We start from the raw sequence: 57,671 nt of genomic DNA, 5'->3' as shown, positions 1-57,671 counted from the left end.
AAACGATTTGTAGTACGGATATGGCGTCAATCCAACATTACCAACTGGAAAACTTTTGTTGGCATTGTGATAAACGTGCAGGGCCAGACCGTATTGCTTGAGGTTGTTCAGGCACTGGGTGCGGCGAGCCGCTTCGCGGGCTTGCTGCACCGCAGGCAACAGCAGCGAAATTAAAATCGCGATGATGGCGATGACGACCAGCAGCTCGACAATGGTGAAGCCGGCGGATGTGCGACGTTTATTCCACATGGTCGAGGTCATCTGGTGGTGTTATTGCTCAAGCGTGAAATCGTGTTGGTATGGCTTATCGGCCGATAGATCGAGCGTAAAAGTCCAATCGGATCGGAATTGCTTGTCGTACTTGGCGTCTTCCTCTTCGGCAGCATTTTGAATGGCGGCTTTTTCGACGGCGGTTTTGGCTTTGGCGGCTTTTTCAGCGGCCGCAGTATCCTTCGACATTTTCTCTTTTGCCATCTCCAGCGATAACGCCCCTTTAGGGAGGTTCCGCTTCACCAACACGCGGCTGGGGCCAGGGGTTGGTCCATTTTCGGCATCGAATTGATATCGCCCGTCGACAATTGAGGCGGTTGCCGCAGGCCCTGCTCGGCCTTCCGCCGGAACAAACGTAATGGAACCACTGAGTTTTTCGTCGCTGGCCAGGGCCACGGCGCCATAAACCGGCAGCCGTTCCAAAGGATTACGCTGGCCGCAGCCGCCGAGCGCGAAAATCACTCCCAATAATAGCCCCAACGAAGTTGCCGCTTGTTTTTCCCGCAATGTACAGTTGCCCAATGTCATGAGGGAGCGAACCGGCTGGCCCCTGCTACTTCGTTGACATTATTTAATCACGAAGAAAACATTTCGGCAAGCATTTTGGTCAAAATAGGCGACGGCAAGAATTTTTTTAGCTGCCGGGCGGTGGCCAGCGTGCCGCCGAAATGGCTCACGCAAAATCGCGTAAAACTAACTAGGCCGGGCGGAGCGGGCACGCTGCGGTAAATTAGCATCCAGCTCGTAACGGTCGATTTTCCGGTCCAGCGTGGAGCGCTCGATGCCCAAGATGCGGGCGGTTTGGCTTTTGTTCCAACCGGTGGCATTCAGCGTGGCATGAATGTGGCGGCGCTCCAATTCTTCCAGCGACATGGGCTCGAACACATCGGCCGGATTGGGGACCACCTCGGCGGTATCGCCGGCGGTGGACAGTTTGGAAAGCGTTAAATCTTCCACTTCAATGAATTCGCCGCGCGTCAGCACCACGGCCCGTTCCACCACATTTTTCAATTCGCGCACATTGCCCGGCCAGCGGTAGCGGAGCATTTGGTCCATGGCTTCGGGGGAGAAGCCGCGAATTTTGCGGCCGGTTTCGGCATTGAATTTGGCCAGAAAATGGAGTCCCAGCTCGGTGATGTCCTCGGGGCGCTTGCGCAGCGCGGGAACAAAAATTTCCAGCACGTGCAGGCGGAAAAATAAATCGCGGCGAAAAACGCCTTCGGCCACGGCCCGTTCCAAATCGCGATTGGTGGCGGCGATGACGCGCACGTCGCACTGGATGGGATCGCTGCCGCCGACGCGCTCGAACGGATGCCCTTCCAGCACGCGCAGAAATTTGGCTTGAATGGTGGGGCTCATTTCGCCGATTTCATCCAGCATGAGCGTGCCGTCATCGGCGGCCTCGAACTTGCCAATTTTGCGCTCGGTGGCGCCGGTAAACGCGCCCCGTTCGTGGCCGAACAATTCGCTCTCCAGTAAACTTTCCGACAAGGCCGCGCAGTTGAGCACGCAGAATGGACCCTTTTTTCGGGGGCTGGAAAAGTGAATGGCGCGGGCGACCAATTCCTTGCCCACGCCGCTTTCGCCGCGAATGAGCACGGTGGCGCGGTTGGGGGCAGCGCGGCCAATTTCGCGCTGCACTTTGTTCATGACGAGGCTGGAGCCGATGATTTCGCTTTCTACGCCCAACAGCTCGCGGAGCTGCAAGTTTTCATCGCGGATTTGCGTGAGGTCTTCGGCCAATTCCAGGCGGCGGCTGAGATTTTCCATCGCCACGGCCAGCGTATCGGCCACGGCCAGCGTAAATTCCAAATCTTCGGGATCAGGAATGCGCTCCGGCCGGGTGGAGTATAAGTGAATTAAGCCCAGGGCGCGTTCATTTTTGCGGATGGGCGCGCACAAAATGCTGGTGGCGTGAAATTCGCCTTTGCTGTCGCGAATCGAAAGCGCACTGTCGCCCATCACGTTGCGGGCCAGCACCGCTTCCTCTTCGCGCAGCACGGTAGTGGCGACGAAATTAGAAACGCGCTGATAATTCAAATCGGAATCGGTGCGCGAAGCAATGATTTCCAAATCGGCGGCGGTGGCGTCGGCCTTCATGAACCGCGGCAACAGCAGCACCGCGCCGGCATCGGCATGCGTGGCTTCAAACAAGCCGGCCAGTGCCACGCGGGCCACCGATTGCAAATCGGGCGCTTTGGCCATTTCAAATGCCAAGCGGCACAACTGTGCGGCGGCGCGGCCAACTTTGGGAATGGCCTCGTCCGCTTCCGTATCGGGAGTGAGGAACCGAGTTTGCCCGCGGCGGTGCGTAATTTTTGTCGCTTCCGATTCCGGCGCGGAAAGCACGTTCGATTCGTCCACGCTGGCGGCCAGAATGGTGTCGTCCGGGCGCACGCCGCCTTCTTTGTGCGGGCCGCCGGTAGAATCGGGGAACGCCGATGCCAAATCGTTAACGAACGCCATTTGCGAATGGCCAATGCGAATAATTTCGCCCGGCTGCAACAGATAATCGCCGCGGACCCGTTCGCTGCCGATGAGGGTGCCGTTGCGGCTTTCCAAATCGCGTAGCACCCAGCGCTCCTGCGAGTAAAAAATCTCAGCGTGGGTGCGGCTGCAGCGTTCGTCCTTGACGACAATTTGGTTGGTCGGAGCGCGGCCAATGGTGACCGATTGCCCCGGCATAAGCCGGAAAACATCGGTCCACTTCGATCCTTCGCGAATGACCAGATACGCTAACATTCCAGAAAAGACCCCTACGGATTAAATGCCGACAGGGCAGAGACTTGGCAACGATTGATTATAACCAATCGCAACCCAAAGTGTTGCATTTTTCAACACTTTCAGGAATTACCTAGGCAGGTTGCTTAGGGAAAATAATTATCCCACCACGGGAAATTGGCCTGATTTGGCAGCCTGGACAAATTCGCAAACAATCGGCAGTTCCGCCGACCCGATCGGGCTCAACACGGGGTGCTTTCCAGAAAACGGTGTCCCCGTCTAGCGAGTGTTTGCTAGCGGCCGTAGCGGAGATTAACATAAGAAGTGGCCTGCACTTGGGCCTCATTTTGGCGGTCTGTGTGCCGCCAGAAATTGGCAGGCATCGCGTCTTATTTTTCCGTGTCTTGGAAACAGCTGGCTGAGACGACCCGCTGTAAATTATTTTCCGGTGGCATGGTCCGGTTTGCCGGCCTGTGTCTGCCGCCACCATGTCGACTTGTAATTTTCCAGAGCAGAGGAGCAACCTCATGACCGTCGCTGGCACAAATTATCGCGCAAAACTTTCGGTCGTTCTGGCCGGGCTTGTGATCGCCGGCATGGGCGTCATCGCCATTCGGGAAGCGGCGGCACAAGGCACCACCACCACAGGCACCACAACGCCCCAGAATCAAAACAACATCACGATCAGTCCCACTATCAACGTCACCGGCAACGGCAGCAGCAACGGCGCCGGCACCGGCACGGGGCCCTTCGGCGGATTTTTTGGCAACTCGGTCGTGGGCGGCGTGTCGGTGAATGTCGATGGCGTGCTCAAACATCAAGATGCCACGCAGCGAGATCAATTATTGGAAGCGCGTCGCAAAGCGCTGGAGGGAACCACCGGCGAATTGAATCAAGCGGCCAAGCTGCGGATGGTTTCGCTCCGAAAGCTGGACAAAGCCATTGCCCAGTGTGCAAAAAGCGGCAAGCAGCTTCCCGACGACATGCGCTACCTGGCCGGCTTGCAGCGTGTGCAATACATTTTTGTGTTTCCTGAACAGCATGATGTCGTCCTGGCTGGCCCGGCGGATGGCTGGAAAGTGAACGAACAAGGTGAAGTGGTCGGCAGCACCACCGGACGGCCTGTGTTGCAGTTGGACGATTTGATCGTGGCACTGCGTTGTGCTGATGCGGCTCGTCATGGCGGCGTGAATGTTTCGATCGATCCCACGCCCGAGGGCATGCAGCGGTTAAACACGCTCTTGGCGCAGCAGCCGGTGGTGAATAATAACATCGAAAAAATTGCCGGCGCCATGGAAGAAGCGCTGGGTCCGCAAAACATCAGCCTGCACGGCGTGCCCGATACCAGCCGCTTTGCCAACGTGCTGGTGCTGGCCGATTACCAGATGAAGCGGCTGGGCATGAATTTGGATCACTCGCCGGTGAAAGGCCTGACCAGCTATTTGGAAATGGTCAGCCCCACGGCGCGCACCGTGCAAACTCCGCGGTGGTGGTTGGCGCCGAAGTACGATCCACTGGCGACCGACGGCGAAGGCCTGGCGTGGGAAATTCGCGGCCAAGGCGTGCAGTGCATGGCCGAGGAAGATTACTTCGCCGCCAATGGTCAGCGCCAAGTGAACGCCAAGCCGAACCCCCTGGCGCAGAAATGGGCCGATTCCATGACCAGCCACTTTGAGGAGCTGGCGCAAAAAGATTCCATCTTCGGCGATTTGCGCAACTGCATCGATTTGGCCGTGGCCGGGGCGCTGGTGCAAAAAGAAAACTTGCTGGAAAAGGTCGGCTTTCAGCCGCAATACTTGCTCAACGATAAGCTGCTGATTGCCACCGGTTACAATCCTCCCAAGCAGGTCGACAGCAAAGTCAGCTTGCTGAAAAAAGGGAGCAACTATGTGATCAGCGTTTCCGGCGGCGTCGCATTGCAACCGTGGGAAATCATTCAGAAGCAACAAAAAACTCCCGATCTGACGCCCGTTCGCACGGCCGCTGCCCAAGGTCGCTCCATGACCGATCTGGTCCACGCCGGCCGCTGGTGGTGGGACGGATGAAGCGATTAGCAGTTAGCTGTTAGCGGTTAACTGCAGTTAGCAGTTGCGATTAGCGGCTAGCAACTAGCAATTAGCAATACGACACCCCATTTCGTTTAGCCCCGGCCGCTAGGCCGGGTTTTTTTGTTGGCACCGAGCGCCGGCGGCTTCATCAAGCGGCGTACGAACTAACCTGTCAACTGATTCAGCAGCAGCGAAAATTGCAGCGGGGTTTGCACCAGGCTGCTGGAGAAATTGTCGACGTGGCTGAGCGCTCCGGCGGAGTTTTCGTAGTCGCGGTTCAGTGACCAAATGGAAATGCGGTCGATGCCGTGTTGTTTGGCAAAGGCGAGGATTTCCTGGGCGTCGGCGGGCGTGAAGACTTCATCGGTCAGGTCGTTCATGCCGATCATCGGCGTCAGGCCCACTTTGGCCCAAATTTGCGCCGAGGTGAGCATGCCGTTGTAGGCTGTGTTCAGTTGGGCGAACAAACTGTTGGCGGCTTGCACGGCGTAATCGCCCATGTGGCCGGCCGGATTAGGCGCGGGACCGTCGCCGTAATCCATGGTCATGATGTTCACGCCGGCAACGTTCACGCCGTATTTGAGCGCCGATTGAATCACGTACAGCCCGTCAGCTGTCAGCCCGGTGGGCAGCACCGGCAGCGTGAACCACACGCTGAGCGGATGGCCCGCGGCGGCGGCCGCCTGTTGCACGGCGGCAATGGCCTGCGAGCGGCGATCGATGCTGGCGTGATCGGCCACGGCGGCGCCTTCGATGTCGAAATCGATGTGCGTGAGTCCATAAGCGGTGATGACCGATTGATAGGCCGCGGTGAGGGCCGGCACGTTGGTGATGGTTTGCGCCAGTTCTTGGCCTGCCTCACCGCCGAAGGAAACCATGACATCGCCGCCGAGGGCGCGCAGCGAAGTAAGGTTGGCTTTCATGTTTGTGTCGTAATCGCTGTTGCCGACTTCGTACGCGCTGAAGCCTCCCCAGGCCGGCTTGTTGGCGCTGTCGGCCGTGATGAATGCCAGCGTGAAGAACCGCAGGCCTGACGATTTGGCCGTGCCGACAACATCGTACAGCGGCCAGAGGGTGGAATCGACATACGGAGCGTAATACTGCGTGGGCCACACAATTGCGGAGGTCGCCAGCGGTTGGCTCGACGTGCCGGTGCTGCCGGTTCCACCTGAACCGCCGCTGCCGCCAGAGCCGCCGCCGCTGTCGAGAGTGCCGGTTAATAAATAATTCGAGAGCATGGCCGCCACGCCGCCGGGGCTGGCGGTAAAGCCGAAATCGGTGCTTTGACCGGCGGCAATATCGGCATTCCAACTAGCGCCTTGCACAATGTAAGTGTTGCCGGTGTGGCTGACGATCGTGCCATTCCAAATGGACGAAATGGTTCCGGCAAACGTGAATTGCAGCTTCCAATTGTGAATGGTTCCCGCGCCGGTGTTTTTGATCGCCACATCACCGTTGAAGCCGTTGCCCCAATCGTTCGTGTTGCTGAAGGTGATGGTGGCCGGCAGCGTGCTGCCCGAGTTGCCGGGCAGCGAGTCGTCGTTGAGGATGGTGCCCACGGCGGTGGCGCGCGATATCGTGGCATTCACCGCCGCGGAAAGATCGACGAAAAACGTTTCGTCAGGTTCGTAAATGGTATCGCCCAGGATGGCCACGTTAATGGCTTTGCTGGTTTGACCGGCGCTAAACGTGAGCTTGCCGCTAGTGGCGGTGTAATCGCCGCCGACAGAAGCCACGCCGGCCGTGGCGCTGCCATCGCGGGTAGCATAATTCACTGTGACGGTGCTGGTGGCTGGCGCGGAAAGCGTGACGGTGAACACGGCATTCTTTGTGCCGCTGTTCCCTTCACTGATCGACACATCGGCAATGCTGATACTGGGTGGCGGCGATGGCGGCGGCGTGATGGTGCCCGAAAGTAGTTGGCCGTTGAGCGTGTAATTGATTGGGCTTGCCGGGCTTCCCGGCGCGGCGACAAAGCCAAACTCCACTTGCCCACCGGCCGCCAGCGTGCTGTTCCAGCCGGCATTGCTCACGACGTAATGGGTACCGCTGTGACTGACGATGGCGCCGTCCCAAATATCGGTGATCGAGGCGCCGTAATCGAAGGCCAGCGTCCAATTCTTTACCGCCGCGGTTTGCTGGTTAGTCAGCGTAATTTGCCCCTCGAAACCAGAGTCCCAATTTTGCGTGACGACATAGTTGGGCACCACGTTGCCAGCCAGCAGCGTTTTGGGCTCCAGCGATTCCACTGCCGCGCGGCGAGTGCGGTTCTGGGGAACCAAGTTTTGGGACGCGATGGAACGAAAACCACGCGGCGGCGAACGATGCTTGCGAAACGGCGATTGGCCAAAGTTCACGGTGCGGCTCCTGGATGCGGGGATAAGAAATCGAATGAATGCAAAGCGGAATCGACGAACGAGATAAGCAATGAACTTTCGTCGGCACGCATTCGCCCCTGCAGAAGCGCGGCAGACAATAATATTGCCGCTTCGTGCTGGAGGCAAACCCGCACTATTTTCGTTACGGCATGAACAGAAGCGGGGTTTGCCGGTTCAGCTAAAATTCTCGGCGAATGCACAAAATGGGTGCCTATTGAATCGATCCCAGGACAGTTGCTTTTTGGCAACATCGTAATTGATGGAAAGCTAGCGGCAAGATTTTTCACACCTGCCCGCTGAATTGACATTTACCCGCGCTGCGATACGATGGGCGATGGTTCGTTTTTCGCCGCAAAGTCTCGTCCCGACCAACGGAGTGCCCCATGACCCAGCTTGAATCGGCCCGCGAAGGCGTGATCACCCCCGAAATGGAATTTGTCGCCCAGCGCGAAGGCCTGTCGTCGGAACTCATCCGCCGCGAAGTAGCCCGGGGCCGGTTGGTCATTCCGGCCAACAAAGTTCACTTGCAAAAGCGGCTGGAGCCGATGGGCATTGGCATTGCCACGAAAACGAAAATCAACGCCAACATTGGCAACTCGGCGGTCACCAGCAACATTGCCGAAGAATTGGAAAAGCTGCACACGGCCGTGCATTTTGGGGCCGACACGGTCATGGATTTATCGACCGGCAAAGATATTGACCGCATTCGCCAGGCGATTATTGATGCCTCGCCCGTGCCGATTGGCACCGTGCCGATTTATCAAATGTTGGAGGAGTTGGGCGGCAACATTGAGGAAATGAAGCCGCAACATTTTTTGGACATGGTGGAGCACCAGGCGAAGCAGGGCGTGGATTACATGACCGTCCACTGCGGCGTGATGCTGGAGCATTTGCATTTGACGATGGGGCGCGTGACGGGCATTGTCAGCCGCGGAGGCAGTTTGATTGCCAAGTGGATGATGACGCACCGCCAGCCGAATCCGTTGTACACGCACTTCGAAGATTTGTGCGACATTATGCGCGAGTACGATGTTACCTGGAGCCTGGGCGACGGTTTGCGGCCGGGCTCCATTGCCGACGCCAGCGATGCGGCTCAATTCGCGGAGCTAGAAGTGTTGGGCGAGCTGACTAAGCGCGGCCGTGAGAAAGGCACGCAGGTAATGGTGGAAGGCCCGGGCCACATTCCGATGGATCAAATCGAAATGAACATGCGCAAGGAAGCCGAACTGTGCGACGAGGCGCCGTTTTACGTGCTTGGTCCGCTGGTGACCGACGTGGCTCCCGGCTACGACCACATTACCAGCGCCATTGGCGCGGCCTTGGCCGGTTGGCACGGCGCGGCCATGCTGTGCTACGTAACGCCAAAAGAACATTTGGGCTTGCCCGAGTTGGACGACGTCAAGCAAGGCGTGATCGCTTACAAAATTGCGGCCCACGCGGCGGATTTGGCGCGGCATCGTCCCGGCACACGGGAACGTGACGATGCACTCAGCCGGGCCCGATTTGCTTTCGATTGGAACGAGCAGTTCCGTTTGGCGCTCGATCCGGAAACCGCCCGCCGCATGCACGACGAAACCTTGCCGCAAGACACGTTCAAAAGCGCCCACTTCTGCAGCATGTGCGGACCGAAATACTGCTCCATGAAAATCACGGAAGATATTCGCGCCATGGCCGCGGAGAGGCCGTTGGAAGTGGTCAGCGTGAAGCCAGTCGATGAGGCTGTGGCAGTTAAATCTTGATTGTGCCGGCGGGAACGCAACAGCTATCGTCCGGCAATTTGAGCGGATTACAATGAAAGGCATGCTTTTTCGCCTGAGTCGCTTGCCGTTTTCGTTGTTCACCGTGTTCTGTTGCGTACGCTGGGCGATGTGCGCTGAGTCGAATTCATCATCGCCAGCTGCAGCGGCGGGCAACTCTGCGCGGCCCAACATCGTTTACATTCTGTGCGATGATTTGGGCTATGGCGACGTGCATGCGCTCAATCCTGCGCGGGGAAAAATTGCCACGCCGAATTTTGACAAGTTGGCGACGCAAGGCATGACGTTTACCGACGCCCATTCCGGGTCGTCGGTGTGCACGCCCACCCGGTATGGAATTTTGACGGGCCGGTATGCCTGGCGCACGCGGCTGCAATTGGGCGTGCTGCAGGGAATGAGTCCGCCGCTGATTGCTGACAGCCAGTTAACCGTGGCCAGCCTGCTGCAAAAGCACGGCTATGCCACCGGCGCCATCGGTAAGTGGCATTTGGGTTTGAAATTTGGCGACAACCAGTGGACCGATCCGCTGAAAGACGGCCCGCTGCAACACGGGTTCGATTATTTCTTCGGCATTAGCGCGTCGCTCGACATGCCGCCGTTTGTGTACATTGAGAATGACCATGTGACCGAAGTGCCGAGCGTGGAAAAGAAATGGATTCGCACCGGCCCCGCGGCGAAAGATTTTGAAGCCATCGACGTACTCCCCAAACTGACCGAGAAAGCGACTAAATACATCGCCGCACACGCCGCCGACATCAAGAGAACCGCTGGCGATAGCAAGAACACCGCCGACGCAAAACCGTTCTTCTTGTACGTGGCGTTCACTTCGCCGCATACGCCGATTGTGCCCACTCCGCAGTGGCAAGGAAAAAGCGGGCTGGGACCATACGGCGATTTTGTAATGGAAACCGATTGGGCAGCCGGCGAAGTGCTGAAAGCCATCGACACGGCCGGGCAGGCCGACAACACGCTGGTCATTTTCGCCAGCGACAACGGCTGCTCGCCCGCGGCTAAGGTCGATCAATTGGAAGCCCAAGGGCATTACCCCAGCGCCCAATTTCGCGGCTATAAGGCCGACATTTGGGATGGCGGGCATCGCATTCCGTTCATTGTTCGCTGGCCGGGGAAAGTGAAGCCGGGCTCGCAGACCGATGCACTGGTGTGCTTGACCGATTTGATTGCTACGTGTGCGGACCTTGTCGGCGAGAAGTTGCCCGCCAATGCGGCCGAAGATTCGCAAAGTTTGCTGTCGGTTCTCACCGGGCAAACATCGCTGGCCGGCAAAGGAGCGGCGGACGACGTCATTCATGCTGACATTCACGAAGCCGTGGTGCATCATTCCATCGACGGCAATTTCGCCATTCGCAAAGGCAAGTGGAAGCTGGAACTGTGCGCCGGCTCCGGCGGCTGGAGTGCGCCGCGGGAAGCGGCGGCCGTAGCTCAGCACTTACCTCCGGAGCAGTTGTACGACATGGAAAGCGACGAAGGGGAAAAGCGCAACGTGGCGACCGAGCACCCGGAAGTGGTGAAAGAATTGACCGCGCTGCTTACAAAATACATTGCCGATGGCCGCAGCACGCCGGGCGTAGCGCAGAAAAACGACGTGCCCATCAAGCTCCGCAAAGAGCCCAAGCCCGCCGCCGAGGCGCGCAAAGACGGCGATTGAAGGTGCTGCGAAATGCGGTAGGAGGCGACTCCGGTCGCCGACGGAATCTGGCTCAGATGGAAAATTCTCGATCACTGTCACCGAAGCTCGATGTGGTTTGCTCCGGCTCTGCGTATGAAATGGGGCTGGCGCAAGGCCGTGCGCTGCAGGACCGCATTCGCTGGGGACGCGCGGAGCTTGCCCAACTGGAGGCATTTCGGATGGAGCAGCCCTGGTGGATGCCGTATCCGGTGTTTCTGAAGTTTGCCGAACACAAAGTTACCGCGATGGTGCGTTCCGGAGTGAGGGCGTCGTTTCCCGAATCACACCAGCGACTGGCGGGCATTGCCGACGGGGCTGGCATGTCGCTGAGTACACTCTACCTGTTCACCGGATTGGAAGCGCTGATGGCCAGCGTCGAAGGGCGCATTCGCATTCCAGTCCTCTCGGCGGCTTGTACCGCCATTGCCGTGCGCGGCAAACGCTCCGCCGACAACCAGCCCATCATCGCCCGCAATTTCGATTATTTGCCGATCGTGCAGCCGCTTTATTCGCTGCGCGAAAGCCGACCGGCCGGCGGCATGCGGTCGCTGGAATTTTTTACCGCGTCCATGGCCGGCGCCATTGACGGAGTGAACGAGGCAGGCCTGTGCATCACTTATAACTACGCGTTCACGCTGGATCGGCCCAATCGACCCTCGGGCATGATTTCGATGGCGATTTCCGAGGCCCTGGCAAAATGCCGCAGCGTGCAAGAAGCGGCCGATTGGATTTCGTCTCGGCCGCGCTGGGGTGGCGGCATTTTGATGTTGGCCGATGAAAGCGGCGAGATGGCATCACTGGAACTTTCCAGTACGCAGGCAAAATTGCGACGCCCGGCCCAAGGAGGCGACTGTATTTTTCACACGAACTGTTTTTTTCAGCCCGAGATGTGCACCGTGCAGGTTCCGGCGGCGGCAATTTTCACGGACCGAGTGCCCACGCCCATTCGCGGCAAGCGGGTGTTGCAATCGGCAGATAGTCGGCGCGACCGGCTGGCGCTGTTACTCGATAACGACGAGGCATTGGGATCCGATCGCTTGCGCACCATCCTCAGCGATCACGGCGCCAGCGGCCGGCCTAGCGACAACTCGCTATGCACACACGGCGGCTATTGGACGACAACTGCGTCGCTGCAATGGTTTCCGCGCCAGCGGAAAGTGCGCGTGGCGTATTCTGCCACATGCCAGGCCGAGTACACCGAGCTACGGCTGAGTTGAAGTCACGGTGTTCAACCTCCAGTCATTGGCCGGGGGCTAAATGGCGGCTTGCTCGGCGGCCGTTATTTTGGCGGTATCGCGCGCCAAGTGTTTAGAGCCCAGCACCCAAAACACGCCGCTTAAAAAAATAGCCAGCGAGACAGTTGCGAAGCCGGCGTTCATGTTTGTGCTGACTAGCTCATCGGCTTTTCCGCCGGCCGAAGCCAACGCCGCAACTCCCGCTTGAGAAACCTGTGCGGCATGGTCGCCAAAAACCATGTTAATTTTGCCGATCAGCGGGGGGCTGATGGCGTCGCCCAGCGTGTGGATGATAAATATGTTCAAGGCGAAACCCGCGGCGCGGATCGAAGGATGCGTCACATTGGCCAAAATGGTGTTGCTGGGCCCCGTGTTGAAGAATAGGCCGCAGCACGTGATGAAAATCAGCGCCCAGGCAGCCGGAAACGGCACAACCAGTGCCGCCAAAAAAAAAGGCAGCGCGAAGAGCATTCCATAACCCGAAACCAAAAAATAGGAGCCCGGCCAGCGGTTCCGCAATTTATCTCCTAGCCAACCGCCGGACAGCGTGGCTGCCAGGCCCGTGACGACTACAATCACGCCGAACGTCCAGTTGGCATCCGTCAGGGCAGCCCGGCGAAGCTCCGCGTTCGCTGGATCGAGTAGCCCGGCGTGAACTTTCCGCCAAACTAAGTAGCGCGGAATCCAAAACGCCAGTCCACCCACGGCGAATGTCATCGCCGTCATGCCCGCCGTGTTGTAAAGGTACGAGGGAATTCGCAATAGCTGTTTGTAATCGGCCAGCGCGGTGGCTTTCGGTTTGGTTGTTTCGTTGCTCGGACTAGCTGTCGGAAGCGATGAGTTTGGAGAGAGTTTCATGGCGGCCACCTGGTCGCGCCGTGAATCGCGCATCGCCAACGCCCAGAAGCCCAGCAGCAGACCCGGCGGCACCACAATGAAAAACGCGTAGTGCCAAGTGAATCCTAAGTGCAGCACTTGTCCGCCAAGCATGTAACCCAGCGCGCTTCCCACCGGCATGGCCACGTAGAACCAGGCTAGCACCTGGCCGCGGCGCTCGATGGGATACAAATCGGAAATGATGGTTGGCGCCACAGGGCCGTAAGCGGCCTCGCCAATGCCGACAAACACCCGTGTCGCCAGCATCATGCCGATACCCGTGGCCAAACCGGTGGCGCCACTTGCCGCACTCCACAGCAACACGCCCACACCGACCAACATCCACCGCGAGTAGCGATCGGCCAGCCAACCGAACAACGGCGCAAAGCACATGTAGCTGACCAAAAAGGCGGTGGCCAATAATCCCGTTTGTGCTGCGGTTGAACCAAAATCGTGCTGGATCTGATCCTCCACCGCCGCCAGCACATATCGATCGACGTAGTTGAATAAGTTGATCGCCAGCAACAGCACCAATGCCACGCGCGCCCCGGGAACGCCTAATGATTTCTTGGATGCCAATGCTTGTTTTGGTGATGATTTCAATGCCACAATATGACTCGCGCAGAGACGCAGAGAACGCAAAGCGGCTCGGAGATGTATTTATGCCGGAAGTTCATGAGAACGATATTACCGGAATTGTGATTGATGCGGCAATTGGAGTGCATAAGACGCTAGGCCCGGGATTATTGGAATCGGTCTATGAAGTCGTGCTGGCACATGAACTAAGAAAGCGGGGGTTGAAGTGCGAACGGCAGGTGCCGATGCCGATTGTGTACGATGGCTTACGGTTTGAAGAAGGGTTTTGCATCGACATTTTGGTGGAGAACCTGGTCATTGTGGAACTGAAATCGGTCGAAAAGACAATCCCGGTGCATAAGAAGCAAGCTTTGACGTACCTTCGTTTGATGAACAAGCATGTCGGATTGCTCATCAATTTCGGCGAAGAATATCTCAAGGACGGGATTACGCGCCTGGTCAATCAATTGCCGGAATAAAATAATTCCTAATTTTTCCTCTGCGCCTTCTGCGTCTCTGCGCGAGGATTTAGTTCGTTTTGCGTTCCTGCGCGGCGCGGATTTCGGGCAAAGGATAGTCGATGATAGGCAAATCGAGGCCGGCAATTTCTTTCAACCGCCGCCAGCCGCGGGTGACCAGCGATTGCCGCTCGCGCACATAAGCCGGATCAAGCCGGCGTTTGTCGAAAGCGCCGTCGACGGTGACTGGCGCGAAATCATCATCGACAATGAACTGCGCCATCACCGGGTTGCAGCGGATGTGGCGCTCCCGCAGGGTGTGGAGCGTTTCGGGATCAATTTCGCCAATGACGTAGCGCAAATACAAATCGCTGTCGGTGATTTCGGCCACATCACCACCGCACACATCGCACAGATAACCTTCTTCGCATTTAGCCATAATGAGCAAAGGCAGAACGCAGAAAGCAGACGGCAGAAGTCAGCATGTTTATGATTGCGCCCATTTCGATCCAATGTTACCGATCACTTTGACAGAGGTTTTCTGCTTTCTGCCTTCTGCTTTCACAATCCCAGCACGTCGTTCATGCCGTACAGTCCGGCGGGTTTGCCGGCCAGGAATTTGGCGGCGGCCAGCGCGCCGTGGGCGTAGCAATCGCGGTTGGTGGCTTGCACCTTAATTTCCAGCGTCTCGCCCAGCAAGCCAAAAATAATGGTGTGCTCGCCGGGATTATCGCCGCTGCGGACAGCATGGTAGCCGATTTCTTCGTGCGGCCGCTGGCCGGGCCGGCCTTCGCGGCCATGTTGATGCTTGGTCAGGCCCATGGCGTCGGCGATGATTTGGCCGAACTTGAGCGCGGTGCCGCTGGGCGCATCTTCCTTGAAGCGATGATGCCGCTCGATAATTTCCACATCAGCCCCGCTGGGATGCTCGGCCAGCGCGCGGCCGCAAATTTCCGCCAGCCGCATCGCCAGGTTGACCGTCAGGCTCATGCTGGGAGACGATAGGAGCGGAATTTTTTTGGAGGCCTCTTCGATAGCCGCCAGCTGTTGGGCATCTAAACCGGTGGTGGCGACGACCAGCGCAATCTTTTTCTCCAGGCACGTTTTCAAAATCGACATGGCGCCGGCAGGATTGGAAAAATCGATGATCACATCGACCGGCACGGTGAGCTCAGCGGCCAACGGCACGTTCAGCTTGTGCAGGCGCGCGATGTGCCCAATATCTTCGCCCAACTTGGGGTGCTTGGGCGAATCGAGCGCGGCGGCAATTTGCAGTTCGTCGTCGGCGGAGCCAAGCACCACAAGGCGCTGCCCCATGCGGCCGGCGGCTCCGTGAACGGCAATTTTAATGGGGTTGGGCATGGATGGCGTAGCGGCGTTGTTTTGGGAGAGGCGTGCGACCAACGGTCGCGGCTTTATGAATACAGTTGAATGGCGCGGATGATTTCTTCCAAATTGTTGTTTACCGTGACGGCTCGGTTGGCAAAGGCAGCCCGTTTAACGCCGCGGCTGCCTAGCACTTTGTTGAACATTTCCTGATCGGTGGTGTGATACGCCACGGTGGCGGTGGGGTCTTTCAATTGGTGGCCGGTGAGAATGCACACCACGCGCTCGTCCTTCCCGATGACGCCCTCGGCAATCAAATTTTTCGCGCCGGCGACACTGGCGGCGCTGGCCGGCTCGCAGCCCAAGCCGCCGGCCCCGACTTGCGCCTTAGCGTCGAGCATTTCCTGCTCGGTGACTTCGCGCACCACGCCGTCGCAAACTTCCAGCGCGCGCAGACACTTGTTCAAATTGACCGGCCGGTTGATTTCGATGGCGCTGGCGATGGTGTCAGCTCGGCGGCCGGCGGCATCCAGCTCCGCATAATAATTGCTGATAATATTTTCATCGGGTTGGCCACCGTTCCAGCGCAAGCCACGGCGCTCAAACAGTTCGTACAAAGTATTCGCGCCGGCTGCATTGATGACGGCCAATCGCGGCACACGGTCGATTAATCCCAACTCCTTCAATTCAGTGAACGCTTTGCCAAACGCGCTGGAGTTACCCAAGTTCCCGCCGGGAACGACGATCCAATCGGGCACTTTCCACTGCAGCGACTCCAGCACGCGCAGCATGATGGTTTTTTGCCCTTCTAGCCGGAACGGGTTGACGCTGTTCACCAAGTAGATGCCTTCGCGCGCGGAAACTTCCTTGACGCGCTGCATGGCGTCGTCAAAGTCGCCGGCAATTTGCACGGTGAGCGCGCCGTAATCCAGCGCCTGCGAAAGCTTGCCGTAGGAAATTTTTCCCGAACCGATAAAGATAATTCCCTTCATTAAGCGCGTGACCGCACAGTACAGTGCCAACGATGCGCTGGTGTTGCCTGTCGAAGCACAGGCCGCCCGCTTGGCGCCGACCAGGTGGGCATGCGTGAAAGCGGCCGACATGCCGTTATCTTTGAAGCTGCCCGAGGGGTTCATCCCTTCGTACTGCAAATGGAGTTGACCGCGTCCTAAGCCGACGTATTTGCCCACGGACGAGGCCAGTTGAAGCAAGGTTTGGCCTTCGCCAATGGTGACGGCCATTTCCGGCGGGGCGAAGGGGAGCAATTCGCGGAAGCGCCATACGCCGCTGAAAGAAAGTGGTTCGTGCCGGCGCGACCATTTGCTTTCGAACCAGTTAAGCGCGGTGGGGGGCTCGAGGCGGTCCCAATCGTAAGCCACGTCGAGCAGTTGGCCGCAGTCGCAAGCCACGCGTACTTCTTCAATGCCGTACGTGGCCCCGCAAGTGGGCGACACGCAACGTTGAAAGGCGACATCGGTTTTGGTGACAACGCTAATGGGACACTCTCGGAAAGCTAGCATGGAGCGAATCGGCGACGGCGGCAGATTATTCAGTGTAGATGAGAGCCGCGAGCGGGAAAAGCCGAATGGCCCAGCGACCGGTTCAATCATTTCAGTCGTTCGTCATTTCCTTGGGTCCTCATCATTCGGATTCCGTAATTCCTGGCTTGGGATGGCTTGGGACCGGCCCTTTGACACTTCGATATTTCCCAGTTTATAATTGCAGTTTCGCCACTATCCAAAGGCTTCCAACTAGGGATTTTCACCGCGGGGAGTACTAACCGATGAAGAAGGCTGAAGCGAAGGAATACAAAGGTTTGCTGCTGGCTTTACGGGCTCGTTTGCGGGGAGACGTAAACCAGCTGGCCGATGCGGCGCTGAAGAAAAATCAGTCCGAAGCCAATGGCAGCATCTCGAGCATGCCCATCCACATGGCCGACCTGGGCAGCGACAATTTCGAGCAGGAATTCAGCCTGAGCCTGATGGAGAACGACGAAGTAACGTTGGAAGCCATTGAAGCCGCCCTGGAACGGATTGAATCAGGCACTTATGGCGATTGTGAAGAATGCGGCACCAAAATCCCCAAAACCCGGTTAGAAGCCATTCCTTACACATCGCTGTGTGTGAAGTGCGCTTCGAAGATGGAAACACGCGGCTGATCGCGGTTGCGGGCGTTTGTTCCTGTTAAGGGTCACGGATGGCAACGGCCCCAATATCGGCGACTCGTGTTCCAGCCTCGCGGTTGGCCCTATTTGCGGTGCTGATTGTCGCGGGCTGTACGATCGATTTGGCAACGAAGCATTGGATATTTACCAAGTTGGGAATGCCCTCGTTCGATCGGCCTTCGATTGTGCTGGCGCCCGGCGTGTTTAGCCTGACGACCAGTTTGAACGAAGGAGCGCTATTCGGCCTGGGGCAAGGAATGACTTGGGCTTTTGCCGCCTTGTCGGTGTTGGCGGCCATCGGCATTTTTTATTGGCTGTTTTTTGCCGGGGCAGGGCACGACGCCTGGCTGACCGTGGCGCTCGGCTCGCTGATGGCGGGCATTTTCGGCAATTTGTACGATCGGTTGGGGTTGCCCGGGTTGATTTGGCAGCCACCCGATCCGCGCGCCGGCCAAGCGGTTTATGCCGTGCGCGATTGGCTGCATTTCGAAATTCGCAAAATCCATTTCGATTGGCCGGTCTTCAACTTGGCCGACAGCATGTTAGTGTTAGGCGCTTGCATGCTCTTTTGGCATGTGGCGTGGCGGGAACGAAATCGGCGCACTTCAGATAGTCCACAGCCTGATTCTGCCCGAACCAGCGCCGGCTAAATTGCTTGGCAGCACGGTGTTGCCATCCCGTCGATTTGCCAGGATGACGCCGCTTTTGCATGAAGGGATGCAACGATCACTCATCCGAAACTGCAAAGCGGTAGCCGATGCCTTGTTCTGTGAGCAGATATTGCGGCTGGGCAGGATCAACTTCAATTTTGCGGCGCAGGCCGGTCATGAAGACGCGCAAATAGTGATGATCTTGCGCCCGCTCCGGGCCCCATATTTGAGTCAGCAAGCGGCGGTGCGTCATCACCTTGCCGGCATTGCGGATGAGCGCGACCAGGAGGTTATACTCGATGGGCGTGAGGTGAATCTCGCTGTCGCGCACAAAGACTCGATGAGCAGCCAAATCGACTTTTAAATTTCCGGATTCAAAAACAGGCGAATTTCCTCCCGAGCTGCCGTCGGCATGCCGCAGGGCGACACGAATCCGCGCCAACAATTCGGCCGTGCCGAAAGGCTTGGTCAAGTAATCGTCGGCGCCGTGATCCAGTGCGGCGACCTTCTGAGATTCTTGATTGCGCGCAGAGACGACAATAATGGGCGCGTTTAACCACTGGCGAAGCTTTTCCAGCACGAGCTGGCCGTCGATGTCTGGAAGACCCAGGTCGAGAATGACCAGATCGGGCGGCTGCCGCTGGGCGCGGTCGAGCGCTTCTTCCCCGGTAATCGCTTCGATCAGCCGAAAGCCTGCCCCTGCCAGAGCCGTGCGCAGAAAGTCGCGAATGGCGGCATCGTCTTCGACAATCAGAACGCGCGGGCTTTCCGTGGAGGGCGACATCTTTGAATTTAAGGGCTTTGAATTTGGCGTTGTCGTGATTATGGACTGGCCGATGCGCCTGCCGGGGTAACTATTGTGTCGGCGGGTTGCGGTTTGCAGGGGAGCGTAATGGTGAACTGCGCGCCGCCGGTGGCGCGGTTGGAGGCGGAAATTCGCCCGCCATGCGCTTCAACAATTCCACGGCAAATGGCCAGCCCCAAGCCAATGCCACGCCGGCCATCGGCCGGCACAGTGTGGGGGCGATAGAATTTCTCAAACAGGCGGTTCTCGGAACCGGGGGGTAAGCCCGGGCCGTCATCGGCGAAGACAATTTCCGCTTGACGATCGGAAAACTTTCCCCAGATTTCGAGGGCACTGGCCGGCGGCGTGTAGCGCGCAGCGTTTTCCAGCAAATTAACAAACACTTGCTCCAGGAGAAACCCATCGACCAGGATCAACGGAAACGCTTCTGGCAGGCTCACATGAACCCGGCGGTCGCCAAGCTCTCGGCGCGACCGAGCAATGGCGGAGCCCACTAGCTCCTCCAAGACGTGCCACTGGCGGTTCAAGACCAGCGAGCCGGACTCCAGTCGCGCCATGTCGAGCAAGTTTTCGACCAATCGAACCAATTGATGCGACTCGCTGACCAGTGTTTGCAACATTTCTTGTTGATGGGACGTGGTTTGATTGAGCAATTCCGCTTTGAGGTTGGCGGCCGTTCCAGCAATCGCGGTCAGCGGCGTTCGCAGGTCGTGCGAGACGGAGCTGAGCAGCGAATTTCGCAGTTGCTCCGCCCGCATCTGAACTTGCGCATCTTGGGCTTCCAAGACAGATTGGTCGCGTTCGATGGCCAAGGCGATCAGGCTCGCGCAAGTTTCCAGCAGGCGACGTTGTTGCGGATTGCGTAAAGATTGGAGATTGTCCGGCCGAACGCCCAGTGCGCCAATGGTTCGCAGCGACCCAACCAAAGGCATGAAAAGGGCGGTGGCGTTGGGGAGCGTATCGGTTTCCACCCCGGCGATCTGGTTATTATCGGCCACCCAACGCGCTACGGTGTCGTTGATAGGATTTGCCGCGATGGATGTTGCTTGACCCGAACGAAGCGCCAGCGCGCCATCGGCTGCACGCAAGTAAACCACGCTTTCTCCGCCGAAGAAATCTTTTAGCTGCTGTCCGGCCGCTTGCAGCAGGAAGTCAGTGCCAGAAAGCTCACTCAATTGCCGGGTCATGCGGAATAGCTTTGCGGTTCGGTTTTCCTGCTCCTGCGACAGGCGGAGTTGCGAGCGCTGTCGGGCGGCCAGCGTGCTGATGAGCAAGGCAATTCCCAGCATCACCGCAAAGGTGATTAAGTATTCGGTGTCGGTTACGGTGAATGTTCCGTACGGCGGCACGAAAAAGAAATCGAACAGGAGGACGCTGACGATCGATGCGGCAATTGCCGGCCCACGACCATACCAGGTGGCGACAAAAGCCACGCCTGCCAGAAACACCATCGCAATATTGGCCTCGCCGCCAGCTCCAAACGTAGTGGCCAGGTGCAGCGCGCGATTTGCCCATCCAACCAGTGCGCAAACCGCAACGACGACAAACGTGGCCAAATAATGGCGGGTTGGTGCTGACATCTTGGGCAATGGCTTGGGGTGCCTTTGCCGCCGCTCGGTGCCTTCGCCGGTGATGACGTACACGTCAATTTCGCCGCTGCGTGTTAATAGCTCTTCGACCACGGTGCGCCGGAACCAGCGTTTCCATTTCGGTTGGGCGGTTTTACCGGCGATAATTTTGGTGACGTTCCGGTCTCGGGCGAACTTGAGGACCGTGTCGGCCACATTTTGCCCGATGAGCATTTGCGATTCCGCTCCCAGTCGCTCCGCAAATTGCAGATTCCGCGCGCTCGATTCATGCGCAGCCGATAGTTCGGTCCCCGTTCCTGTATTCACCGCAACCGCCAGCCAATCTCCGCCAAAGGCAACCGCCATGCGCTTGGCGGTGCGGATGATTTTGGTGCTCGACGGGCTAGGTCCGACGCAAACCAACAACTTTTCCCGCGTGGCCCAGGGGGTGAAATCGGCACGTGCTTGTCGGGCGGCTTCCACCTCTTGGTGCAAGCGGTGGGCTGTTTGTCGCAGCGACAACTCGCGCAGCGCCACCAGGTTGCTTCGTTGGAAAAAGCTAGTGAGCGCGCGCTCCGCCTGCGACGGTAAATAGACTTTGCCCGCTTGCAGGCGCAGCATCAGTTCTTCCGGCGTAAGATCAATCAGCTCGATTTCATGGGCGCGCTCCAGCACGGCATCCGGCAGCGTTTCTCGGACGACGACGTGCGTAATTTGTGCGATAATGTCGTTCAAGCTTTCGATATGCTGGACGTTGAGCGTGGACCAAACATCGATGCCGGCGGCCAGCAATTCCTCTACGTCTTGCCAGCGCTTGGCATGGCGCAGCCCTTCGGCGTTGGTGTGGGCCAGCTCGTCCACCAAAATCAAACGCGGTCGACGAGCGAGCGCTGCATCTAAATCGAATTCTTGCAATGTCACCCCGCGATAGGAAACTTGGAGCGGCGCAATCGCTGGCAAGCCTTGCAGCAGCGATTCGGTTTCCAGGCGGCCGTGCGGTTCGACATAGCCAACCATCACGTCAACTCCGGCGGCTTGTTCGCGACGCGCGGCAGTCAACATGGCATAGGTTTTGCCAACACCGGCCGCATAGCCGAAGAAGATTTTGAGCTTGCCGCGGCGCAAGCCTGGCTCTTCCGCCAGAACGCGGGCAAGAAGTTCATCGGGGTTGGGGCGTGCTTGATCCATGGACCAAGAGTAGCATAGCGAATTCTTAGCTAATTTATTCTACCTTTTGCAGCCCGGAATGAACGCGTGAAATCGCCCGAAAATGAAAGCGACACTGGCCAATGTCGCCGGGAAGAAATTGTGCAGCCTCTAGGGAACAAGTTGGCGCAGTGCCGCCTCAAGTGCGGAGATTTACGGGTTTATTTGATTGGTGCATCCAGGGCAAGGTTCAGCTTCAAAACGTTGACGCACGGTTCGCCAAGGACGCCCAATGTGCGGCCCTGCGTTTGCGCAGCCACCAAGGCGCGAATTTTTTCTTCGCTAACGTCGCGCGCTTTGGCAATTCGCGCAATTTGGAATTCTGCCGCGGCGGGGCTGATTTCCGGGTCGAGTCCGCTCGCGGAGGCGGTCACCAACTCCACCGGCACCAGACGCGGATCGTCGGGCTGAGCTTTATGAATGGCATCGAGTCGAGCGGACACCGCTTTAAGCTGGTCGGGATTCGTCGGCCCAAAGTTGCTGCCGGTGGAGGAGGAGGCGTCGTAAGGAAATGCGGCGGTCGCGGAGGGACGGCCCCAAAAATATTTCGGATCGTCGAAGCCTTGTCCCAGCAGTTGGGAACCGATGATTTTGTCTCCCTGCACAATCAAGCTGCCGTTGGCCTGATGTGGAAACACCAATTGCGCAACCGCGGTGACAAGCAGAGGATAGACGATGCCGGTCACAAAGGTCAGCGCCAGGAAGATAACGATCGCGGCTTTCAATTCTTTGAGCATGGTTAGACTCTGATACTGCAGGATTTAAGTAAGTGTTGTTGTGATTAAGTTAGATGCAGGACCACTAGCGACAGATCGATCAGCTTAATTCCAAAGAACGGCACGAGCAGACCGCCGACGCCGTAAATTAGCAAATTGTCGCGTAGCAGTTTGGCCGCTCCTACGGCGCGATAGCGAATGCCACGCAGCGCCAGTGGAATGAGCGCCACGATGATTAAGGCGTTGAAAATTACCGCCGAAAGGATGGCGCTGGTCGGCGTTGCCAGCCGCATGATGTTTAGCTTATCGAGGACCGGATAAGTGGTGGCAAATGCAGCCGGGATGATGGCAAAGTACTTGGCCACGTCGTTCGCCAGGCTGAACGTGGTGAGCGAGCCGCGGGTGATCAAAAGTTGTTTTCCAATTTCGACGATTTCAATGAGCTTGGTGGGGTTGGAATCCAGATCGACCATGTTGCCAGCTTCCTTCGCGGCTTGCGTGCCGGAGTTCATGGCCACGGCCACGTCGGCTTGAGCCAGCGCCGGCGCATCGTTCGTGCCGTCGCCGGTCATGGCCACCAGGCGACCGCCCGCCTGTTGCTCGCGAATCATTTTCAATTTGGCTTCGGGAGTGGCCTGGGCCAAAAAATCGTCGACGCCGGCTTCGGCGGCAATGGCGGTCGCGGTGAGGGGATTATCGCCGGTAATCATGACCGTCTTAATTCCCATCCGCCGCAGTTCCGCGAAGCGTTCCTTGATTCCGCCTTTTACGATGTCTTTAAGATAAATGGTGCCCAGGGTGCGGGACCCTTCGGCCACCACCAGCGGAGTGCCGCCCTGTTTGGCGATGTCTTCGACAGTTTGGCGGACATCCGCCTGGCCGTTGCCTCCTTGCTGCTTTACAAAATCAGCGATGGCATCTGCCGCGCCTTTGCGAATTTGGCGCCCATCGAAGTTAACGCCGCTGAGTCGCGTTTGTGCAGAGAAGGGAATAAAGTGGGCGCCCAATTCGTGAATGTTCCGACCCCGCAATCCGTATTTTTCTTTGGCCAGCACCACCACGCTGCGACCCTCGGGCGTTTCATCAGCCAGGGAAGCCAACTGCGCCGCATCGGCCAAATCTCCTGCGCTGACTCCCAGAGCGGGAATTAGTTCGACGGCCTGCCGGTTGCCGAGCGTAATGGTTCCGGTCTTATCGAGCAGCAGCACGTCGACATCGCCCGCTGCCTCGACGGCGCGGCCCGACATGGCGATGACGTTGGCTTGAATCATGCGATCCATGCCGGCAATGCCGATGGCCGAAAGCAATCCGCCAATGGTTGTGGGAATTAAGCAAACGAGCAGGGCCACCAGCACGGTTACGGTAATGGGCGTGCCTTGGCCGGCGGCTTCGACACTGTATTTGGAAAACGGCAAAAGCGTGGCGCAGACGAACAGGAAAATAATCGTCATGGCCGCCAGGAGAATATCGAGGGCAATTTCGTTAGGAGTTTTCTGCCGCTTGGCGCCTTCGACAAGAGAAATCATGCGGTCCATGAACGTTTCGCCGGGATTAGCCGTGATGCGGATCACGAGCCAATCGGACAGCACTCGCGTGCCGCCGGTCACGCTGCTGCGGTCGCCGCCGCTTTCACGAATGACCGGGGCGCTTTCGCCGGTGATGGCGCTTTCGTCGACGGAAGCCACGCCTTCCACCACTTCGCCATCGCCGGGAACGAATTCGCCCGCCTCGACAAGCACAAAGTTGTCTTTCCGCAGCAGGGACGCTGGCGTCGGATGGAATTTGGCGCCGTAATGCGGTTCTTCCAGCTCTTTCGCGGTGACATCGCGGCGAGTGGCTCGGAGTGCGTCGGCTTGGGCCTTGCCGCGCCCTTCAGCCATGGCTTCCGCAAAATTGGCAAATAAAACGGTAAACCACAGCCAGGCGGAAACTCCCAGAACAAAGGCCGGGGATTCCGACCCGCCCCCCGTCAGCGCATAGATGCCCAATCCGGTGGTCAGAATGCTGCCAACCAATACCGTGAACATCACGGGATTGCGAACTTGGCGGCGCGGATCGAGTTTCAGAAACGCATCGACCACCGCCCGGCGGACAATCGGCGGATCGAACAGCGAGCGAGCTTTTGTTGTCGTTGTCATATTTTTTTGTTGTCTAGGATCTCGAAAATTTATGGGGGATGCGTGCTTTGACCGCGGTTGCCAAGCTTAAGGGCCAATCATTTGCAAGTGTTCGACAACCGGGCCCAACGCCAATGCCGGCACGAAGGTCAGCGCGCCGACCAACAGAATCGTGCTGATCAGCATCACGACAAACAGTGGCCGGTGCGTCGGCAACGTGCCGGCGCTGGGAGGCGTGAATTTCTTTCGCGCCAGCGATCCGGCAATGGCCAGGGTGGGAATCATCAGCCAGTAGCGGGCAATCCACATCGCCACGCCCAAGGCCACGTTGTAAAACGGGATGTTGGCATTCAGGCCGGCAAAGGCGCTGCCGTTGTTGTTGCCGACCGAAGAAAATGCGTACAGGACTTCCGAAAAACTATGCGCGCCGGGATTGTTGAGCGGGCTTTTGATCTCGCCCGTGGCTGGATCGGCAAAATGCAACCCAGGCCCTGCTACGGCCACTGCCGTGCCGACCAGCACCAACAGCGGCGGGATGAGGATGACGAGCGAGGCCATTTTCATTTCGTAGGCCTCGATTTTTTTGCCGAGATATTCCGGCGTGCGGCCAACCATCAGGCCGGCGACAAAGACGGCGACAATGGCGAACATCAGCATTCCATACAGGCCGCTGCCGACACCGCCGAAAATGATTTCGCCCAGCTGAATTAGCCACAGGGGAACGACCCCGCCCAGCGGCGTGTAGCTGTCGTGCATGGAATTGACGCTTCCGTTGGACGCGCCGGTCGTGGCGGATGCCCAAATGACCGAATTGACAATGCCGAAGCGAGTATCTTTTCCTTCCATGTTGCCGCCGGACTGCGTCGAGGAGGCTTGTTGATCGATACCCAGCGCCCGATACGCCGGGATGCCACCCTGTTCTTGCCAAGCGGCGAAAATCGTCAGTGGAATCAGAATGACAAACATGGCGGCCAACACGGCCCAGCCTTGCCGCGTGTCGCCGACCATGACGCCGAAGGTGTAGCACAATCCGCTGGAAATCACGAGGATCGCGATTAATTCCAGAAAGTTTGTCAAACCCGTTGGATTTTCAAACGGGTGTGCCGAATTCACGTTAAAAAATCCGCCTCCGTTCGTGCCGAGTTGCTTGATGGCAATTTGCGAGGCGGCCGGACCCATGGGAATGGTGACTTCGGTGACGGTTTTTCCGTCGGCGCCTTTGACGGGCTGGACGAGGGTTGCGGTGTCGTACGACTTGAAATTCTGGATCACACCCTGCGAAACAAGCACCAGTGCCAAAATCAGCGACAGTGGCAGCAAGATGTAGACGGTGGAGCGCACCAGGTCGTACCAAAAATTACCGATGGTGGATGTAGTTCGTCGTGCCAGCCCGCGTATCAACGCCACCAGGACCGCCATTCCCGATGCCGCGGAAACAAAATTCTGCACGCCCAGGCCGAGCATTTGCGAGAGGTAGCTCATCGTGGTTTCGCCGCCGTATCCTTGCCAATTGGGGTTCGTGGCGAAACTAATGGCTGTATTGAATGCAGAATCGGGGCTGTTGGCCGGAAAGCCTTGCGGATTGAGCGGTAGGCCCGCTTGAGTCCGCAGCAAAAAATAAACGACGACGAACCCGATCAAGTTAAACAGCAGCACGTTGACCGTGTATTTTTTCCACGACATTTCCTGCTTAGGGTCGACGCCGGCGACTCGGTAAACGAGCCGCTCCAGCCAGCCGAGCAGACCATCTAATCCGCACGGTTGGCCTTGGTACACGCGGGCCATGAAAGCTCCCAACGGTTTGGTGAGCGCCAGCAGCAGGCCAAAATAAATTGCGATCTGAACCCAATCATTGGCGGTCATGCGAACCACTCCGGCTTCAACAGCGCAAAGGTCAGATAAGCCAACAGACCCACACTGACGATCAACCCCAAAAGTTCAGTTCCATGCATAAATGGTTTCAGCCTTTCGTTGATTTCGTCTCTCGCCACCTGGCGAAGAACGGTAATGTGCCAGATTAAATCCGGGCTTATATGGGGTCGCTGTTATTGGCCGCCGCCCAGAAGCCAGTCGGACAAAGAGAGCAGTCCCCAACTAAGCACGCCACAAGCTGCAACAGTGAGAACAATGTAGAAGTCGCTCATACCGCACCCTTTCTTGCCCTAAACGTGGTGGACTTATCCATGCAGGCCCCACGCGCTAATCCTAGCGGCTGGCGAATCAAAAACGGGTCAAGATCGGCGCTAAAATTGCGCTAAGATTTGCCGCCTGATAGCAGCATTTAGTTTTGGAGCATTTCGCTGTACGCGCGATGCTGCCATGCATGGTTATTGCTGGGCGGGGAGGCAGCCAGTCCATCCCCTTGGGCGAAGCAGCCAAATAACAGTACTGCGAGAAAGTAAGATTTCGTAGTACAGGTTTATCTTCGAAGGGAATTGTCGATTACTTAGCGGCTGGAGAGAGACGAGCTGGCATCAAGTCCAATAGGCCGTCGTGCAGCGCTACTGCTTGCGATTCTAATTCCAGCTTGCCTGGTTCTATTCCCTGGCGTGTGGCGATGAGGGTAACCTTTCCTGCAGTTAACGTAGATCGCAATGCTACCCGATTGATTCCGCACTCTGTATTCAAATACAGATTGTTGGTGGAGTTTGTTTTGCCGCTGTTGTAACCACCGCGCCAAATCGCCGGGCCGGTGACAGCGAAATCGATACGGGCATCATCCGTCGGGCAGCGTCGGCCTTGGTCGTCAACAACTTCCACGTCGATCAGCGCCACGTCTTCCCCATCGGCTTGCCACCCAGTGGGGCCCACCATAGGCGTTAGTTGAATTCGCTTTGCAGATCCAACCGTAGCTAGCTCATGGCGACACACCTGCAGGCCATGATTTGAGCCCACGGCCTGCAGCGTTCCAGGCTCCCACTTTACATCGGGAAAAGCGAATACGTAGCCATCTTCAGGGGCAATTTTTTTGCCGAGCGAATTACTATTCAACACCAACTCCACCGACTCCGTGTTGGCAATCACGTAAACCGTTTTGCGTGTTTCCGGGGAATAGTTCCAATGGCCAAGAATGTGAATGTCGGGCCGTGAGTTTTGCATCACCCGATGCGTGAAATAAATTTCCTTCGGCAGACGAACGGCATCAACTTTTCCACTGGCGCGGGCGACTTCGCTCGATTGTTGCCGGCCATCGGCGTTGGAATCGGAAAAATAAATCGAGGCATATCCCGACCACTTGGAATGAGCTGGATCCGCGTTGGAAATGCGATTGCTCCAATATGCCCAATAGCGCTTGACCGCAGCCAAGGCAAACGTTTCTGAATTCCAATGATACGTATCGTTGGGGCCGGGCTTAAAACCGAAGTACGGGGGCGACTGATCGTCCCAAAAACGCCGGGCCCCTTCATCTCGAAAATCTTCTGTTTCAATCAGCGGTGCGCGATCGCGCCGCTCGGCGCTGTAGGCCCTAAATAGTTGCGTTGCCGTTTTCAGCGCGTCGGTTTTTGGGTCTTGGCCAATCATCACGCCAAAGTATTCGGCGATGGGCGTCGTGGCAGGATCTTCCAGCGTTCGGCAACCCATCGCTCGACCGCCGTGGGGATCCCATTGATTTTTCAGATCGATCATCTGCTGCATGTGATCTGCTGGGATGCCATTGTTGCCCGCTTCCCAGAACAAAATGCTGGGGCTATTGCGGAAATAAATCATTGAGGCGGTCATCACTTCTAAGCGCTGCTGCCATTGTCGTCCTTCTGCAGATTTTTCCTTGTCGCCGGCCGGGGCCACTTCGACAATCCCAAAACGGTCGAGTGCTTCCACGTCGACCTTTTGCGGCGCTACGTGCATCCAGCGGATGTAGTTGCCGTGGCCATCGCGAATTAATTTGGCGGTGAAATCGTGCATCCAATCGGGATACGCTTGCCCCAGGCCGGCCCACTCGTCGCTGGAGCGTTGGGCAAAGCCCTTCAAGTACACGAACTTGTCGTTGATGAACACGCCGCCGGCGCCTGCTCCTCCTTTGAATTCTGTTTTCCGAAAGCCTGTGACGGTTTTGCAAACGTCGACCACTTTCCCGTCGATGGTTAGCTGCGTGTAAACGTCGTACAAGTACGGCTCATCGGTATCCCAAAAGCTTGCATTTTTCAGCCTTCCGGTGGCTTCGATTACAGATTTTTCACCGGCCACCATGTCGAGCGTGTCGGCAGAAAACTTCGCACACACATGGCCGTCATGATCGACAATCAACACGGAAAGATCGACTGCCGCGCGATCGGCCGAAGCGTTATGAACTTGCGATTCGACGGTAATATCCGCAGTTCGATCAGCAAGCGAAATGTTCGTGGGATAAACATAAATACCCGTCGTTTTTAATCCGTCGTACAAAGGAAGAGTTTGGTAGGTTGGCCCGGTCACGTGCAGCCGCACATGACGGTTCAGGCCGCCGTAGGATGGGTTAAAGTCGTTTACATTCCATTCAAACCGCGTGCCGCTTGCTCGCTCGGCGTAATCTCCGCGGTTGTCGACATGCACGGCTAGCACATTTTCATGGTCGCCGAATTTCACGCCGTCGGTAATGTCGACGCCGTAAGGAGTAATGCCATTTTCTGACAAGCCGACCGGCTTGCCGTTGAGAAAAATTTCGCCTGCTTGGCGCATCCCTTCAAACTCTAAGAAAATCCGTTTGCCTTGGTCTTCGGCCGGCAGCTTGAAGTGCTTGCGATACCAAGCGGTGCCTTTCCACACGCCATGATCGCCGCCGCTATGCGTGATTAAAGTGCGAAAGCTGTCGATGTCGTTAAACGTGTGTGGCGTGCTGATGGTGGCCCACGCTGAATCGTCGAATGCCTGCGCCTCGGCGCCCTCGGCTTTGGCCTTGTCTTCTTTGAAGAATTTCCAATCCAGATCGACGTTATACTCCCGCCGTGGCGAATCGGGCGGCGAAAATTTGTCTTGCGCCACAAGCTGCGTGGAGAACGTTGCCACGACAGTCAGCGCCACAACCCAGGATGAACGAGAAAAGATCGACATTCGCGGTTTCAGTTGCCAGTTATAAGTTCATCTGCGGATTGAATGATTTTACTGAAAGCGATTGCGCGGTTTTCGGGTCGCTGATTGAGCCGAACCAGTGCGACTCGGCAGCCTTCGGTGAGCATTTTGGTCAACGCAAACTCAGGCCAGCTCATTTGGCATTAGCATTTCATCAATGCGACCCGCACTCCGATTGAAGCGGTGTTTTGCTGGCGCATGCTCACGCAGAGAGCCTTCTGCGAAACGCACAGGGGTTTCTGGTGGATGTAATAAGTAGGTTAAAAATGTTCATTCGGCTGATGTAAATATCCATTGTATCTGGGAATAATTCCATTAGGCTAGGACTCGAATATTTTCTTTTCTGAGAGGATTCAACGGGCTGTCGCGGATCTTTATTTCGCATTCAGGACGGCGCCCGGCCATGGACAACAGCAATAAATCGCGCCATCAAGTCGGATTCCGCTTTGCCGACAGCGGTGTCTTCCTCGGCAAAATACTCCTTTAAGCGATCGCACTCCCAGGCCTGATTGGGCGTTGAAGTATCCATGATAGGGCTGTTAAACTTAAACGATCGCCAGCGAAAGGTCTGCTATGAAAATCTCCCGACGCGCGGCATTGAAAACCTTGGCCGCGGTCGTTCCATCGGCGTGCATTTCCAAAGCGTTTGGAGCCGACGGAACCGATTCATCCTCTATCGCTAAAGACGAAGCCGGTTTACCCCCTGCGCCCACGCCCATCACAGCGCGCACCGGTTTCGGTGTCGCCAGCGGCCCCTTCCAGCCCACTTGGCAATCGCTCTCGCAATACCAAATTCCCGACTGGTATCGCGATGCCAAACTAGGAATTTGGGCGCACTGGGGTCCGCAATGCCAGCCGCAGATGGGCGATTGGTACGCACAGCGCATGTACCAAACCGACGGGCCAATTTACAAATTCCACGTGCAAAAATATGGTCACCCGTCGCAGTTTGGCTTCAAGGATGTCATCAATCAATGGAAGGCCGACCAATGGCAGCCGGCCGAACTCATCGCTCTCTACAAAAAAGCCGGCGCCAAGTTCTTCGCCGCCATGGCCAATCATCACGACAACTTCGACATGTTCAATTCCAAATATCAGCCCTGGAATAGCGTGTCGATCGGCCCCAAGAAAGACATTGTCGGCGGCTGGGCCAAAGCAGCCCGCGAGGCCGGGCTTCGCTTTGCCATCACTTCGCATGGAGATCGTGCTTGGAGTTGGTATCAGGCTGCCCAGGGCTCCGATAAAACCGGCCCCTTGGCCGGCGTCCCTTACGATGGTCGCACAACCGCCGCACAAGGCAAAGGCATGTGGTGGGAAGGCCTCGACCCGCAAGATCTTTACGCCCAATACCACACCGTCGGCAAATACGATTGGCCGCAAAACGGCACACCGCCAATTGATCCAGCCTTTATCGAAAAATTCTTCAACCGCACCATCGACTTAATCGACCAATACCATCCCGACTTGCTCTACTTCGACGACACCATTCTTCCTCTTTACCCTGTTAGCGATATCGGCCTGCGAATCGCTGCCTATTTATACAACACCAACCTGGCCCGCAACGGCGGAAAGTTGGAAGCGGTGCTCACCGGCAAGCACCTTCAGCCCGACCAGCGCCGCGCCCTGGTGTTGGACGTGGAACGCGGCGTCACCACCGGCAGCGAAACGCTTTCCTGGCAAACCGACACCTGCATCGGTTCCTGGCATTATGACCACCGTATCTTCGATCAACACAAATACAAAACGGCCAAGCAAGTGGTGCAGATGCTGATCGACATTGTCAGCAAAAACGGCAACTTAATGCTCAACATTCCCGTGCGCGGCGACGGCACTATCGACGAAGACGAAGTGAAAGTCCTCGAAGGATTGGCCGCCTGGATCGAACCGCACGGTGAAGCCATTTTCGACACCCACCCTTGGAAAGTGTATGGCGAAGGTCCCTCCACCGAAGCTCCGCCGGCCACAGGACAATTCGGCGGCGCAAAAGATGTTCGCCCCTACACCGCCGAAGACATTCGCTACACCTCGAAAGGCGAATCGCTCTATTGCTTCTTCATGGGATGGCCCGCAAGCGGAAAACTCACCCTCAAAAAGCTGGCCGAAGGCAGCGAGAACTACCCGCAGAAAATCGGGCGGATCGAATTGCTGGGACTCGCCGCCGCGCCATTGGCATTCGACCGAACCACGACATCGCTAGCCGTTACTTTGCCCGACAAGCACCCGAACGAATATGCGTGCGCCCTAAAGATTTCGCCGGCGTGATCGTCGATTAAACTCGCGCAATTATCGGTTTGCGGATCGACACAAAGTCGCAAGAAAGCCTTAGAAATTTGAGTGGCAACACGGACTGCGGATGACTGCGGCGACTCCGGACTACTCTTCGTTGACGCAAGTCTGTTCTGAGCGAAAAGTAGTCCGGAAAAACTAGGCAAACTATTCAGTCGGGGCGAGCAGATTTGAACTGCTGACCTCTTGCACCCCAAGGGGACATGCGTGCACTGCTGAAAACGCTATTTTCTTCGGGGAATACAAGCATTTTAGCGTGTCCAATCACGATAGCAAGCCTTCGCACATCATTGCCGTTTTTCTCGGCAAATCGCGGTATCGCCAAAAATAAAGCCGTAGTTTACGGCCTTACGTCTTGCAGGTGACGCCCGTACACCGCTGGCCAGTCGTTCGGAATAGCGACGGTTAAAATCCACGCCATTGCCCTACATTGCCCGATCGCCGCTTGGATCGTGCTTTTTTTTGGTTGTCCAACCCGCGCGTGCGGCAGAACGTCGCTAAGGCGATTGCTGGCTCCGGCCGAGGAATGGCTACGGACTACGGGCCGTGGGCAGTGCATTCTCCAACTCCTGACCACTTACCCAAATGAAAGCGCCCGACAAGCAACTGTCTGGCATCCTCTACCGAACAACAGGTTTTTCACCAGCGGACCGAGTCTGCGCTCGTCCATAGTGTAAGGGCCACTTCACATCGCATCCAAATGCCTCAGCGGCATGCAGCGGCCAATAGGGATCATGTAGCATCGCACGGGCCAGCAGCACGGCGTCGACCTGCCCTTCGGCAATGATTTGCTCTGCCTAGCGCGGCTCGGTGATCATTCCCACGGCACCGGTGAATTAGCTCAGGCTGGCTTCTTTCGTCGTTTAATTATCCTATTTCTCTGGCGGCGAGAATTACGCAAAGCCGAATCGTCGCCGTATTCGCTTTGGTCGCGGCGCTAATCCCCTATTCGTCTCCGTTTCACCATCTGCGATTTGTATTGCCTGGCTTTGGTCGTGGCACTGTCGCGCTCGGGTGGTAGCGAGACCACCGAGAACTAGTTCCATTCCGTGAACAGCACATTGAGCAAATGAATAGCTATATGGATAATTCGTGAATCATCTCACGCTCCGCTGAGACCCTAAGGGATTCTGGACCTTCCGCTTCCTCTCTTCTCTGTTTGCCGCTCGGTTCGCGCGATTTCGATACTTCGCCCTTATGCGATTACGAAAATTACCCTGCCTCTGTCGGAAAACTTGAAAAACTGCGAAAATTGCAACCTTTTGTCCCGAACCGTTCCGAAAGTGCTATTCCTTCTTGGTAAGCTACGCACGCCTTACGCAACTAGCAAGGCGCGGACCTATTATTTGACTTAATCGAATTCCCTGTGATGCGGTAGGGCTAAGTGACGGAGCCGACACCATGGCGAAGGCTACCTACCATGAGGAAGAAAAGCGGAAGCAATTGCTAATGCTGATGACGCAACATCAGCGGCGGATATTTTCCTACATCTATACGTTGGTTCCTTTTCGTTCTGACGCAGAAGATTTATTACAAGAAACGAGTCTCGTAATTTGCGAAAAATTTGACGAATTCCAACCCGGTACCGATTTTGTCGCATGGGCTTGCCAGATTGCATATTGGCGTGTTCGGTATTTCCGCCAAAAATTTGCGCGTGGAAAGGTGTTATTCAATCAAGAAGTACTCGATGCGGTAGCCAAAACAACGAATCAGATGACGGTAGAACTCGATCTGCGGTACGAAGCGTTAGCCCATTGCCTGCAAAAGCTGCCCGCTCGTGATCGTGAATTTTTGCTCACTCGGTACGAACCGGGTTCTGGCGTTCAGGAAGCAGCGCGCCGTTCAGGTCGAACTATGGCGGCAGCCTACAAAGCGCTGATGCGAATTCGCAAATTGCTGTTCGATTGTGTTACCCATCAACTAGCTGGCGATGCTGCCACATGAGCCTTCGCGACTGCGAAATCTTGGAACTGAACGAACTCTGCAATGCGGTGGTCGACAGCAATCTGACCGAAGCACAGCGGCAACGGTTGGAAAGTTGGCTCGCTACGTCCGAAGAGGCGCGCGCCTATTATATCAAGACGATGGATTTGTCAGCGGCTTTAGCACATCGGGCGGCCGAAATGCAAATGGAAGCTCCCGATGCAGCCGGCAGATCGCTTTGGTTTTTGCAATTTGCCCGTTGGCATTGGATTTCACTGGCAGCGGCGGCAATTCTAGGTATAACCATCGTTTGGGAATTGCGTCCCAAGCTGATCAATCCGACGGCGGTAGCAGAGCCCATGGAGTATGTTGCCAGAATCACAGGCGAAAATGGAGTCGTGTGGAAGGCTGGCGACGAGTTTAAACGAGGTTCGTTTTTGCATCGCGGCCAGCGGATTGAAATCTCCCAAGGGTTTGCCGAAATCACCTTCGATTCAGGAGCGGTTGTCTTGTTAGAAGGACCTGCGGCATTCGATGTGAATTCAGCCTGGGCGTCGACGCTCCGTCGCGGGGCGGTGAACGTGAATGTTCCGCATCAAGCCATTGGTTTTCGCGTTTCCACGTCAGCGGTAGATTTTGACGATTTAGGCACGGAATTCTCTATGATCGCCGATGGTCAAGGCGGCGCTGACGTCGTTGTACTCAAGGGCGAAGTGCAGGCATCGCCTCGTGGCCACGAAGATCCAGAGCCCGTCGTATTGCACGCCAACGAATCGCGTCGTTTTGCAGAGTCGGGCATGTCCCGCGCGCAAGACGAGGAGGAATTATTAGCACGATTCAGCGAACCGATATCGCTGGATCGCCTAACCGAATCAACGAACTTTGCACACTGGTCGTTCGACGAGTTAATGAATGGCGCTTTTCCCGCAAAAGTTGTTGGGTTTCCCGGCGGCGATTTGGCTCTAACGCTACAATCTAAATCACCCGAATCGTTGCAATTAGCTTCCATCAAAGGCATGCGCAACCGCGCCTTACATTTTGATGGAGAACTGGTTGGCAAAGCGAAATTCCCAGGTCTATCCAGCAATTCGGAACACACGATTGCCTTTTGGGTGAAAGTTCCTAAAGATTCGCTGTTGTCGGACGCATATTCGATGGTTGCCTGGCGCGCCAACGAGGGCAAACTGGATTCACGTCCGGTGCACATCGCTTGGAACCGCGATCCGTCGGAAGGACCATTGGGTGCGGTCCGTACCGATTTTAGCGGCGGCCACGCCATTGGCCTGACGTCGCTACGCGACGGTCGCTGGCACCATATTTGTGTTATCTTTTTACCTGGCGACGATCCTGCTACTCCCGTTCAAGTCAAGCAGTATGTCGACGGTCGGTTGGAGAGCAATATGATTACCCCCGGACCAAAGCGCAGTATTGGCGGCAATCTAAACCAAGTCGACAATGGCACCGGCACAGATGTACTATGGTTAGGCTGTCGTCTGGGTGGAACCCAGCCTAAGCGAGATCGATTTAGTGGCGATATTGATGAATTATTCATCGCCGATCGTGGCTTGGAGCCCGCGCAAGTTGTGCAGCTTATGGAAAACGCAGATATGATTCAGTCAACTCCTGATGATTAAAGGCGACCATTTATGAAAAAGTTCCGAACTCGTCTATTGCCCGCATTAATCGGTGGACTCATTCTCTTCTTCCTAATGCAGCAGCGCGTGCTTGCGCAGCGCCGCGGACAAGGCGGGTTGCGAGCGGGGGAAGCGACGCCGTCTCAATTATTGCAGATCGAAGCCGTACAAAAAGAATTGAAGCTTACTGACGAACAGAAGAGCCAAGCCACCAAAGTTAACGAATCGCTCACGTCAGGGCGGCGGCAAATATTTTCGGAGAACGCCAAAGACAGTAAGGAACGGCAGCCGAAATTAGCGGAATTGAACAAGAAATTAGACGCCGAAGTTGAACAAATGCTCGATGACAGCCAGAAAAAACGGCTTAAGGAGATTTTACTCCAAGTGAACGGCGGAGCTGAATTGCAAAAGGAAGAAATCCAAAAGGCTCTCAATCTAACAGACGACCAAAAGACAAAACTGGCGGAAGTTCAAAAGGAAAATACGAAGGCGCGGCGCGATGCCTTGGCCCAAGTCGAAGGGTCCGCCCGAACCACAAAGGAAGCGGAGCTGTATCGCGAAGGCAATCAAAAGCTGCTTTCGGTGTTAACGCCGGCGCAAAACAAGCAATTCGAACAGATGCAAGGCGAGAAAATCGATGTCGATTTGACACAGCCCGCCCCGGCCGGGGGCAAATCTGGTGGCAAAGGCAAATCGGCTGACGGTGCAAAAGGTAAATCCGGCGACGGCACGAAATCGCCCGACGGCGCCAAACCAGCAGACGGCGGATAGAATTTAATGAGCTATCTACGCTTCATTGGCATCGGCTGCCTCATTTCGCTCCAGGCAGTGTGCACTATTTCTGCCCGCGCAGGCGAGCTCAGCCAAGTCGCCGGTGACTCACCGCAGGGACTTCATGACGCGACGAAGAAAGACATCGCCATGCAGCTTGTCTCCACAGCGGAAAACTCGTCGCTCGACTGGAAGGCTCAGTACAAATATATCGAATACAATGTAGAACATAACGCACAGGAGAACCGCGGGTATACCGCCGGAATTATTGGCTTCACCTCCCGAACACACGACATGCTGGAGCTGGTCGAGTACTATAGTCAGCTCACGCCAAATAATCCGCTCGATTCATTTCTACCAACATTGAGAAAGGTAGATGGAACGCCCTCCAAAGATGGACTCGATAAGCCGTTTGAACAAGCATGGAAGTTAGCCGCTGGTGATCTAAAATTTCAACAAGCCCAAGATCACGAACGTGATCGCGTCTACTTTAATCCTGCCGTCGATCAGGCAATTTACGATGGCTTGCATGAATTAGGACAATTCATCTATTAGGATGCAATCGTCATGCATGGCCCAGGAAATTCTCGCGACAGCTTCGGAGGCATTCGCAACCAAGCCATCGCCAAAGTAAAAGTGCCGGCGCAAGGTGGCGACGACAAAGCCTATTTGAATGCTTTTCTCGATGTCCGAAGAGCTGCGATGAAAAAAGAGCAAGGGCACCAGGATACTTCTCGCGTCGACACCCTGCAGCGGAAATTCTTGAACGAAGGCAACTTATCTCTTGCCCCGCCATTGACCTTCAAAGTCTATGGAGACGATTACCGCATTGATGGCCCTAGCGGCAACAACTAATTTCGCGCAGAAACGAAACTTTGATCAATTGGATGAATGTTCGCTGTGCGCGGTGTTTGTTGTCATGCTGTCTTGTCCCGACAGGTAATTCATTTCCAGTCCCAGTCCACGTGGCGGCGGGTCGTGAATCGGATGGTGTAAGTGTCCGCCATTAAATCCTTGTGGGCCTGTCGTGTTTGGATCGAGCTCAAGCGAAAGAAAGTGAACGGCGAACTCACCCTTGGCCTTGTCAAGCGGCTCGATTCGGACCCGTTGGTTCAATCGCTTGCCGCTGAACAGCACATCAATTTTGGCGGCATGATCGGCCGTCGCATATTCGGGAATTTCGATCTTGAGTTGCGGATCGTATTTTTTGCGTGCCGCTGTGCCCGCATCCGCGATGGCCTGAGCGATTTGATGGTAGCTTACGACGTGAGAATCGAATTGCACGGTCACATATTCGCCATGCGAGCCAAATGTGGCAGCCGTGACGGATTTAATCTTCTGCAGTGCTGCACGGAGTGCCTCCCGTTCGTCCGCGCTATCGATTTGCTGAATAAAAAACGTCACAGCAACCGGCGGATGTTTTCCGCTCTTGGCATCTTGCGCGGTCGCCGGAGTTTTCGGCAAAGCGATTACTAAAAAAGCAGCCAAAGCGCAGCAGCTCCCCGCACAAAAATGCCAACCCCGCCTTAAACGTTGATTCGTGCTTTGCATCAAAGAGCAGCGTAGCTTACGGGACCACATAACTTCATGCAGTTTGCTTAATTGCTTCACGCAACTGGCTCAAGAAGCTAGGAACCACCGTGTAGGGATCATAGTCTTTGCCTTTGGGAGAAAGCGTTTCGACCGGCAAATACCCATGATAGCCCGATTTTCTGGCAATTTGCACCAGCTTGACTAAATCGATTGGGACATCGCTATCCTGCCCGAACGGGCTTTGCTTAATTTGCCAATTGAGGGCGTGCGGGGCGACTAGGGCAATATCTTGGTACGGATCATCCGTCTTAAAGTAACCGGTATCCACGATAGGGCCACACCACTGCGATCCGACCGCCTTAATCAGCGCCAGCAATTGCTCGCCGGTTTGGAGAAAATCGCCGTGGTTTTGCACGCCGATGCGGACGCCGAATTTCTTTCCTTGCTCGGCACATTCTTGCAGATCGGCGGCGATCCAAGCCTGAACGTCGTTCCGGCTGGCGCCCGGCGCGACTTGCTCCCAGGAGCTGGCTCTCATTTGCGTGTCAGCAAATACGCGAATGACGGGAGCGCCCAGGCGGGCGGCAACCTCCACCCATTCCTTAATGTGTTTGACGGACTCGGCGCGAATGCTCTTATCCGATGTGGTAAAATTGTTGCGCACGCCGGTACCGCTTATTCCCATTCCCAATTCGGCAGCGCGGCGCTTAAATTCATTTAGATATTCGTCCGAGGGGACTTTTGGGTAACCCGGGAAAAAGTAGCCGGTTGGATCAAAGCCTTCGCACTTTTGCTTGGCGGCAAAGTCCAGCACTTCGAGCAGCGTAACGCCGCCGCCACGATTCTTGATCGAATCGTTCAACAGCTTGCTGAAAGAATAGGCGTTCAACGCAACTTTGAGTTGTTCGGCGTTGGCCTTGGCACTTTCCTCGGCCAAAGCCGTGATTCCATTTAGTCCAGTCGTGGCCAAGGCGACGAGCGAAAATGCCGAAGTGCTTTTGAAAAAATCCCGTCGACTTATGTTGGTGATCATACGCTTACAATCGGTTTGGGGGTTAATGAATAAGTGCGCACATTCAGTTTGCGAAAAATTCGCAACAACCAAATTACAGGAGAGCCTAAAAGCAGCAATACCAGCGCGGTTGGCTCCGGGACGGCATTCACACTGCCGCCGCCGCTTTGTAGGAAATTAAGAAAACCTTGAAGATCGGCATTGGTTACTTTGCCGTCGCTGTTGAAATCGCCCAGCGAGACCATATCGAAATTCGACAGACTGTTCGTCGTCTCAAAGCCAGTCAGATTGGTCAGGGCACTCTCCATTGGCAAAATATCGGCCGCGTCGACGTGACCGTTGAAATTGAAATCGCCCGGTAAAATGAGCGTTGCGGACACCGGCACAATTTCGCCGTTGGAAAGAATTGAGGCGCCCGTTTTATAGTTGTCAAATTTGATTTGGCTTAATTGTCCGAGTAGGCCTGTGTTGTCGGAGCCGACGAAAACCTGATCAGGGCCGCTGCCCAGGGTGGGGTCGGTCGCGTTACCCATCCAGTTGGAAATGGTCAGAAGCTTGTTCGCATTCCAAGGAACCAACCCGCTGTTGTCGAAGTGCAGCGCATTGGAGCCGCCCCCAACATTAATCGTCGAATTGCCGAGCACTTGAAGCGTGCCCAGGGTTTGATCGAACCCACTCGTTGCAAATGTACCGCCGTTCAAAATCAAATTCGAATGAGTGGTCCCATTGATGGCATGGGGAACACCCAAGCTCAGAGTTCCCCCGTTGATCGTCGTCGAGCCGGTATAACTGTTCACGACACCAAGAGTCCAATTGCCAGTACCGGACTTCACCAGCGAAAGCGCTCCTCCGCCGGTGGAGTTGGGAAGCAAACCGTCAATGGTGTTTGCTCCCGTATTGCTACCGGTAAGGGTAAATGTACGAGCCTGAGCGCCAAAGCTTAGTGCGTCGGTACTGGCGCCAGCTGGCAGATTGCTCAGAGTAATACTACTGGCAGCGGGATTGATCGATTGAATCACCGTGCCTGCGGGAATAAAGCTGGGGTTTGTCACGTCAGTGACAGTCATCCCCGCAACCAAATCGTAAACGTTTGGCAATGTCACTCGGTTGCTCGTCAGACTGAGCGTCGCCGAGCGTGAGGCGGCATCGGCAGAGACAACACTTCCACCGTTGAAATTAACCGCTCCCGTTCCCGAGGCATCGATCGCCCCGCCTGTCGGCTCGATGGTGAATTGCCGGCTCACATTCGTTGCTGGGCCGGTATATTGGAGCGTTCCGCCAGTGAGTACCAGGTTCGAGGCAGCATTGCTCGAGGTTCCCAAGGGGCTGTTATTGCCACCGGCAGGAATACTGGCGACGGAAAGAACGCCAGCGGCAATGGAGGTTGGTCCGGCGTAGCTTTCATTTGCGCTGACGGTGGTTGTGCCCGTACCGTTTTGTATCACACCTCCGGTACCGCTAATTGCGCTCGTGATTGTTAATGCCTGGCTGCTCCCGTAGGCCAGTGTAGCGTTATTTGTGACCGCGGAGGGTAATGCACCCGTCGGAGAGACGGTATCGCTTGCCTGCCCAACCTGTAGGATGCCGGCAGTGATTTTTGTCGGCGTGGTAAAGGTGTTGTTGCCATCGAGAATCAAAACGCCGGTGCCATTCATGGTAAGCCCGGCATCGTTGATGCCCGTCCCGCCCAGGTTTTCAAGCACCGCTGAGCTGCCAAGACTGGGCAACGTAACGGTCGCAATGTGCCGAGTACCAACGGCGCCGCCAGCCACGCCGCCGTTGCCGACAGGCCCAATGGCGAAGCCTTCCATGTTCAACGTGCCGCCGGTCAGTGCCAAAGTGGTGGAAGAGGTTCCCGCGCCTGAACTGACGTCAACTATATTGTTGCCGATGTTCGCCGTGCTTCCCTTAATATTGAACGATCCGGCTGCCGGACCGACCGCGCTGGCATTATTAGCAATGATAAAATTCGAAGCATTCAAGGTACCCGTGGCACTGGAACCTTTGCCCAGATTAAAGGTGCCAGTCAAATTTCTTCCATTTGCAATTGTGCCGCTAGATGTGCTGGGGATGATTGCCAACTGCACAGTATCGGCGTTAAAGGTACCGGTGTCGAATGTGAGAATTCCACCCGAGCCGCCCGTAGCGGCAGAGCCGGATAGCAATTGCCCTACGGTAACGGTACTGGCCTGGACCGTGACGCTGTGCCCGCTCAGATCGAAGGCGCTGTTAGAACCGTTTGAGCCTGAGCTGGCTGCGGTGCCGAAGATAATTGTAGCTTTACTGGCCCCGCCAGCCGCTCCGTCAATGAGCAGCGTGCCAGGACCGGAACTTGAGGCCCAACCCACGCTGGCAGTAGATTTCCCAGCGGCAATTTGAAGCAAATTTGTGTTGAGGATGTTCGTTCCCGTGCCGAAGTTCACCGTCGTTTTCGCTGTGCCAGCAGCGGGAGTGAAGGGGGAGCCCACTGTGGATCCCGGCGTGGTGACCGTACTATCTCCAATATCGATAGTTCCCGCCGTGATTGTACAATTCTGAGCCAGCGACAAGGTGGCGGCTACCGTCGAGCCGACGCCAATGGCGAACTCATTGCCGCCAGGCCCTGCAGAGCCCGGAGCCGGTCCGGTGCCCGTGGTGAAAGTGAAGTTCGCCAAGCCGCTCATGTCGAGCGTGGGCGAGTTAACTACTCCGCTTGCAGCGGTATAACCAACACCTAAAATGAAGCTGGAATTACTCGCACCGCCGCTAACATTGAGCGTGCCGCTGCCGCTGATCGTCACTAAATTGGTGTTGGCAAGGGTAGGCGCCTGATTCGTTGCATCGCCCATTAAAAATACTGCGTTCAATCCAGTAGCTGGCACACTGCTATTGATATTCAGGATGGCCCCGGAGTTGATGGTGACCGTATTGACGCTAGACGGAGACGTTGAGTGCGTCGCGGAAATAAAGCCGCCGATTGTGGTGCTTAGGCCGGATGCAATTGTAAGGTTTCCGACAGGAGTCGCGGCAAGGCTATTGGCGGTCGTACCAAGCGTCAATATGTTGGTCGTGGCGCCCAGATTGCTTCCGACCCCGACCGCCAAGGTGCCACTATTCACGGCAATATTGCCGGAAAAAATATTGGCACCGGCCAGGTTGAGCGTGCCCGGACCGGTAAAATTCAATCCCACAGTTCCGTCAATCGGTGCGCTAATTGTGGGGCTTCCACTAACAACATTGATGGCAGCCGCGCCAGAAAGGATTAGGGTATTGGCGCCCATCGCAGCGACGGTGTAGTCGCCGCTCGTTGCAGAATTAAATGAAATCCCACTCGCTGTGATCCCGGATTCATCGATTGTAATCGTGCCGGCGCTGCCATTGTTGTTGCCGATGACCGCAGTGTCACCGTTCGTCCACGCTTGAGAAGTAGTTCCGTCAGTCCAGTTGGCATGGCTCGTTGTATCCCAAAATCCATCGCCATCGGTCGGAGCGGTCGGATTTGCACCGCTTGCATCCCAAGTAAGCGTTTGGGCAATGAGGAAGCGGCTTCCACAAAACAATGCCGCGCCAAAGGCCGCGATCACCCACACGAATCGGCATACCATACGAATTCTGGTCGATGAACCGCAGAATAACCATATAAGTTGTTGATTCTGCATCGATTTTCTCCCCCAACGGTGCCTTAGTCAGCGTGTTTTCTGCAAACTCCGCTCCTCCGCACGCGTATGAACGCACTTTAGAGCTTGCAACGATACGAATTGGCTGGCCAGCGCAAAGATAAGCCGACCCTTCTTAATAGCCTGAGGCTGCTGGATTCGGACAATCCTGGCATATTGCTCAAAGGCTCGGATACTGAAGCGGGCAGGTCTGCAGCTACATAACGCCCACTTTCAGAGCAAGTTCTTATGCCACCTTACATTAAGGAGGCTTAGCAAACAGGCGCCACCCAGTGCAAACGCCGATGGTTCTGGAACCGCCAACGTAATTTGCGAATCAATGGACGACAGGGAACTGGTTTTACTCAACGTGATAATACTTCCCGTACGAGGCACGTCCCAGGTATTGTTCGCCAAGTCGTATGTGCCGGTTAGCTGCGTATAGCCGTTGGTAGGAGTGTCTGGGAAAAGAAATGTGTTATTGGGCGATGACGGATTTCCAAATACCGCTGACGACGAATAATGGTCGTTATCTGATACAGTGTAACCGCCCCCCGGAGGCGTCGGCGGCAACGCAGTATTAACCATGGTTCCATAGAAGAGGGCATCAACGGGGATTGTGGTCGCAGTTAACGATGAAATCGGACCGCCGAAGACAGCAAGTCCGTCAGCGGTCGCTCCATTTCCCATCACTCCACCCGCAGCCGTGGAAGCATTTCCTAAGCCTCCATCGCCCCCGGTGGTGCTGGTATTTATGGCACGAATCCAATTTTGGCCAGAAATATCAGTCGAGCCGCTTCCGTCAATCGTCTTTCCAGAGCCACCGACGTAAAAAACACCACCCGGTGCGACGGTTCCCGACGAAAGATCGAATCCGTAGGTAAAACTCGTGCTGCTGGCAAACCCTTCCACCCATCCATTGGTCGAGGCGGTACCGTTGCTGGCCCACACGACACTATACGGCGTCACGGAAAAATCAATTGATTGCGTGGCTTTCAATTGGACATATTCAAATGGATTGTCATTTCCAGCCGTGTCGGCCAAATAGCCAGAAATGACTATGGGTCCGGCCTCAACCAGATTTGATCCTGCTATCTGCAAAACAGCGATCAATGCTGCCGTTCCGATAAGACTTCGCCACGAGCAAAACGCGATCAGCAACCGAAGCGCAGCAGCGCAGTGCGGAAAGGACATTCGATGCGCTTTCAAAAGATGCAATGCGGTGGAAACGACCAAAACAACTCCCACAAAGCCCCCGCTCTGTCCCGAATGGCCTGTTCCAGCATTTACAATAGCTCATTGGCCTTGGTTTAGGACAGGAAATGGACCGCAATATAATGGGCAGATTCCTCCTTGGCATTGGAGCAAGTCCCAATCATCTCAGAAAGTGCTATTTCTACGATAGTTAGGGGCGAATCTAGTCGTCTCATGCGGCAATATCCTGCCCGCGGTTGAGGGAACGTCAGATCGCATCAATTGGTTCATGCGAAGCCAGGGAGAATACGTCGCTCAGACTCTAGGGGCGATACGGAAAACATACTTGCTGGTTGCGGCTAACCCGCCATTACGGAAGGCGCATCATGGGAACGGTCCGAACATCTCGAGCATTTACACTGGTCGAGTTGCTCGTGGTGATTGCGATTATCGGCGTGCTAATCGCACTGTTGCTGCCAGCAATTCAGGCCGCACGGGAGGCGGCTCGGCGAGCGCAGTGCAAGAACAATCTCAAACAGTTGGGGCTGGCGTTGCTAAATTATGAGGGCGTTTACAAACATTTTCCGGCTGGTATCATCCAGGCCAACCCCACGCCGCCGGCAGTCAAGCCCGATACCAACTTGGGGAATTGGGGCTGGGCCGCGCAAATCTTGCCATTTGTCGAATTTCAGCAAACGTACAATGCCATAAACGTGAAAACGATGGATTTGGCCACCTCGCTGAATGCGTCTGATCGCTTGGCTAATATGCAGCAAGACATGCCCGGATTTCGTTGTCCATCCGATGGCACAGTTCCACAGCAAAACAATCAGCGATTAATTCAAAACACCTCCGGAATTGGCAATGCGCTGGCAACATCAAGCTATGTCGGCGTTAACAGCAGTTCCGAGCTGCGGCGCGATCCCGGCCCTCCTGGCAACAACGCCAATGGCATTTTCATCTGCAATAAAGCCTTTCGCATCAAAGATATTATTGACGGCACCAGTAAAACGGCCATGGTTGGGGAAAGGTCCTGGGAAGTACCACTCGGGGACGGTATTGTTCCCGGCAACGCGGCGGTAGTTTTTGGAGTGCGCGGTGTACGGGAGGCATCCGAAATTGGCTTGGCTGATGTGCTAGGTTGCGGCAAATACCAAATGAACTACTCAACTCCGCTCGCTGTCGATCCAAAGGCCAATTCATACGCGCAGCGCGCTTTTTCCAGCCGACACACAGAAGGCTGTCATTTTCTTTTGGTGGACGGCGGCGTCCATTTCATTTCTAACAGCATCCAGGGCGATTTCGGCACAAATCAGCAAACCATTACGGATACTGTCGACAGCCCTTGGGAGGCGCTGCTGGGTATTAACGACTCTTATCCCTTAGGCAATGCCATTGAGTAAACATCCTTTGGAGCGCGCGACGATGCAGCGGGCATGCTTTGTATTCTGTGTTGGCTTGATGCTCATGCGGCCCGCGGTTGGTCGCCCCGCTGATGCCGCTACGCCCGTCGAATCGTCCACGTTAAATGTGCAGCCGCCAAAAAATGCCATCGTGCTATTCGATGGCAGTAATCTTGACGCTTGGGCCAAGCAAAAAACTAAAGACTGGGAAGCAAGCGATGGACCGGCCGCTTGGAAAATACTTTCCGACGGGGTGCTGGAAGTGGTTCCTGGGATGAATTGCATTATCACGAAGAAGAAGTTCAGCGACTTCAAGCTGCACATTGAATTCCGCTTACTTGGTCCCAAAACCAATGGCGGCATTTTTCTAATGACGCGCTACGAACTGGGCATCAACGAGAAATTTGGAGACGCCGAAGGAACTCCCTGCGGCACATTCGAGAATGTTGTGCCGGCAATCAAGCCAAGCAAGATTGCCGCGCTGCCGCCTGAGCAATGGCAAACATTCGATGTCGATTTTCGCGCGCCGCGATTGGGCGCGGACGGAAAGACCACAGAAAATGCTCGTGCCACGGTCAAGTTCAATGGCATTTTGATTCATGACAATGTTGAACTGGGCGAGCGCAAAGGCGCTTCCAAAAGGCTGCCCGATGTCACCTCTGCCCCCCTCATGCTGCAAGAACATGGCACGGCATATCAATTCCGCAATATCTGGATTGTCGAGCAGAACAATTGACTCTCCAATCTCTGCGTTTCAAATCGGCCCACTGCAAGCACTCCTCCATGGCGAATTCGCTGCAGCAATTCCAGACTTTGCGATCGTTAAGTAGTTTGCTTCTGTGCTTGGCGTGGATCGCGCACGCTCAAGCCGACAGTTTTACTGCCGAGCGATTTGATAACTGGCACCAATGGCGCGGACCAAATGCGGATGGGTTTGCACCGCATGCCGATCCACCCCTTCACTGGGATGAATCGACGAATATCCAGTGGAAAGTAGACATTCCTGGTTCCGGCAGTTCTACGCCGATTGTTTGGGGTGACAGGATTTTTATTTTGACCGCCATAGACACCGACCGGATGCCGGACCCAGCAATCGACTCTACGGTAAATGATCGGCCGGCAATGCCCGCCCCGCGCCGTGGTGGAAAAAAAGGGCCTGGCGTCGAGCCCGTTACTACTCCAACGCCGAACACGGTTTACCAGTTCGACATTTTATGCCTGGACCGCAACAATGGCCAATTGCTATGGCGCAAGACGGCTGCGGAGGAAGTTCCGCAAGAAGGACATCACCCATCGCATGACTACGCGTCGGCGTCTCCTATTACAGACGGCCAACAATTATATGTGTCGTTCGGTTCACGAGGTCTTTATTGCTACGATCTGGACGGAAATTTTCGGTGGAAGCGCAGCCTAGGGCACATGCAAACCAAGCGCGGGTTCGGAGAAGGAGCATCGCCGGCGTTATATAGATCTTCACTAGTCGTAAATTGGGACCATGAGGGGGAATCGTTCATCGTTTGCTTCGACACGCAAATGGGGAACGAAAAATGGCGTACGCCGCGCAGCGAGGGGACAACGTGGAACACGCCTCTCATTGTCGAAGGCGGCGGCGCGGTCCAAGTCATTATCAATGCCACCAACCGTACTCGATCCTATGATTTGACAAACGGTCAGCAAATTTGGGAATGCGGCGGGCAGGTGCAAAACCCTATTCCGTCGCCTGTTGCGCGCAACGGAATTGTCTATTGCACTTCCGGGTACTTGGGCTACATCGTCAATGCAATTCCATTAACCGCCCACGGTGATCTCACGAAATCGGACCAGATTGCATGGCATTTTGAAAAGGCCTCTCCTTACATTGCTTCCCCATTGCTTTGCGACAACTTGCTGTATTTCACGAAAGCTGAAAACGCAATCCTTTATTGTCTCGACGCCGATACGGGAGCCGTGGTTTATGGCGACCGGCGGCTGCCAGATTTGGGCACCATTTACAGTTCTCCCGTGGGGGCTGCCGGAAAAATATATCTCACGGGCCGGGAAGGCACAACCCTTGTTCTGGGCGCCGGCGCCCAAGGCGAAATACGCGCCACGAATAAACTCGATGAGCAAATCAATGCCTCGCTCGCCTTGGCGGGCAAGCAGTTATTTTTGCGGGGCGACAAGCATTTGTATGCAATTAAAGAGCATTGAAGGCAACCCAAATTTGACGGATGGAAAAGGTGACCGATGAATTCAAATTGCTATGAGCGCCGTATCTCTCATCGCGTAGTTCGTAGATTGGCGGCCGCGCTGCTTACATCAATCGGCATGTCGTTCGCATATGCGGAGAATCCACCGGCGGCTCAACCCACTTCAACGATGGGCGCCAAAAAATCGGCGGAAGGTTTTTTTCATCCTGGCGTTTTGGTCAACCTGCAGCAATTGGAATTCATTAAAGCGAAAGTTGCCGCACAGGCAGAACCATGGAAATCCGCATTTGAAGCAGCCAAAGCGAGCGAATTGGGCTCGCTTCAATATATGCCTCATGCTTGGAAAACCTGTGAATGCGGTTCGTATTCGCGCCCTGATTTGGGCTGCAAGGATGAACAGCACGACAGCGAAGCCGCGTACACTCAAGCGCTGTTATGGTTCATTTCCGGAAACGAAACGTACGCCCGAAACGCCATCGCGATTATGAACGCCTGGTCTGGGAATCTGCACGGCGGGCACACGAATTCTAACGGACCGATCCAAGCGGCATGGTGTGCCGAGCAATGGCCGCGCGCGGCGGAGATCATTCGATATACCTCTGGTGGCTGGAGTGCGGACGACGTTGCGCAGTTTCAAGATATGCTAGTCAAGCAATACTTGCCTTCCATCGTCAATGGGAGCGGTGAAAACGGAAATAAAGAACTGGCCATGAGCGAAGCGCTGATTAACATTGGCGTATTCAATGACGACCGCGCCACGTTTGATGCCGGCATCAAAATGTGGCGCGGCCGAGCGCCAGCATACATCTACTTAACCACGGATGGTCCCACGCCCCTCAAAGCGGCCAATCACGACGAAATGCCCATTTGGGGAAATAAAGGAAAGACGACCCCTCTGGTCGACGGACTGTTGCAGGAAAGCGTACGTGATTCGCAGCATGCCAATCTGGGACTTGCTGCAATGGTAAATGCCGCCGAGACCGCTCGGCAGCAAGGAATCGATTTGTACAAAGAACAGGGCAAGCGCATCATGGCGGCGCTAGAATACCAAGCACAGTTCTTGCCGCCAAACCATGCGCCGACGCCGGAAAACTTAAGCTTTCACGAGCACCCAACTTGGAAAATTGCCTATAATCATTTCCACAATCGCATGGGCTTTGAACTACCAAAGATCGCGGCGGTGATTGCCAAAAATCGACCGACGGGCGTCAATCATCTGATGGCCTGGGAAACATTAACGCATACCGACGTGGGAGCCGTAGGTTTACCGCCGGTAGAGAAACAATAAGCAAGTCGGGTCTGTATTGATTAAATGATCGATCGTCTTTGCTTCCGCTTTACCCCGAAGAAATCGTTTGCATCGTTTACTTCGCGGCAATTGCGTTGCAAAGCCGCGGCGCAATCAACAGATTACCAAATCTGATAATGCCACATTATAGTTAGATTTGACGAAGTCCTGCGTCAAGCAGGCTCCCTAAGACAATCTGTTTTAGCGTGTTCGCACATTGCGTCCGACGGGCTGTCGCTCCCTTGCGGGAGCGCGGTCCAAGCACTGCTTCTGTAGATCCAGAGGTTATTCACCCCTGATTGGCGGTTTTGAGGAAAGCAGTTTCTTGACGCTCGCGCGTCGTTCAAATTGTCAGTTTGGCCGCTATCGGGCCGTCAGGGATTCCTTCATTGAGTTTTGAGTTAGCCTCCTCACAGGGAGGGACAGCCAATTATCTTAGCCGCGGGTGTTTCACCTGGCAAATGGAAGCGCCCCAGAAATCACCTGGCCCGAATCCCTGTCGGCTCTCTCTTCATTTCCGAAGCATTTCAGTGCGGCGCTCGATATAGGTGATCCTAAAAACCTGCCATCTAAATTCAGGCCGGTTTTGCTGGCATATTAAGTGGGAAGACCCATAGCTCTTGGCCTACCTCAACGACACGAGCTGCAGTGGAATGTGCATGGCGGTCTAATCCATGTCCGCTGCGCAGTACCCCATTATGGCCATGAGTACGAACTGCACTCATCGTCGTTCAGTTCCGCCCGAGGCTCTCACGACAGTCGAAATTGATTGATTCCTTCGAGTCATCAGCCCATCCAAATTTGATTCCAAAAGGAGGCCCACCTTGAATGCAAGCGTCGTCTTGGTCCTATCGTTAGCAACCGCCGTGTTAGCCGTTGCCTTACTGCGCGAACGCCGGCTGCGGCTGGCGCTATCGGACGGCAAGTGGGCTTGCAACTGGCGGCCCTCGGCGTGCGGCGGCTGGGGGTTAGTGGATTTTGACACGGTCGAGCTGACTAATATTACCACCCAGGGCTATGCCGCCAGAGACATCGGCCAATCGAAGGTGCTGGCGACGGCTGCGGCGATTAACCGAATTGATCCTGGAATTTGCATCACCCCGATGCGGGATCGATATCGACCGAAGCTTGAAATTGGCGCAGTGGTCTTTTGTTGCGTCGATTCCATCAATACGAGGGCTGCCATTTGGCGGTCCGTTCAAAGCCGTTGTCGCTTCTGGGCCGACGGCCGGATGCTGGGAGAAGTGCTTAGGATCCTGGTGGCCGCGGACCTCGAGGGACGGCGTCATTATCCGAGCACATTGTTCTCGGCGACCGAGGCCCAAACGGGCAATTGCACAGTGCAAAGCACGCTGTACGCCGCTAGCATCGTCGCGGGGTTGATGATTCATCAGTTTACACGCTGGTTGCGTGGAATCGCCGTGGATCGAGACGTGTCAGTGAATCTGTTGGCAGGCGAATGGTCGGTTTTGTGAAAGTTTGCATCGTTGTACTTTAAAGCCCTCACTGGGGCCGCCTTGCGGGGGCGGGTCAGGGGGCTTTTTTTAGCAATCATGAATTCGATTAGGGTACCCTCACCGCAACCACATTTACCACTCTAAACTTGCCCACGTTAGGCGGCCGCATCGTATGGGACACTTCGCAGCTTTACACATCGGGCACGATAAGCGTGACGGCTACCTATTTGGCCGGTGATTTTAATCGGGATGGCCACATCGACGCTGCCGACATTCTGCCGATGGAGCAGGCGCTGACAAACCTCAACAGTTACAAGGCGATTTATGCCCCTGATCTTAGCGATACGCAACTACTGCTCATCGGTGATCTCGATGGCGATGGCAAATTCACGAACGCCGATTTGCAATCGCTGTTAAATCTTCTCCTCTCTGGGGGCGGATCAACTACTCCCGTCCCCGAGCCTAGTGCGTTCGTGCTGGGCGTGGTGGTGATAAGAGGGCGGCGGCGACTTCGCATTTCGGCTATAATCCACCCATGAGTAACAATGAACAAGTAGCCGAGTTGGAATTGATGATCGCTCAAATGGAAGGGCAAATCGAAACGGCCGAGCGGCTAATTGAGACTTGCAAGATTCAGATTGCAAAACTCCGCGAACGTGTCGTGCAAATCCGCTCGCTGCAGGATGCCACGCGAGAATAATACCGCGCGAATTTTATCGCGGCGGGATCGACGGCTTGATCGGCCGTGGCGGCGGGGCATGAACCGGTTGTGGCTGTGCCGGCATTTGATTCTCCGTCTTTAATTTGGGGCGTCGAATCATGTTTTTGTCGCCCCGCCCGGCTGCTTGATTCTCATTGATAAGACTTCTTCGACGGCCCCTCCGTTGCACCGTTGGGAATTGATTTCAACATTTCTAACAAGCCGATGGAGCTTACGGAATACGACCGGTTCCCGATGGTCACTTTTGCAAGTGAATGCGTATCTTGGTGTAATCCAACATGGGCGTCGTGAGTACTGCTCCTGCCGGAATGGCGGTTGTATTGAATCAAACTGCCTCGGCCTCGACCATAAATTCAACCCCGTCTATCGCGCTGGGCCTAGATGAATTGTTCGCAGCCTCAACGAAGGCAGCAGTGGTTTCTCCTACAGTAACATCAGGTGCTGGTACTGCGCAATGGATCGAACGTATCCCCAATGCTGGAGCGGGAAGCGTAAGTCGCACAGTCGCGGCGGGATTCGTTTGTCGACCCTTCGCCAATGACCGACCTGTGGACGGACAACGATATCTCGGCCGTAAGCGATGAAGTATTTGCTGGCCTCGACAGCGATTTACTGTAATTACAATTGCGCGAACGTCGGCGCACTAAAGGTAGTAGGCAAGTGAATTTCTCCGAACCGTTCATCAAACCACCATTTTTGGAACGATCGTCTGCTAACCTTCTGATGGGCTACCTTGTGCGCGTCGGGCGCATCGCCCAGAAGCGCTGGGACGATGAGACGTTTTTGAAGGAATTCAGTCCGTAGGTACGAGTCAATTTCGAAACTTTTGTCCTATGACCCCTACCGTGCGAAACGCACAGACTCGGTTGGAATTGCCACCGAGAAAAACATAAACCTTCACCTGGAAAGGTTTTGCGATTTGTAAGTGGGCGGCCCCGGACTCGAACCGGGGACAACTACCGTGTGAGCGAGTCTTGTCTCAGCGATATCCCGGCTAAAATCGAATCAAGATCCTTCCAATTCTTCCAAATCTTCCACTGTTTTACAAGGATTCTGACGACCATTCTGACGGCCACTTATCGACGCGAATGAAATGCATGGACTAAGACGGCGGTCCCCCTCGGCGGAACGGAATGTCAACAATCTCGCGTTTGACGTTTGTTGGCACTTTGAATTCCAACACGAATTTGGACACTCGATCGCCCGACGATTGGTGGCCAACGCGACGTCTGGCGTCGACGGTCGTCAAACCAAGTCTTTCCGGAACAAAGTCAAATCCAGCGGCCCCATTAACCCGATCGGAACGTAATCGCAAGCAAATCCGCCTGGTTCAACGCAAAGGCAGCGTGGAGGCGGTGACACACGAGCACCACCCACTGTCATCTAAGTAAGCCGATGACTTCAGCGGTCTTAAAGCACGCCTGCCACACTCTCTCGTTTATTGTGGCAAATTCTTGCAATATTGGCGATTACACGACCATGTTCAGTCATTTCTTGTTTTCTGCGAGCGCGATTTTTTATGCGAGAAAGATCAGGTCTTGGTCCGTGTGTTTATATTAGTAGCTGATGGCAACGACTCGCTCTATGACGAATTTCCCCGAGACCAGAGCCAGTCTCATCCTGAGAATCGCCAACCGCGGCGATGCCCAGGCCTGGGATGAGTTCGTGCGCGTATATCAGCCGGCAATCTATCACTTGGCTTGCCGTCAGGGTTTCCAACACGCGGACGCAGAGGAACTGGCGCAAGAGGCCATGTTGGCGGTTGCCCGGGCCGTTGAGCGCTGGGCGCCCGATCCCCAGCGTGGCCGCTTTCGCAATTGGTTGTTTCGGATTGCCAGGAACCTCTCAGTAAATTTTCGGAGCCGTCGCAAGCACCAAGTGTGGGGCACCGGGAATTCAGGAATGCAATCACTGTTTGACGAGCAATGCAATCGGAAAGAGGCTTTGTCGCAGTTCTTCGAGCTTGAATACCAGCGTGCTGTGTTTCAATGTGCGGCGAAGCATGTGCAGAATGAAGTGAAGGAAAAAACTTGGCAGGCGTTCTGGCTGAGCACTATTGGAGACGAGCCGATGGCCGAGGTCGCCCGGCGGTTGGACCTCTCTATCGGCGCGGTTTACATTGCTCGTAACCGCGTGATCGCGCGCTTGCGGATCGAGGTTCGGCGAATTGAAGATGCGGCAAATTAGACTTCTGCAAAATCGGCGGCCATGAACGATTCTAGAAATCAGCCTACATGTCAGGATGTGCAGCTTGAAGTGCTGCTGTTCGGCGATGAACAAAGCGCCGAATACCAAGACTCCGCAAGCCATGTCGAATCGTGCCGACACTGCCAAGAGAGGCTTGCGGAATTGGCGGCCGAGGAAGGCGACTGGGCAAACGTGCGCACGATGCTTCGCCGCAATAAGCAAGAGACCATGCCGAAAACGACCGGCGAACGGAGCGATTCCGATTGCGAACCCCCCGCATCCACTCGGCCCATGAAGCTCGACTTCTTAGCGCCTCCATCACACCCGGAAATGCTCGGCCGGCTTGGTCGCTATGAGATCGCGCAACTGATTGGCGCCGGTGGCATGGGCATTGTATTCAAAGGCTTTGACACAGAATTGAACCGCCCAGTGGCCATTAAAGTGTTGGCGCCACATTTGGCGCACAGTGGTCCGGCGCGGCAACGCTTTGCTCGCGAGGCGCGCTCGGCTGCCTCGATTGTCCACGAGCACGTAGTCGCAATTCACGATGTCAAATCCGAGCACGTGGCGCCCTATCTCGTAATGCAATACATCGCTGGCCGCTCACTGCAACAACGCGTGGATCAGGAAGGACCATTGGCTGCCGTAGAGATTCTGCGGATCGGTTTGCAAGCAGCAGCCGGCCTCGCGGCGGCTCACGATCAAGGCGTGATTCATCGGGATGTGAAACCCGCGAATATTCTGCTGGAGAACGGCGTGGAACGCGCGATGCTGACCGACTTCGGTCTAGCGCGCGCAGCCGACGATGCTACGCTTACGCACAGTGGAATCATTGCCGGCACCCCAGACTACATGTCACCCGAGCAAGCGCGCGGGGGATCCGTTGACGCCCGGTCCGATCTGTTTAGTCTGGGAGCCGTGCTCTACTTCATGAGCACCGGGCATCCGCCCTTTCGGGCCGAGCAGGCAATGGCTACGCTGCACCGGATTTGCCACGATCGGCATCGAAACGTGCAAAACATCAACCCGAGAGTTCCCGACGAACTAGCTGACGTGATCGATCGGCTGCTCGAAAAGAAGCCAGGTCGTCGCTATGCCGCGGCCGACGAAGTGCAGCAGTCGCTTGCGCGGGCTTTGGCCGCCATCCAACAGCCATCGCCTTGGCGTGGGCGCCGCTGGCTACGAAGACTAAACCGCAGGCGTTGGCAGCTTTTGGCCGCCGCCAGTGTGTTGCTTTCCGTTGTCGCCGTCGGCTGGCTTGCAGGCTGGCTGAGTCCAAAGGCTGATGCTGGGCGCGCGGGCAAACCACTTGAAATCCAAGAGTTGGCCGTGGCGAATGAAGTCCTCGCCGGTCGGTTCCGCGCCGATCAAGCCGATATGGCCCGCATTGCGGACGAGCTGACAGCGATTAACCGATCAGTGCAACAGATTGAAAGCAGTGCATCTGAAGAATCGCTATCAGTTCTATCGTTGGGCGAATCGTGGCAGTTGGGGCTGAAGGCCGCTGCTGCGGAAGCCGCCCGTTTGGAGGAACGCTGGACACATGAATCGAACGACGCTTTACCTCTTAAATCCTTCACAGGAGAAAAACCATGAACAAGCCAATGACTGCCCTGATCGCGATCGGCATTGCCAGCGGAGCGATGGCGATCAATTCAGGCCGAAGTCAAGACTCTGGCGTCAGCACCAATACGTCAAGCGCGCCACGGTTGCCAAGCCGGCAGAACTCCGCCAGCGTGAGCGTATCAGGCGTTTCTGGCGCCAGTAATTCGTCGAATGGGAATTCCACTAGCACTGGCGGCGACCCAGCCATCGCCGCCATTCGCTCGGAAATCAAACAATTGACAGACCAACTCCGTCAGGCCGTCGACGAGCCGACGAAAGCCGATCTTGCCAAGCAATTGGAAACCGCGGTCTCGAAGTATTTCGATGAAGACCTGAAAATCCGCGAATCTCAATTATCGAAACTGGAAGCGCGCGTTACTAATCTTCGCAGCCAGTTGGAACGCCGGCGCAAGGCCAAAGGTGACATCACACAACTCCAAACTAAGGTGCTGATCAACGACGCCGATGGCCTCGGGTTCTCGGGCGCGTCGCTGCTGGATGACCATAATCCGCCCGCTGATAAGGCGCGCGAGGTTGTAAATCGGGCAACGCCTGTGGCTCCCTCTTTGCCGGCCCGGTGAACTGGCTAGTACTTCCTGTTCAATCGTGAAGCGAAAGTCTCCTCTGACGCGCGCAGGCGCGATTGATCGAAGCGTTACTGAAACGATTCGCCAATGCTCTAGAGCGGATTTCAAAACCTACCTGCCTTCCGAACAATCAAAGTTGTTTCAACGAAACTCGATGCAGGCATTGCTGGCAAACGAGGTCTTGAAACTGGCTTTAGGAAGTTATCTATGATCAATCACCACCCCGCGGAGAAGCAAATCGAAGAATTATTACAACCATGAGAAAGAATGGCCTGTCTTGGCGTGTGTTGATGTAAGCAGTGCAACACCTACCATATCTTTCCTTGTCATGCATCCATTGCAGTGGCAAAACTTCGCGAGGAGTAAAGCATGAACGCCAAGAATTTGATGACGACGTTTACTATTTTGGGGCTTAGTTTTGCGATTGCCGCAAACGCAGTGGCGGAAGATCCGAAACCAGCGCCTTCACTGGTTAAAGAGTTGGTCACCGCCGTCGGCCAAATGCAACAAATTTACGGACTGATTGACAAGCTGGACCAGCAGCTCTCCAAGCCCGGACCCGAGGCTGATCAATTGGCCGGCGAACTTCTCGGCTCGCTGGACCAAATCGAACGACACCCGGAAGTTAATAAATACATCCACGCGATCGTGGATCAAAAAAAAGAGCGACTAGCGGCGCAACTCTTCTTGCGCGTTGGACGAGCTCAACTGGCGGCAGGCGATTGGGGACGCATTGTTATCGGGCAATTGGTGGTCGAAGATGGGAAAATCGAGCCGGAAATGGTGCAGGCGCAAATGCCCATTCTGCAGGAAGGCTATTTTGCGGACGAGATCAAAAGCATTGATCTGCCGATTTGTTTTCGTGCACGGGGCTATCGCGATCTAGACGTGCAGCTTTCAAGTTACAAACACAGCTTGGCGAATGTCGACAAGGTCGTCCTTCGGCCACTGCCGCCCGAAGAGCGGGTCACGCTCAAAGGAACCGTTGCATTGGACGGATCATCCGACTTTAAGTCTGTCCAGCTCTATGTAGATACGGCAATGGGACCACTGAACACTCCCAGTGGCGGATACTCTCCACGGGCGAGCTGGCCAAAACCCATCACAGTACCCGTGTCCGAAGCGGGTGAGTTCACGGTTGAAGGGCTCAATCCCAGTGAAGTCACGGTGTTCGCCACCGCACCGGACCACGTCAATCAGTATAAAAAAATAGTGATGCTGTCGTCCGATCATCCCACAGACATGGGCGAGCTGCGTTTAATGAAATCCGATCTAGGTTTCTACGTGGGCAAAGCTGCCCCGGAAGGGGAGCTTAATTGGGAGAGTGATTATAGCTCCGCCTTAAAGCGGGCCGAGGCGGAGCACAAGCCACTGATGGTAATGATGACCGCCACTTGGTGCGGTCCCTGTAAAATGCTGGAGAAAGAAACGCTTAACGATCCCTGGATTCGATCGTTTCTGTCGCGCTTCGTGATCGTCAAAGCTTGCGAAGATAAAGACGTCGAAAAAAAATATGGAGGCGGCGCCTACCCGACGCTGATTTTTGCCGATTCCTCAGGCAGGCAAATGTACCGATGCACCGGCTACAAACCGGCATTCACTTTTGCGCAAGATTGCGCCAAGGCATTTGATTCTTTGTCGATCGAACAGCCCGAGGCCATAAAGACGCTCCTCGAGAAACAAATCGTCACGCTGAAGTAGTTGCGAATTCTCGACTGTTCAAGAGAGCATTACCTTCACATTCCTGCCAGACCATGCAGCAATGTTAGATACCTACGTTCTGCCACTGTTTTTCGCAAAGCGAAATGCTACTGATCGTTATGCCGGAACAAGATACGTTGTACATTCTGGGCCGCCAGCAAGGACTTGGCAAATGGTTATTTATGCGCCTGCACCTGCCCGACCCAAGAAGGCTAGCCACATAGAAGTCCCAACAGTTCATCAGCGCTTGAGACTTATCAACAACGGACCGTTTTTGGAATGGTATTCGCGTGTCTTCCAATGAGCTGCTTTATGCATCGCCGAATTGCTGGGTCAATGCGAAGTTTTCGAAGGAGTTTCAATTCGTAAATCTCGAAGCCAATTTCGAAACTTTTCCTGTGACCCCTACCGTGCGACATCGAAAGAACGGCGGATGCCTGCAAAGCGAAAAGTAACTCACGTTAGTCAACCGAACTTTGACGTCCGATTCGATAAGCAAGTGTTCCAGATGAAGAAATCACTCGGGAATTTGCGAGTGGGCGGCCCCGGACTCGAACCGGGGACAACTACCGTGTGAGCGAGTCTTTTCTCAGCAATATCCCCGGCTAAAATCGAGTGAACACGCTTCCAAATATCCCAAATCTTCCACCGTTTTACAAGGATTCTGACGACCATTCTGACGACCACTTATCGACGCGAATGATATGTATTAACACGTCGGTGTGTCGGGCCGGCAAGTGAAAGTGCATGAACTTCGAAGCTGACCAGCTCGAAATCGCCAGAAATACGATCATGGGCACCGTAATGGGAACTATGACCGGACTTGCGACCTATTTGCTTTTGCGCTTGACGAGGGAGCAGACCAAGACCAACGCGATTAGACTGCTCGACCGATGGCAAAAGCTTACAAATGACGCGGGCGCAACAGTAACATCGTCCGA

The 57,671-nt window shown here is 55.5% G+C and carries 43 protein-coding genes and 1 pseudogene (1 of these 44 running past the window's edge); 25 read left to right on the top strand and 19 right to left on the bottom strand.

Going from position 1 to position 57,671, the window contains the following annotated elements:
• From VFE46_03790 to VFE46_03780, 3 genes are all read right to left on the bottom strand, one after another.
• Positions 1 to 249, bottom strand: partial view of a DUF1559 domain-containing protein gene (locus VFE46_03790; protein HZZ27106.1) — the 5' portion only. 621 nt of this gene lie to the left of the window's left edge; 249 of the gene's 870 nt are visible here — the first part of the coding sequence; it begins with the start codon at positions 247 to 249; the stop codon falls past the left edge of the window.
• A 21-nt stretch (positions 250 to 270) separates the two neighbouring features.
• The gene (locus VFE46_03785) at positions 271 to 798 is read right to left on the bottom strand and encodes a hypothetical protein (GenBank protein ID HZZ27105.1); all 528 of its coding nucleotides are present in this window, start codon (positions 796 to 798) and stop codon (positions 271 to 273) included.
• Between the two features lie 165 nt (positions 799 to 963).
• Positions 964 to 3,012: a sigma 54-interacting transcriptional regulator gene (locus tag VFE46_03780; GenBank protein HZZ27104.1), complete on the bottom strand. Its 2,049-nt coding sequence runs from the start codon at positions 3,010 to 3,012 to the stop codon at positions 964 to 966.
• A gap of 506 nt (positions 3,013 to 3,518) precedes the next feature.
• Between VFE46_03780 and VFE46_03775 the strand changes: the two genes are divergently transcribed.
• Positions 3,519 to 5,036, top strand: coding sequence for a DUF1598 domain-containing protein (locus VFE46_03775; protein ID HZZ27103.1), 1,518 nt, complete (start codon positions 3,519 to 3,521; stop codon positions 5,034 to 5,036).
• A 167-nt stretch (positions 5,037 to 5,203) separates the two neighbouring features.
• On the opposite strand, the gene VFE46_03770 is transcribed toward VFE46_03775, so the two are convergent.
• On the bottom strand, positions 5,204 to 7,396 hold the full coding sequence (locus VFE46_03770) for a cellulose binding domain-containing protein (protein HZZ27102.1): 2,193 nt from the start codon (positions 7,394 to 7,396) through the stop codon (positions 5,204 to 5,206).
• Positions 7,397 to 7,734: 338 nt separating this feature from the next.
• Here VFE46_03770 and thiC point away from each other — a divergent pair, with 338 nt between their 5' ends.
• From thiC to VFE46_03755, 3 genes are read left to right on the top strand one after another with little or no spacing between them, the layout of a single operon-like run.
• On the top strand, positions 7,735 to 9,156 hold the full coding sequence (gene thiC / locus VFE46_03765; GenBank protein ID HZZ27101.1) for a phosphomethylpyrimidine synthase ThiC: 1,422 nt from the start codon (positions 7,735 to 7,737) through the stop codon (positions 9,154 to 9,156).
• A gap of 52 nt (positions 9,157 to 9,208) precedes the next feature.
• The gene (locus tag VFE46_03760; GenBank protein HZZ27100.1) at positions 9,209 to 10,840 is read left to right on the top strand and encodes an arylsulfatase; all 1,632 of its coding nucleotides are present in this window, start codon (positions 9,209 to 9,211) and stop codon (positions 10,838 to 10,840) included.
• A 56-nt stretch (positions 10,841 to 10,896) separates the two neighbouring features.
• Positions 10,897 to 12,078, top strand: a complete 1,182-nt coding sequence (locus VFE46_03755) for a C45 family peptidase (protein HZZ27099.1) — start codon at positions 10,897 to 10,899, stop codon at positions 12,076 to 12,078.
• 36 nt (positions 12,079 to 12,114) lie between these two features.
• Here the strand turns inward: VFE46_03755 and VFE46_03750 are convergent, their stop codons facing one another.
• The gene (locus VFE46_03750) at positions 12,115 to 13,581 is read right to left on the bottom strand and encodes an MFS transporter (GenBank protein HZZ27098.1); all 1,467 of its coding nucleotides are present in this window, start codon (positions 13,579 to 13,581) and stop codon (positions 12,115 to 12,117) included.
• Positions 13,582 to 13,634: 53 nt separating this feature from the next.
• On the opposite strand from VFE46_03750, the gene VFE46_03745 reads away from it, so the two are divergent.
• Positions 13,635 to 14,027, top strand: coding sequence for a GxxExxY protein (locus VFE46_03745; protein HZZ27097.1), 393 nt, complete (start codon positions 13,635 to 13,637; stop codon positions 14,025 to 14,027).
• 49 nt (positions 14,028 to 14,076) lie between these two features.
• Here the strand turns inward: VFE46_03745 and VFE46_03740 are convergent, their stop codons facing one another.
• The 3 genes from VFE46_03740 to thrC form a co-directional block, all read right to left on the bottom strand.
• Positions 14,077 to 14,445: a hypothetical protein gene (locus tag VFE46_03740; GenBank protein ID HZZ27096.1), complete on the bottom strand. Its 369-nt coding sequence runs from the start codon at positions 14,443 to 14,445 to the stop codon at positions 14,077 to 14,079.
• A gap of 122 nt (positions 14,446 to 14,567) precedes the next feature.
• The gene (gene dapB, locus VFE46_03735; protein ID HZZ27095.1) at positions 14,568 to 15,368 is read right to left on the bottom strand and encodes a 4-hydroxy-tetrahydrodipicolinate reductase; all 801 of its coding nucleotides are present in this window, start codon (positions 15,366 to 15,368) and stop codon (positions 14,568 to 14,570) included.
• Between the two features lie 53 nt (positions 15,369 to 15,421).
• On the bottom strand, positions 15,422 to 16,852 hold the full coding sequence (gene thrC / locus VFE46_03730; GenBank protein ID HZZ27094.1) for a threonine synthase: 1,431 nt from the start codon (positions 16,850 to 16,852) through the stop codon (positions 15,422 to 15,424).
• 263 nt (positions 16,853 to 17,115) lie between these two features.
• Between thrC and VFE46_03725 the strand changes: the two genes are divergently transcribed.
• A complete protein-coding gene (locus VFE46_03725) occupies positions 17,116 to 17,490 on the top strand; it encodes a TraR/DksA C4-type zinc finger protein (protein HZZ27093.1) in 375 nt (124 codons plus the stop codon).
• 38 nt (positions 17,491 to 17,528) lie between these two features.
• Positions 17,529 to 18,146, top strand: coding sequence for a signal peptidase II (locus tag VFE46_03720; GenBank protein HZZ27092.1), 618 nt, complete (start codon positions 17,529 to 17,531; stop codon positions 18,144 to 18,146).
• A gap of 76 nt (positions 18,147 to 18,222) precedes the next feature.
• Here the strand turns inward: VFE46_03720 and VFE46_03715 are convergent, their stop codons facing one another.
• The 7 genes from VFE46_03715 to VFE46_03685 all read right to left on the bottom strand — a co-directional run bounded on the left by VFE46_03715 (position 18,223) and on the right by VFE46_03685 (position 30,133).
• Complete coding sequence (locus tag VFE46_03715) at positions 18,223 to 18,930, bottom strand: response regulator (GenBank protein HZZ27091.1); 708 nt, start codon at positions 18,928 to 18,930, stop codon at positions 18,223 to 18,225.
• A 38-nt stretch (positions 18,931 to 18,968) separates the two neighbouring features.
• Complete coding sequence (locus VFE46_03710) at positions 18,969 to 21,707, bottom strand: sensor histidine kinase KdpD (GenBank protein HZZ27090.1); 2,739 nt, start codon at positions 21,705 to 21,707, stop codon at positions 18,969 to 18,971.
• A 179-nt stretch (positions 21,708 to 21,886) separates the two neighbouring features.
• A complete protein-coding gene (kdpC, locus tag VFE46_03705) occupies positions 21,887 to 22,462 on the bottom strand; it encodes a potassium-transporting ATPase subunit KdpC (GenBank protein ID HZZ27089.1) in 576 nt (191 codons plus the stop codon).
• A 44-nt stretch (positions 22,463 to 22,506) separates the two neighbouring features.
• Entirely contained in the window at positions 22,507 to 24,579 is a 2,073-nt protein-coding gene (kdpB, locus tag VFE46_03700; protein HZZ27088.1) for a potassium-transporting ATPase subunit KdpB, read from the bottom strand.
• A 66-nt stretch (positions 24,580 to 24,645) separates the two neighbouring features.
• The gene (kdpA, locus tag VFE46_03695) at positions 24,646 to 26,421 is read right to left on the bottom strand and encodes a potassium-transporting ATPase subunit KdpA (protein ID HZZ27087.1); all 1,776 of its coding nucleotides are present in this window, start codon (positions 26,419 to 26,421) and stop codon (positions 24,646 to 24,648) included.
• 579 nt (positions 26,422 to 27,000) lie between these two features.
• Positions 27,001 to 29,586 (bottom strand): DUF4982 domain-containing protein, encoded by a 2,586-nt coding sequence (locus VFE46_03690; GenBank protein HZZ27086.1) that lies wholly within the window; start codon positions 29,584 to 29,586, stop codon positions 27,001 to 27,003.
• 403 nt (positions 29,587 to 29,989) lie between these two features.
• Positions 29,990 to 30,133: a hypothetical protein gene (locus VFE46_03685; protein HZZ27085.1), complete on the bottom strand. Its 144-nt coding sequence runs from the start codon at positions 30,131 to 30,133 to the stop codon at positions 29,990 to 29,992.
• A 44-nt stretch (positions 30,134 to 30,177) separates the two neighbouring features.
• On the opposite strand from VFE46_03685, the gene VFE46_03680 reads away from it, so the two are divergent.
• From VFE46_03680 to VFE46_03660, 5 genes and pseudogenes are all read left to right on the top strand, one after another.
• Positions 30,178 to 31,866: an alpha-L-fucosidase gene (locus VFE46_03680; protein HZZ27084.1), complete on the top strand. Its 1,689-nt coding sequence runs from the start codon at positions 30,178 to 30,180 to the stop codon at positions 31,864 to 31,866.
• A gap of 1,425 nt (positions 31,867 to 33,291) precedes the next feature.
• The gene (locus VFE46_03675) at positions 33,292 to 33,834 is read left to right on the top strand and encodes a sigma-70 family RNA polymerase sigma factor (protein ID HZZ27083.1); all 543 of its coding nucleotides are present in this window, start codon (positions 33,292 to 33,294) and stop codon (positions 33,832 to 33,834) included.
• A complete protein-coding gene (locus tag VFE46_03670; protein ID HZZ27082.1) occupies positions 33,831 to 35,447 on the top strand; it encodes a LamG-like jellyroll fold domain-containing protein in 1,617 nt (538 codons plus the stop codon). Before VFE46_03675 ends, VFE46_03670 begins: the two co-directional genes overlap by 4 nt.
• Positions 35,448 to 35,459: 12 nt before the next feature.
• On the top strand, positions 35,460 to 36,218 hold the full coding sequence (locus tag VFE46_03665) for a hypothetical protein (protein HZZ27081.1): 759 nt from the start codon (positions 35,460 to 35,462) through the stop codon (positions 36,216 to 36,218).
• A gap of 6 nt (positions 36,219 to 36,224) precedes the next feature.
• Positions 36,225 to 37,073, top strand: a pseudogene (locus tag VFE46_03660) (chitosanase).
• 24 nt (positions 37,074 to 37,097) lie between these two features.
• On the opposite strand, the gene VFE46_03655 reads toward VFE46_03660, so the two are convergent.
• From VFE46_03655 to VFE46_03640, 4 genes are all read right to left on the bottom strand, one after another.
• Positions 37,098 to 37,706 (bottom strand): hypothetical protein, encoded by a 609-nt coding sequence (locus VFE46_03655; GenBank protein HZZ27080.1) that lies wholly within the window; start codon positions 37,704 to 37,706, stop codon positions 37,098 to 37,100.
• A 97-nt stretch (positions 37,707 to 37,803) separates the two neighbouring features.
• Positions 37,804 to 38,784 (bottom strand): sugar phosphate isomerase/epimerase family protein, encoded by a 981-nt coding sequence (locus VFE46_03650; GenBank protein ID HZZ27079.1) that lies wholly within the window; start codon positions 38,782 to 38,784, stop codon positions 37,804 to 37,806.
• Positions 38,781 to 42,347, bottom strand: a complete 3,567-nt coding sequence (locus VFE46_03645) for an autotransporter-associated beta strand repeat-containing protein (GenBank protein ID HZZ27078.1) — start codon at positions 42,345 to 42,347, stop codon at positions 38,781 to 38,783. Before VFE46_03645 ends, VFE46_03650 begins: the two co-directional genes overlap by 4 nt.
• Before the next feature lie 285 nt (positions 42,348 to 42,632).
• Positions 42,633 to 43,511: a hypothetical protein gene (locus tag VFE46_03640; GenBank protein ID HZZ27077.1), complete on the bottom strand. Its 879-nt coding sequence runs from the start codon at positions 43,509 to 43,511 to the stop codon at positions 42,633 to 42,635.
• A gap of 467 nt (positions 43,512 to 43,978) precedes the next feature.
• Here VFE46_03640 and VFE46_03635 point away from each other — a divergent pair, with 467 nt between their 5' ends.
• The 13 genes from VFE46_03635 to VFE46_03575 all read left to right on the top strand — a co-directional run.
• Positions 43,979 to 44,995 carry a DUF1559 domain-containing protein gene (locus VFE46_03635; GenBank protein HZZ27076.1) on the top strand — a complete coding sequence of 339 codons (1,017 nt, stop codon included), beginning with the start codon at positions 43,979 to 43,981 and terminating at the stop codon, positions 44,993 to 44,995.
• On the top strand, positions 44,988 to 45,731 hold the full coding sequence (locus VFE46_03630) for a DUF1080 domain-containing protein (GenBank protein HZZ27075.1): 744 nt from the start codon (positions 44,988 to 44,990) through the stop codon (positions 45,729 to 45,731). Before VFE46_03635 ends, VFE46_03630 begins: the two co-directional genes overlap by 8 nt.
• Positions 45,732 to 45,778: 47 nt before the next feature.
• Positions 45,779 to 47,185 (top strand): PQQ-binding-like beta-propeller repeat protein, encoded by a 1,407-nt coding sequence (locus tag VFE46_03625; protein HZZ27074.1) that lies wholly within the window; start codon positions 45,779 to 45,781, stop codon positions 47,183 to 47,185.
• A gap of 117 nt (positions 47,186 to 47,302) precedes the next feature.
• Positions 47,303 to 48,472, top strand: a complete 1,170-nt coding sequence (locus VFE46_03620) for an alginate lyase family protein (GenBank protein HZZ27073.1) — start codon at positions 47,303 to 47,305, stop codon at positions 48,470 to 48,472.
• An 824-nt stretch (positions 48,473 to 49,296) separates the two neighbouring features.
• On the top strand, positions 49,297 to 49,947 hold the full coding sequence (locus VFE46_03615; GenBank protein HZZ27072.1) for a ThiF family adenylyltransferase: 651 nt from the start codon (positions 49,297 to 49,299) through the stop codon (positions 49,945 to 49,947).
• A 128-nt stretch (positions 49,948 to 50,075) separates the two neighbouring features.
• Entirely contained in the window at positions 50,076 to 50,468 is a 393-nt protein-coding gene (locus VFE46_03610; GenBank protein ID HZZ27071.1) for a dockerin type I domain-containing protein, read from the top strand.
• Positions 50,465 to 50,629 carry a hypothetical protein gene (locus VFE46_03605; protein ID HZZ27070.1) on the top strand — a complete coding sequence of 55 codons (165 nt, stop codon included), beginning with the start codon at positions 50,465 to 50,467 and terminating at the stop codon, positions 50,627 to 50,629. Before VFE46_03610 ends, VFE46_03605 begins: the two co-directional genes overlap by 4 nt.
• A 681-nt stretch (positions 50,630 to 51,310) precedes the next feature.
• The gene (locus VFE46_03600) at positions 51,311 to 51,454 is read left to right on the top strand and encodes a hypothetical protein (protein ID HZZ27069.1); all 144 of its coding nucleotides are present in this window, start codon (positions 51,311 to 51,313) and stop codon (positions 51,452 to 51,454) included.
• Positions 51,455 to 52,234: 780 nt separating this feature from the next.
• Positions 52,235 to 52,837, top strand: coding sequence for a sigma-70 family RNA polymerase sigma factor (locus tag VFE46_03595; GenBank protein ID HZZ27068.1), 603 nt, complete (start codon positions 52,235 to 52,237; stop codon positions 52,835 to 52,837).
• Between the two features lie 21 nt (positions 52,838 to 52,858).
• On the top strand, positions 52,859 to 54,433 hold the full coding sequence (locus tag VFE46_03590) for a serine/threonine-protein kinase (protein HZZ27067.1): 1,575 nt from the start codon (positions 52,859 to 52,861) through the stop codon (positions 54,431 to 54,433).
• Entirely contained in the window at positions 54,430 to 55,023 is a 594-nt protein-coding gene (locus tag VFE46_03585) for a hypothetical protein (protein HZZ27066.1), read from the top strand. Before VFE46_03590 ends, VFE46_03585 begins: the two co-directional genes overlap by 4 nt.
• Before the next feature lie 375 nt (positions 55,024 to 55,398).
• Positions 55,399 to 56,730, top strand: coding sequence for a thioredoxin family protein (locus VFE46_03580; GenBank protein ID HZZ27065.1), 1,332 nt, complete (start codon positions 55,399 to 55,401; stop codon positions 56,728 to 56,730).
• A 747-nt stretch (positions 56,731 to 57,477) separates the two neighbouring features.
• A partial coding sequence (locus VFE46_03575) for a hypothetical protein (GenBank protein HZZ27064.1) occupies positions 57,478 to 57,671 on the top strand: 194 nt, incomplete at its 3' end.

The organism is Pirellulales bacterium, assembly GCA_035656635.1.
Lineage (GTDB): Bacteria > Planctomycetota > Planctomycetia > Pirellulales > JADZDJ01 > DATJYL01.
Note: the sequence above shows the minus strand (reverse complement) of the source record. Positions and strands in the feature narration are given on the sequence as shown.

Bases quoted from the DNA above. Each gene is read 5' to 3' on its own strand.
- VFE46_03670 (HZZ27082.1), top strand. From the start codon at position 33,831: ATGAGCCTTCGCGACTGCGAAATCTTGGAACTGAACGAACTCTGCAAT.
- VFE46_03740 (HZZ27096.1), bottom strand. From the start codon at position 14,445: ATGGCTAAATGCGAAGAAGGTTATCTGTGCGATGTGTGCGGTGGTGAT.
- VFE46_03720 (HZZ27092.1), top strand. From the start codon at position 17,529: ATGGCAACGGCCCCAATATCGGCGACTCGTGTTCCAGCCTCGCGGTTG.
- VFE46_03620 (HZZ27073.1), top strand. From the start codon at position 47,303: ATGTCGTTCGCATATGCGGAGAATCCACCGGCGGCTCAACCCACTTCA.
- VFE46_03760 (HZZ27100.1), top strand. From the start codon at position 9,209: ATGAAAGGCATGCTTTTTCGCCTGAGTCGCTTGCCGTTTTCGTTGTTC.
- VFE46_03780 (HZZ27104.1), bottom strand. From the start codon at position 3,012: ATGTTAGCGTATCTGGTCATTCGCGAAGGATCGAAGTGGACCGATGTT.
- VFE46_03590 (HZZ27067.1), top strand. From the start codon at position 52,859: ATGAACGATTCTAGAAATCAGCCTACATGTCAGGATGTGCAGCTTGAA.
- VFE46_03725 (HZZ27093.1), top strand. From the start codon at position 17,116: ATGAAGAAGGCTGAAGCGAAGGAATACAAAGGTTTGCTGCTGGCTTTA.
- VFE46_03715 (HZZ27091.1), bottom strand. From the start codon at position 18,930: ATGTCGCCCTCCACGGAAAGCCCGCGCGTTCTGATTGTCGAAGACGAT.
- thrC (HZZ27094.1), bottom strand. From the start codon at position 16,852: ATGCTAGCTTTCCGAGAGTGTCCCATTAGCGTTGTCACCAAAACCGAT.
- kdpA (HZZ27087.1), bottom strand. From the start codon at position 26,421: ATGACCGCCAATGATTGGGTTCAGATCGCAATTTATTTTGGCCTGCTG.
- VFE46_03585 (HZZ27066.1), top strand. From the start codon at position 54,430: ATGAACAAGCCAATGACTGCCCTGATCGCGATCGGCATTGCCAGCGGA.
- VFE46_03580 (HZZ27065.1), top strand. From the start codon at position 55,399: ATGAACGCCAAGAATTTGATGACGACGTTTACTATTTTGGGGCTTAGT.
- VFE46_03635 (HZZ27076.1), top strand. From the start codon at position 43,979: ATGGGAACGGTCCGAACATCTCGAGCATTTACACTGGTCGAGTTGCTC.
- kdpC (HZZ27089.1), bottom strand. From the start codon at position 22,462: ATGCTCAAAGAATTGAAAGCCGCGATCGTTATCTTCCTGGCGCTGACC.
- dapB (HZZ27095.1), bottom strand. From the start codon at position 15,368: ATGCCCAACCCCATTAAAATTGCCGTTCACGGAGCCGCCGGCCGCATG.
- VFE46_03645 (HZZ27078.1), bottom strand. From the start codon at position 42,347: ATGGTATGCCGATTCGTGTGGGTGATCGCGGCCTTTGGCGCGGCATTG.
- VFE46_03685 (HZZ27085.1), bottom strand. From the start codon at position 30,133: ATGGATACTTCAACGCCCAATCAGGCCTGGGAGTGCGATCGCTTAAAG.
- VFE46_03665 (HZZ27081.1), top strand. From the start codon at position 35,460: ATGAAAAAGTTCCGAACTCGTCTATTGCCCGCATTAATCGGTGGACTC.
- VFE46_03605 (HZZ27070.1), top strand. From the start codon at position 50,465: ATGAGTAACAATGAACAAGTAGCCGAGTTGGAATTGATGATCGCTCAA.
- VFE46_03680 (HZZ27084.1), top strand. From the start codon at position 30,178: ATGAAAATCTCCCGACGCGCGGCATTGAAAACCTTGGCCGCGGTCGTT.
- kdpB (HZZ27088.1), bottom strand. From the start codon at position 24,579: ATGACAACGACAACAAAAGCTCGCTCGCTGTTCGATCCGCCGATTGTC.
- VFE46_03775 (HZZ27103.1), top strand. From the start codon at position 3,519: ATGACCGTCGCTGGCACAAATTATCGCGCAAAACTTTCGGTCGTTCTG.
- VFE46_03710 (HZZ27090.1), bottom strand. From the start codon at position 21,707: ATGGATCAAGCACGCCCCAACCCCGATGAACTTCTTGCCCGCGTTCTG.
- VFE46_03755 (HZZ27099.1), top strand. From the start codon at position 10,897: ATGGAAAATTCTCGATCACTGTCACCGAAGCTCGATGTGGTTTGCTCC.
- VFE46_03785 (HZZ27105.1), bottom strand. From the start codon at position 798: ATGACATTGGGCAACTGTACATTGCGGGAAAAACAAGCGGCAACTTCG.
- VFE46_03745 (HZZ27097.1), top strand. From the start codon at position 13,635: ATGCCGGAAGTTCATGAGAACGATATTACCGGAATTGTGATTGATGCG.
- VFE46_03625 (HZZ27074.1), top strand. From the start codon at position 45,779: ATGGCGAATTCGCTGCAGCAATTCCAGACTTTGCGATCGTTAAGTAGT.
- VFE46_03690 (HZZ27086.1), bottom strand. From the start codon at position 29,586: ATGTCGATCTTTTCTCGTTCATCCTGGGTTGTGGCGCTGACTGTCGTG.
- VFE46_03595 (HZZ27068.1), top strand. From the start codon at position 52,235: ATGACGAATTTCCCCGAGACCAGAGCCAGTCTCATCCTGAGAATCGCC.
- VFE46_03675 (HZZ27083.1), top strand. From the start codon at position 33,292: ATGGCGAAGGCTACCTACCATGAGGAAGAAAAGCGGAAGCAATTGCTA.
- VFE46_03650 (HZZ27079.1), bottom strand. From the start codon at position 38,784: ATGATCACCAACATAAGTCGACGGGATTTTTTCAAAAGCACTTCGGCA.